The 57,671-nt window shown below is 44.3% G+C and carries 50 protein-coding genes and 1 riboswitch (2 of these 51 cut by a window edge); of the genes, 23 read left to right on the top strand and 27 right to left on the bottom strand.

What is annotated here, in order from left to right; translation table 11 throughout:
* The 5 genes from MKY99_RS02040 to MKY99_RS02020 form a co-directional block, all read left to right on the top strand.
* Positions 1-405 carry the 3' end of a TetR/AcrR family transcriptional regulator gene (locus MKY99_RS02040; RefSeq protein WP_256716355.1) on the top strand. Its footprint begins 486 nt before the window's first position, so 405 of the gene's 891 nt are visible here — the last part of the coding sequence; its start codon lies off the left edge, out of view; its stop codon occupies positions 403-405.
* A 26-nt stretch (positions 406-431) separates the two neighbouring features.
* On the top strand, positions 432-1,121 hold the full coding sequence (locus tag MKY99_RS02035) for a response regulator transcription factor (protein ID WP_076300175.1): 690 nt from the start codon (positions 432-434) through the stop codon (positions 1,119-1,121).
* Complete coding sequence (locus MKY99_RS02030) at positions 1,118-2,122, top strand: sensor histidine kinase (RefSeq protein ID WP_339268375.1); 1,005 nt, start codon at positions 1,118-1,120, stop codon at positions 2,120-2,122. Before MKY99_RS02035 ends, MKY99_RS02030 begins: the two co-directional genes overlap by 4 nt.
* Before the next feature lie 114 nt (positions 2,123-2,236).
* The gene (locus MKY99_RS02025; protein ID WP_149646232.1) at positions 2,237-2,998 is read left to right on the top strand and encodes an ABC transporter ATP-binding protein; all 762 of its coding nucleotides are present in this window, start codon (positions 2,237-2,239) and stop codon (positions 2,996-2,998) included.
* Positions 2,988-4,934 (top strand): ABC transporter permease, encoded by a 1,947-nt coding sequence (locus MKY99_RS02020; protein WP_076285160.1) that lies wholly within the window; start codon positions 2,988-2,990, stop codon positions 4,932-4,934. The genes MKY99_RS02025 and MKY99_RS02020 overlap by 11 nt, the downstream gene beginning before the upstream one ends.
* 58 nt (positions 4,935-4,992) lie before the next feature.
* Here the strand turns inward: MKY99_RS02020 and MKY99_RS02015 are convergent, their stop codons facing one another.
* Positions 4,993-5,538, bottom strand: a complete 546-nt coding sequence (locus tag MKY99_RS02015; RefSeq protein ID WP_339244462.1) for a GNAT family N-acetyltransferase — start codon at positions 5,536-5,538, stop codon at positions 4,993-4,995.
* Between the two features lie 69 nt (positions 5,539-5,607).
* A complete protein-coding gene (locus tag MKY99_RS02010) occupies positions 5,608-6,279 on the bottom strand; it encodes an O-methyltransferase (protein ID WP_339268374.1) in 672 nt (223 codons plus the stop codon).
* A 388-nt stretch (positions 6,280-6,667) separates the two neighbouring features.
* Here MKY99_RS02010 and MKY99_RS02005 point away from each other — a divergent pair, with 388 nt between their 5' ends.
* On the top strand, positions 6,668-7,564 hold the full coding sequence (locus MKY99_RS02005) for a LysR family transcriptional regulator (RefSeq protein WP_339268372.1): 897 nt from the start codon (positions 6,668-6,670) through the stop codon (positions 7,562-7,564).
* 439 nt (positions 7,565-8,003) lie between these two features.
* Here the strand turns inward: MKY99_RS02005 and MKY99_RS02000 are convergent, their stop codons facing one another.
* Positions 8,004-9,254: an MFS transporter gene (locus tag MKY99_RS02000; protein WP_339268370.1), complete on the bottom strand. Its 1,251-nt coding sequence runs from the start codon at positions 9,252-9,254 to the stop codon at positions 8,004-8,006.
* A 186-nt stretch (positions 9,255-9,440) separates the two neighbouring features.
* Between MKY99_RS02000 and MKY99_RS01995 the strand changes: the two genes are divergently transcribed.
* Positions 9,441-10,016, top strand: coding sequence for a TetR/AcrR family transcriptional regulator (locus tag MKY99_RS01995; protein WP_042184333.1), 576 nt, complete (start codon positions 9,441-9,443; stop codon positions 10,014-10,016).
* 82 nt (positions 10,017-10,098) lie between these two features.
* Here MKY99_RS01995 and MKY99_RS01990 read toward each other — a convergent pair whose 3' ends face one another.
* The 3 genes from MKY99_RS01990 to MKY99_RS01980 all read right to left on the bottom strand — a co-directional run bounded on the left by MKY99_RS01990 (position 10,099) and on the right by MKY99_RS01980 (position 14,894).
* Positions 10,099-10,581 (bottom strand): NUDIX hydrolase, encoded by a 483-nt coding sequence (locus MKY99_RS01990; protein WP_094869671.1) that lies wholly within the window; start codon positions 10,579-10,581, stop codon positions 10,099-10,101.
* A gap of 33 nt (positions 10,582-10,614) precedes the next feature.
* Positions 10,615-12,330: an ABC transporter ATP-binding protein gene (locus MKY99_RS01985; RefSeq protein WP_339268367.1), complete on the bottom strand. Its 1,716-nt coding sequence runs from the start codon at positions 12,328-12,330 to the stop codon at positions 10,615-10,617.
* Between the two features lie 311 nt (positions 12,331-12,641).
* On the bottom strand, positions 12,642-14,894 hold the full coding sequence (locus MKY99_RS01980; protein WP_339268365.1) for a beta-L-arabinofuranosidase domain-containing protein: 2,253 nt from the start codon (positions 14,892-14,894) through the stop codon (positions 12,642-12,644).
* Positions 14,895-15,039: 145 nt separating this feature from the next.
* Here MKY99_RS01980 and MKY99_RS01975 point away from each other — a divergent pair, with 145 nt between their 5' ends.
* On the top strand, positions 15,040-15,933 hold the full coding sequence (locus MKY99_RS01975; RefSeq protein ID WP_339268363.1) for a helix-turn-helix transcriptional regulator: 894 nt from the start codon (positions 15,040-15,042) through the stop codon (positions 15,931-15,933).
* Between the two features lie 378 nt (positions 15,934-16,311).
* Here MKY99_RS01975 and MKY99_RS01970 read toward each other — a convergent pair whose 3' ends face one another.
* From MKY99_RS01970 to MKY99_RS01960, 3 genes are all read right to left on the bottom strand, one after another.
* Positions 16,312-17,868 carry a sigma-70 family RNA polymerase sigma factor gene (locus MKY99_RS01970; RefSeq protein WP_339268361.1) on the bottom strand — a complete coding sequence of 519 codons (1,557 nt, stop codon included), beginning with the start codon at positions 17,866-17,868 and terminating at the stop codon, positions 16,312-16,314.
* Positions 17,869-17,953: 85 nt separating this feature from the next.
* Positions 17,954-18,283, bottom strand: coding sequence for a carboxymuconolactone decarboxylase family protein (locus MKY99_RS01965; RefSeq protein ID WP_339268359.1), 330 nt, complete (start codon positions 18,281-18,283; stop codon positions 17,954-17,956).
* 1 nt (position 18,284) lies between these two features.
* Positions 18,285-18,689: a tautomerase family protein gene (locus MKY99_RS01960; RefSeq protein ID WP_076300080.1), complete on the bottom strand. Its 405-nt coding sequence runs from the start codon at positions 18,687-18,689 to the stop codon at positions 18,285-18,287.
* Between the two features lie 110 nt (positions 18,690-18,799).
* On the opposite strand from MKY99_RS01960, the gene MKY99_RS01955 reads away from it, so the two are divergent.
* On the top strand, positions 18,800-19,705 hold the full coding sequence (locus tag MKY99_RS01955; protein WP_339268356.1) for a LysR family transcriptional regulator: 906 nt from the start codon (positions 18,800-18,802) through the stop codon (positions 19,703-19,705).
* Between the two features lie 60 nt (positions 19,706-19,765).
* The gene (gene infC, locus MKY99_RS01950) at positions 19,766-20,284 is read left to right on the top strand and encodes a translation initiation factor IF-3 (protein ID WP_339268355.1); all 519 of its coding nucleotides are present in this window, start codon (positions 19,766-19,768) and stop codon (positions 20,282-20,284) included.
* A 108-nt stretch (positions 20,285-20,392) separates the two neighbouring features.
* On the opposite strand, the gene MKY99_RS01945 is transcribed toward infC, so the two are convergent.
* The 9 genes from MKY99_RS01945 to MKY99_RS01905 all read right to left on the bottom strand — a co-directional run bounded on the left by MKY99_RS01945 (position 20,393) and on the right by MKY99_RS01905 (position 28,597).
* Positions 20,393-21,094, bottom strand: coding sequence for a histidine phosphatase family protein (locus MKY99_RS01945; RefSeq protein ID WP_042184312.1), 702 nt, complete (start codon positions 21,092-21,094; stop codon positions 20,393-20,395).
* An 18-nt stretch (positions 21,095-21,112) separates the two neighbouring features.
* Complete coding sequence (locus MKY99_RS01940) at positions 21,113-21,715, bottom strand: response regulator transcription factor (RefSeq protein WP_042184310.1); 603 nt, start codon at positions 21,713-21,715, stop codon at positions 21,113-21,115.
* The gene (locus tag MKY99_RS01935; protein ID WP_339268354.1) at positions 21,712-22,866 is read right to left on the bottom strand and encodes a sensor histidine kinase; all 1,155 of its coding nucleotides are present in this window, start codon (positions 22,864-22,866) and stop codon (positions 21,712-21,714) included. The genes MKY99_RS01940 and MKY99_RS01935 overlap by 4 nt, the downstream gene beginning before the upstream one ends.
* Before the next feature lie 4 nt (positions 22,867-22,870).
* On the bottom strand, positions 22,871-23,605 hold the full coding sequence (locus tag MKY99_RS01930; RefSeq protein ID WP_339268353.1) for an ABC transporter permease: 735 nt from the start codon (positions 23,603-23,605) through the stop codon (positions 22,871-22,873).
* Between the two features lie 2 nt (positions 23,606-23,607).
* Positions 23,608-24,516, bottom strand: coding sequence for an ABC transporter ATP-binding protein (locus MKY99_RS01925; protein WP_339268351.1), 909 nt, complete (start codon positions 24,514-24,516; stop codon positions 23,608-23,610).
* A 194-nt stretch (positions 24,517-24,710) separates the two neighbouring features.
* Positions 24,711-25,463 carry an oxygen-insensitive NADPH nitroreductase gene (nfsA, locus tag MKY99_RS01920; RefSeq protein ID WP_339268349.1) on the bottom strand — a complete coding sequence of 251 codons (753 nt, stop codon included), beginning with the start codon at positions 25,461-25,463 and terminating at the stop codon, positions 24,711-24,713.
* 31 nt (positions 25,464-25,494) lie between these two features.
* On the bottom strand, positions 25,495-27,957 hold the full coding sequence (locus tag MKY99_RS01915; RefSeq protein WP_339268347.1) for a heavy metal translocating P-type ATPase: 2,463 nt from the start codon (positions 27,955-27,957) through the stop codon (positions 25,495-25,497).
* A gap of 113 nt (positions 27,958-28,070) precedes the next feature.
* Positions 28,071-28,271 carry a copper chaperone CopZ gene (copZ, locus tag MKY99_RS01910; RefSeq protein ID WP_339268345.1) on the bottom strand — a complete coding sequence of 67 codons (201 nt, stop codon included), beginning with the start codon at positions 28,269-28,271 and terminating at the stop codon, positions 28,071-28,073.
* A gap of 53 nt (positions 28,272-28,324) precedes the next feature.
* A complete protein-coding gene (locus tag MKY99_RS01905) occupies positions 28,325-28,597 on the bottom strand; it encodes a metal-sensitive transcriptional regulator (RefSeq protein ID WP_231573462.1) in 273 nt (90 codons plus the stop codon).
* 377 nt (positions 28,598-28,974) lie between these two features.
* On the opposite strand from MKY99_RS01905, the gene MKY99_RS01900 reads away from it, so the two are divergent.
* From MKY99_RS01900 to MKY99_RS01870, 7 genes are all read left to right on the top strand, one after another.
* A complete protein-coding gene (locus tag MKY99_RS01900; protein WP_042184296.1) occupies positions 28,975-30,495 on the top strand; it encodes an MDR family MFS transporter in 1,521 nt (506 codons plus the stop codon).
* 5 nt (positions 30,496-30,500) lie between these two features.
* Positions 30,501-31,064, top strand: a complete 564-nt coding sequence (locus MKY99_RS01895; protein WP_042184294.1) for a PadR family transcriptional regulator — start codon at positions 30,501-30,503, stop codon at positions 31,062-31,064.
* Positions 31,065-31,184: 120 nt separating this feature from the next.
* Positions 31,185-32,162 (top strand): aldo/keto reductase, encoded by a 978-nt coding sequence (locus MKY99_RS01890; RefSeq protein WP_262495643.1) that lies wholly within the window; start codon positions 31,185-31,187, stop codon positions 32,160-32,162.
* A 220-nt stretch (positions 32,163-32,382) separates the two neighbouring features.
* Positions 32,383-33,726, top strand: coding sequence for a hypothetical protein (locus MKY99_RS01885; protein WP_339268343.1), 1,344 nt, complete (start codon positions 32,383-32,385; stop codon positions 33,724-33,726).
* Between the two features lies 1 nt (position 33,727).
* A complete protein-coding gene (locus tag MKY99_RS01880) occupies positions 33,728-34,315 on the top strand; it encodes a signal peptidase I (RefSeq protein ID WP_076285139.1) in 588 nt (195 codons plus the stop codon).
* Between the two features lie 91 nt (positions 34,316-34,406).
* Complete coding sequence (locus MKY99_RS01875) at positions 34,407-35,009, top strand: TasA family protein (RefSeq protein ID WP_339268342.1); 603 nt, start codon at positions 34,407-34,409, stop codon at positions 35,007-35,009.
* A 159-nt stretch (positions 35,010-35,168) separates the two neighbouring features.
* A complete protein-coding gene (locus MKY99_RS01870) occupies positions 35,169-35,498 on the top strand; it encodes a helix-turn-helix domain-containing protein (RefSeq protein ID WP_042131791.1) in 330 nt (109 codons plus the stop codon).
* A gap of 201 nt (positions 35,499-35,699) precedes the next feature.
* On the opposite strand, the gene MKY99_RS01865 is transcribed toward MKY99_RS01870, so the two are convergent.
* The gene (locus tag MKY99_RS01865; protein WP_231573373.1) at positions 35,700-35,855 is read right to left on the bottom strand and encodes an anti-repressor SinI family protein; all 156 of its coding nucleotides are present in this window, start codon (positions 35,853-35,855) and stop codon (positions 35,700-35,702) included.
* A gap of 26 nt (positions 35,856-35,881) precedes the next feature.
* Positions 35,882-35,966: riboswitch (cyclic di-GMP riboswitch) on the bottom strand.
* Positions 35,967-36,437: 471 nt separating this feature from the next.
* Here MKY99_RS01865 and MKY99_RS01860 point away from each other — a divergent pair.
* On the top strand, positions 36,438-39,305 hold the full coding sequence (locus tag MKY99_RS01860) for a 2-oxoglutarate dehydrogenase E1 component (protein WP_042184285.1): 2,868 nt from the start codon (positions 36,438-36,440) through the stop codon (positions 39,303-39,305).
* A 52-nt stretch (positions 39,306-39,357) separates the two neighbouring features.
* Positions 39,358-40,632, top strand: coding sequence for a 2-oxoglutarate dehydrogenase complex dihydrolipoyllysine-residue succinyltransferase (gene odhB, locus MKY99_RS01855; RefSeq protein ID WP_339268340.1), 1,275 nt, complete (start codon positions 39,358-39,360; stop codon positions 40,630-40,632).
* 403 nt (positions 40,633-41,035) lie between these two features.
* Here odhB and MKY99_RS01850 read toward each other — a convergent pair whose 3' ends face one another.
* The 5 genes from MKY99_RS01850 to MKY99_RS01830 all read right to left on the bottom strand — a co-directional run bounded on the left by MKY99_RS01850 (position 41,036) and on the right by MKY99_RS01830 (position 46,614).
* A complete protein-coding gene (locus MKY99_RS01850) occupies positions 41,036-42,004 on the bottom strand; it encodes a hypothetical protein (protein ID WP_339268338.1) in 969 nt (322 codons plus the stop codon).
* Positions 41,965-42,573: an RNA polymerase sigma factor gene (locus MKY99_RS01845; RefSeq protein WP_339268336.1), complete on the bottom strand. Its 609-nt coding sequence runs from the start codon at positions 42,571-42,573 to the stop codon at positions 41,965-41,967. The genes MKY99_RS01850 and MKY99_RS01845 overlap by 40 nt, the downstream gene beginning before the upstream one ends.
* Positions 42,574-42,907: 334 nt before the next feature.
* Complete coding sequence (locus MKY99_RS01840) at positions 42,908-44,146, bottom strand: OFA family MFS transporter (protein WP_339268334.1); 1,239 nt, start codon at positions 44,144-44,146, stop codon at positions 42,908-42,910.
* 138 nt (positions 44,147-44,284) lie between these two features.
* Positions 44,285-45,013, bottom strand: a complete 729-nt coding sequence (locus MKY99_RS01835) for a LytTR family DNA-binding domain-containing protein (RefSeq protein WP_042184277.1) — start codon at positions 45,011-45,013, stop codon at positions 44,285-44,287.
* Complete coding sequence (locus tag MKY99_RS01830) at positions 45,010-46,614, bottom strand: sensor histidine kinase (protein WP_339271466.1); 1,605 nt, start codon at positions 46,612-46,614, stop codon at positions 45,010-45,012. Before MKY99_RS01830 ends, MKY99_RS01835 begins: the two co-directional genes overlap by 4 nt.
* Before the next feature lie 262 nt (positions 46,615-46,876).
* Here MKY99_RS01830 and MKY99_RS01825 point away from each other — a divergent pair, with 262 nt between their 5' ends.
* The gene (locus MKY99_RS01825) at positions 46,877-47,392 is read left to right on the top strand and encodes a nucleotidyltransferase family protein (RefSeq protein WP_042193171.1); all 516 of its coding nucleotides are present in this window, start codon (positions 46,877-46,879) and stop codon (positions 47,390-47,392) included.
* Between the two features lie 51 nt (positions 47,393-47,443).
* On the opposite strand, the gene MKY99_RS01820 is transcribed toward MKY99_RS01825, so the two are convergent.
* A complete protein-coding gene (locus MKY99_RS01820) occupies positions 47,444-48,961 on the bottom strand; it encodes a methyl-accepting chemotaxis protein (protein WP_339268332.1) in 1,518 nt (505 codons plus the stop codon).
* Positions 48,962-49,205: 244 nt separating this feature from the next.
* On the opposite strand from MKY99_RS01820, the gene MKY99_RS01815 reads away from it, so the two are divergent.
* On the top strand, positions 49,206-50,300 hold the full coding sequence (locus MKY99_RS01815; RefSeq protein ID WP_339268330.1) for a GGDEF domain-containing protein: 1,095 nt from the start codon (positions 49,206-49,208) through the stop codon (positions 50,298-50,300).
* Positions 50,301-50,471: 171 nt separating this feature from the next.
* On the opposite strand, the gene MKY99_RS01810 is transcribed toward MKY99_RS01815, so the two are convergent.
* Positions 50,472-53,594: an EAL domain-containing protein gene (locus MKY99_RS01810; protein WP_339268329.1), complete on the bottom strand. Its 3,123-nt coding sequence runs from the start codon at positions 53,592-53,594 to the stop codon at positions 50,472-50,474.
* A gap of 291 nt (positions 53,595-53,885) precedes the next feature.
* Here MKY99_RS01810 and MKY99_RS01805 point away from each other — a divergent pair, with 291 nt between their 5' ends.
* The gene (locus MKY99_RS01805) at positions 53,886-54,029 is read left to right on the top strand and encodes a hypothetical protein (RefSeq protein WP_167348483.1); all 144 of its coding nucleotides are present in this window, start codon (positions 53,886-53,888) and stop codon (positions 54,027-54,029) included.
* Positions 54,030-54,200: 171 nt separating this feature from the next.
* Entirely contained in the window at positions 54,201-56,528 is a 2,328-nt protein-coding gene (locus MKY99_RS01800; RefSeq protein ID WP_339268327.1) for a septation ring formation regulator EzrA, read from the top strand.
* A 100-nt stretch (positions 56,529-56,628) separates the two neighbouring features.
* On the opposite strand, the gene MKY99_RS01795 is transcribed toward MKY99_RS01800, so the two are convergent.
* Positions 56,629-57,671, bottom strand: the 3' portion of a protein-coding gene (locus MKY99_RS01795; protein ID WP_339268326.1) for an ATP-binding protein. It continues 589 nt past the right edge of the window; 1,043 of the gene's 1,632 nt are visible here — the last part of the coding sequence; its start codon lies off the right edge, out of view; the stop codon is at positions 56,629-56,631.

The following is a 57,671-nucleotide window of genomic DNA, read 5'->3' as shown; positions in this document are numbered from 1 at the left end:
AGTGCTATGAATGAAGTCATCACCTCAAAGCAGATCATTGATTATTGCACTACGCTTATCCAAACCATTGTTGAAGAAGTAAGTCAAATGGGCATTCAACTCATCTCACCAGAGCATGTGGGCAAATTATTACCCGCAGCGGAATACAGTGATTTTTTCAATAATGATTTATCCTTTGCGACCATCAGCTTAAAAAAAGTAATAGAGAGATCATTTACAACTGGTGATGCGAACCTCACTAATTATCTAAAGCTGTTATACTTTATCCAGGAAGAAATCATGAACAACAAGGAACCGAGACAGTTCTTAATCGAAAGTGCTCTGCTATCCTTAAGAACATGTCCTAATCTAAATGAAGCCAAAGAGTTTAAGCATTATCAGGATGTATTATCTAAAATGCTGTAAAGCTAACTAAAAGTGTGGTGAAGCATTTGTTCAAGCTATTATTAATCGAAGACGATTCAACGCTGTTTAATGAGATCAAGGAGCGACTTACCCAGTGGTCTTATGATGTGTATGGCATTCAAGATTTCAGCAATGTCACGCAGGAATTTATAGAGATCAAACCTGATTTAGTCATCATCGACATCCAATTACCTAAATTTGATGGGTTTCATTGGTGCCGAATGATTCGTTCCCACTCTAACCTTCCGATTATCTTCTTATCATCCCGGGATCATCCTACGGATATGGTAATGTCGATGCAGCTTGGAGCCGATGACTATATTCAAAAGCCCTTCCATTTCGATGTACTCATTGCCAAAGTACAAGCGATTCTTCGGCGCGTCTACAATTACAACACGGATAACCTTGAGCTCAAGACATGGTGTGGAGCAGCCGTGGATTATGAGAGAAATGTATTGACGCATGATATGGGATCGATTGAGCTTACGAAAAACGAGATCTTTATATTGAAATTGCTTATTGAGAAAAAAAATAAAATCGTCACCCGCGAGGAATTAATCAATAGCTTGTGGGATGATAAACGTTTTATAAGTGACAACACCCTTACCGTCAACGTAAACCGGCTGCGAAAAAAGCTGGATGAGATAGGCTTGGGTAGTTTCATTGAAACGAAAGTAGGACAAGGGTATATGGCCATCGAAGAGGAAGCACTATGATTAAAAAGTATCTCTTGGAAAGAAGTAGCTGGATCCTACTAGTCCTCTTTACCAATCTTTTTATACTTTTTGTCACCTATATGGATTCATCAATCCCATTCTCTTCAGTTCTCTATCTGGTCTCCTTGTCGATGCTTTTTTTTGTGATGTTCTTAATCCTTCGCTATCCCAGAGAAACCAGGTTCTATAAAAGCTTGGTTGAGCGAGATGATGATCTGGATGTTACGAGTATCGCCACCCCCGAAAGCCCGTTTGAGCATATTATTGAAGAGAGTATTATCAATCAAGCTAAATGGTTAAAACAGGCTGCCTCGAACAATCAAATGACGTTAGAACAGGAAAAAGATGAACTATTATCGTGGATTCATGAAGTGAAGACCCCTCTGACAGCGATGCATCTAATGATGGAGCGAATCGAAGATGATGTAATGAGGAAACATCTGACCTATGAATGGCTGCGCATACATCTTCTGCTGGATCAACAGCTACATCAAAGGCGAATTCCCTTTATCGAAAATGATCTGTATATAGAACATATCGATTTAGAAACGCTTATTTTCGGGGAGATTAAGACGTTGCAATCCTGGTGTATTCAGAAGGGGATCGGCTTTGAGCTGAACTTGGAAGTAGCTGAAGTGCTTAGTGATGCCAAATGGCTGGCTTTTATTATCCGACAACTACTAACCAACGCCGTAAAATATAGTGAGGCTTCAGATATTGCAGTGAGTAGCTATCAGCAAGCTGAGCATATCGTTCTTAAGGTGAAGGATGGCGGGCGCGGGATAGATCCCAAGGATCTGCCTCGGATATTTGATAGAGGATTTACTTCCACCACCGTGCATCGCGACAATGCCGCCACAGGTATGGGATTATATTTAGCCAAAAAAGCGGCGCAATCCTTGTTGATCGTCATCGGAGTTGAGTCGAGGCTCGGATCAGGAACGACGTTCACTTTAACCTTTCCGCTTAAAAATGAATTTGTGAAGCTCTCAAGCGTGTGACAACAATGTCACATGCTTTTTTATTTTGTTCGGGCAATCGAAGGATAAGAACGGCAAAGCCTTTTATAATAAAGCTATACAAAAAGAACGAGTATAAAAAGGGAGTGAATCATTATGGTAATTCTTGAAGCCACTAAAATTCATAAAAGCTACGGAAATAAATTAAACAAACAATCCGTGTTGAGTGGACTGGATATTTCTATAGAAGAAGGCGAATTTGTTGGGATCATGGGCTCTTCCGGTTCAGGAAAGACCACCCTGCTTAACGTTCTCTCGTCAATTGATCAGATCAGCAACGGATCGATTACCATTGAGGGTACTGAAATTTCTAATATGAAAGAAAAGCAATTAGCTGAATTTCGGAAAAATCATTTAGGATTTATTTTTCAAGAATACAATCTCTTAGATACGCTGACGGTGAAGGAGAACATCCTGTTACCTCTATCCATTACCAACACCCCTAAGAAAATTGCCAATGAGAAATTCGAGAACGTCGCGAGGGAGCTGGGGATTTTAGAGTTGAAAAATAAGTACCCGAATGAAATCTCTGGGGGTCAAAAACAACGCACCTCTGCAGCTAGAGCCTTCATTCATGATCCAAGCATTATTTTTGCTGATGAGCCTACTGGTGCCTTGGATTCTAAATCTGCTTCTGATTTGTTAAACAAGCTGAGTGAACTAAATCAAAGACGAAAAGCAACGATCGTTATGGTTACACATGATCCAGTGGCAGCTAGCTATTGCAGTAGAGTTATTTTTATAAAGGATGGTACGATCTATACGCAATTAAATAAAGGAGAACAATCAAGACAAGTCTTCTTTAATGACATCATAAAAACACAAGGTGTACTGGGTGGTGTGCAGAATGAGCATTAATGTACTGATGCTTCGAAATCTGCGAAAAAACATCAGAAATTACTATCTGTATGTATTTGCTCTCGTTTTTAGCGTGGCCTTATATTTCGCCTTTGTTACGTTGCAATACGATCCCTCGATGGATGCAGTAGAAGGCTCGATCAAAGGTGGCGCAGCAATCAAGGCTGCCTCGGTCTTACTGGTCGCGATTGTATCCATTTTCCTGTTATATGCAAACACTATCTTCATCAAACGCCGGGGAAAAGAAATTGGTCTGTTCCAGTTAATAGGGATGACCAAAAGTAAAATATTCCGAATCCTTTCGGCAGAGAATTTCATCCTATATTTTGGTTCTTTAATTCTAGGAATAGCCGTGGGCTTTTCTATTTCCAAATTAATTCTTATGATTCTTTTTAAAATAATGGGGATCGATGCGATAGCATCCCTTCGTTTTTCTACCCCAGCCCTGGTTCAAACGCTGATCGTATTCTTTGTAATCTATCTTTTGATCATGCTGATGAATTATGGATTTATTAAAAGACAAAGCATTCTATCCTTATTCCGGGTGACCTCAACCACAGAAGGCAACGTGAAAAAGCTGTCCTTCTTTGAAATGATTATAGGGATCGTTGGGATTGGATTGATTCTGCTTGGCTATTCGATTTCATCCCGATTATTTAGCGGAGACTTAACATCAATGACTGAGCTATCTATATCCATGATCACTATTCTGGCTTCAGTTATCATCGGGACTTATCTTTTTTATAAAGGCTCGGTAAGCTTTATCTTTCATCTCATTCGTAAAAAGAAAAACGGGTATCTGAATATTAAAGAGGTGTTGTCTCTCTCCTCCATTATGTTCCGAATGAAATCAAATGCCGTACTGTTAACCATCATTACAACGGTATCAGCTCTGGCGCTGGGTTTATTATCCTTGAGTTATATTTCGTTCTACTCTGCTGAGAAAAGTGCGAAGCTCTATGTTCCGTCAGATTTTATTCTTACGGATATCCAGGATGCTAAACAATTTAAAGAGGCATTAACGACTGAAAATTTGCTGTTTACGGAAAAAATAACCGAAGTCATTCAAGTGGATGTAAATATAGAGAAGCTTCTGGCAGAAAATTCCAAGGCGCTCGGTATGATGTCGAATAATATGACTCTTCCCGTCATCAGTGAAAATTCGCTGGAGGGCATTGATCTATCCCCTGATGAGGCCTATTTTACGAAGACAAGTAGTGCAATGGAGAATCTGATTTCTATGAAGGACCAGGGTGGCATTGAATTCAAGGGACAACATGAAGTCATTCCGCAGTTTTATAAAAGAATTGATATGGAAGCCCCCGTTTTATACAATTTCACAGGTGGTGGCTTACCCCTTGCTATTGTAGACGACACGACCTTTGAACGCTTAAAGAAGGATCTAGATCCAGCCCTTCAAAGAAAGTCCTCTCTTAATATCGGCATCGATATGAAAGAACGGGCAAGCGTTGAGCAGGCTAATGAGCTTTTTCAGAACATGAAATTTGCAAAAGGCCACATAACCGACTCTCAACTGGAGACGAAGAACAATCAAAAGCAAACTATGGGACTTATCATGTTTATCGTGGCCTTTCTGGGGCTAACCTTCCTGATTACCTCTGGATGCATTCTTTACTTTAAACAAATGGATGAAAGTGAGAATGAAAAGCCCAACTACACGATCCTCAGAAAGCTTGGTTTCACGCAAGGGGATCTGCTTAGAGGGATTCAGGCGAAACAATTATTTAATTTTGGGATTCCATTAGTCATTGGATTGCTTCACAGTTACTTCGCCGTAAAATCAGGATGGTTCTTCTTCGGTACAGAGCTCATGACACCGATGATTCTGGTGATGCTGCTATACACCGCTTTGTATTCGATTTTTGCAGTGCTATCCGTGTTCTATTATAAAAAGGTAATTAAAGAGTCACTTTAAAAAAAGAGGGGTTCCACAAGCCAGCATGGCTTAGGAACCCCTTGTTGTTATCATACCTCTATCTCCTATCTTCATATTCAATTCTAGTTAACCCGTAAAAGACTATATCCTCGAATTTATCCCATTTTAAAATATGCCGTTTAAATTCCCCTTCAAATCTCATTCCAGCTTTTTTCATAACGTTAGAGGAGGCAGGATTTCTAGTCATTGCCGCTGCCCATATTTTATTTAATGCGAGGTCTTCAAATCCAAAATCAATTAATCGCTTAGCTGCTTCAGTCGCATAACCATCTCCCCAAAAAGATCTTCCTACCCAATAAGCAAGCTCACCTCTTTGATGCGATTTGTCTATATTTAGACTCATACAGCCTATTAAGGTATTACTCTCTTTACTAATTAAAGCAAAAGGAAATCCTTCCCCTTCGTCTGCGCTTTTCCTACAGGCACCAATCCAAGATTCAGCCGCTCCATCAGGGTATGGATGAGGAATAGACAGCGTTGTTCTAGCTACTTCTATATCCCCAGCAAGCTCTTGAACTTTACTTGCATCTGTGGATTGAAACGGTCTTAGTATTAACCTTTGTGTTTCAAATGTAGGTTGCATAGAAAGTACCTCTCACTATTGGATTTTCAATAGATTATATTACAATTGTTGGATATTGCAATACATATATCAGCTATTCACAATCCCCAATACGAAACCATCATATCCTTTACTTCCCACTGTCTGAATGGCAGTAGCCGAAATCTTAGGCTCTTCAGCCAACAGATCATAAAATTCCCGTACGCCTATTACACGAGGATCTTTGCTATTCTTGTTAATGATCTCGCCTTCACGAATCACATTATCGCCTATAATCACCGTACCAGGCCGGGAAAATTGAAGCGCCCACTGTAAATAGTTAGGGTTGTTGGGTTTATCGGCATCAATGAATATAAAGTCAAAGGGTTCCACACCCTCTTGTTTCATCTGAGACAACTGCCCCAAAGCATCGCCTATACGAAGTTCTATCAGATCATCTACCTGAGCAAGCGCGAAATTGGCCCCAGCCACCTGAGCATGCGATGGATCTAGCTCCAAGGTAACGATATGTCCGTCAGACGGGAGCGCCCTTGCCATCCAAATTGTACTGTACCCACCCAAAGTGCCAATCTCCAGAATCCGGCGTGCACTTTTCATTTGAACCAATAGGTTAAGGAATTTTCCCTGACTAGGTGAGACATCAAAGGGCGGCAGCCCTGCCTGTTGATTCGCGGACAACACTTCCTCCAGCACGGAGTCCTGCGGAATTAAGCGCTCTGTAATGTACTGATCGACTTTATCCCATGTAGTCGTTTGATTCATATTTATCACTTCTCCTTTGGTTTTAATTACTTTGCTGAAAAGAACACTCCAACCCACAATTAGGGATCGCTCGTACCTACGAGGAGTGTTTGGACTTCCGGCCGCTGTTGTCTTCAGATTTCTTTAATTTACTAATTGATAGTGGGTGAAATCCAAAGACAAAGGCGGTCGCTAACGCTCCTACAGTTCCAAACCTCCTCTTCGTTACTCCTTTCCCTAACTAAAGATTTAAGTCCAAAATATAAGTTCATATTCAACTTCAAGTTCAAATTCAACTTCAACTTTATACCTGTATTGTAAATCAGTTATAATCATAAATATAATATATCTTTAAAACTAAACTATATATTATATGTATGAATTAAACGATAACAGATAGGAGCTTATCATGAATCTACATGCTTTACGCTTATTCCATGTGATCGCATCAACGGGCAGTGTGACACGCGCCTCCGAAACTTTAAATATCAGTCAGCCTGCGATTACGGCTCAGATCAAGAAATTCGAAAAGGAACTATCCTTCGCCCTATTCAAGCCTCAAGGTAGAGGAATTGCTTTAACGGATGCGGGTGAAGAGCTTGCCCTACTCGCGAAAAGACTGTTCGCTGTCGAACAGCAGATCGAACAATTCACTCAGGATTATGTTAACGGCACGAATGGAAGTATCCGCCTAGCCGCGACGTATTTACCTGCTCATTTCCTTATTCCTACCTGGATCGCAAAGTTCAAGCAACAATATGAGCAAGTGGAAATGGTGATTACTACCACCAATTCAAGCGATGCCCTGAAGCAGCTGTTAAATGTAGACGTGGATATGGCGATTTACGGAGGGATTACCGAGGCCTATCCAGATACGATCCGGACAGAAGAGTTATTTCAGGATGAGTTATGGTTTGTGGTCGCACCCCATCACCCCTATGCAAATCTGCAAATTTCTTTATCCGAAATGATGAAGGAGCCCTTTGTCATGCGTGAGGAAGGGAGTTCGACGAGAGAGAGATTATTATCGTTATGCCGTACATATAATACGCCAGCTCCCACGATCTCTTTGCAATTTAACGGACTTCATGAAGCGATTCAAGCCGTTATCGCCGGGTATGGCGCCAACTTCGTCTCTTCACTCGTTGTTCGCGAATATGTTGAACGTGGAGAGTTATGCCAAGTTTATGTTGAAGGCATACATCTGAAGAACAGCATTGCGATCTGTACGCGAAAAAATGAACCGTTATCCGCCTCGGCGGCAAACCTTATTCAAATGATTCGCCAAAATCCTTATACGACGTAGCATTAATGTTTAGGGAGGCTTATCGGAATCGAGGCAGGAAAGCATCCTGGAGCCTACTTTTCGCTGCATACCTCTCGCTGGATTAGTGAAAACCTGCAATAGTGCAGCTTTTTGTACAGGCATCCTCATCATGCAGACCAAAAACTGCAAATGTACAGGAAATATCCTGACAAACGGCTTGAAAGCTTCTTCTAGCGCAAAAATAACTGCAGATTCGCAGGAATAAGTGCTTCAGCTCTCCACGTATTATAAAAAGATGTACTTTTGCAGGTTTATCCACCGGTTATAGTTAGTAATTAGTCAATCATCACATCTTGAGCACATTGTGCTGATTATATCCTTGAGCCATCCTATATTTACGTAAAAAAGACTGCTCTCTAGTCTGACTATATCCAGCCCGGAGAGCAGTCCTTGTAAGTACAGGCTTTATTGGAACGCCTTACGCTTGCTTCTTCTCCGTTAAATAGTACAGGAAGGCCAAGATCGGCAGCGCCAGACCGATCAAGCTTGTCAGACCCCAGCCCCCGTACGCATATGCCCAGCCGCCCAGTGAAGAGCCTATGGCTCCGCCTACGAAAAATATCGCCATAAATAATCCGTTTAAACGTCCTCTCGCTTCGTTGCCAAGGGAATAAATTGCCCTTTGTCCAAGCACCAGATTACCCGATACCCCCATATCCAGCATAATAGCTGCTGCAACCAGCAATCCGAGCGTCACTCTTGAATCATTCTGAAACAAGTAAGCAAGAAGAAAAGCCACAGCTGCCAGCACAAACGCAAGTCCGGTCAAAGGGCGGGTCCAGCCCCGGTCAGCCAATCTCCCAGCGATGGGAGAAGCGATAGCCCCAGCCACTCCGGCTAGCGCAAACAAGGCAATGCCTTGCTGACTTAAATGATACGTATCGGCCAGATGCAAAGAGACCGTCGTCCAGAACAGGCTGAAAGCTCCAAACAGGCTAGCCTGATAAATCGCCCGGCGGCGTAACACTGGCGTACTCTTCAGTAAAGTACCTAGAGAACGGATCAATCCGCCATAATTCATTGTAGGCACAGGTTGGCGCTGCGGCAGCACACGGGACAATAGAAGTGTTAATAAGGCAATCACTACGGCGGATATGGCATAAATCGCATGCCAACCCCACAATCCAGAGACAAAGCTGGCCAGTGGCCGGGCGAACATAATACCGAGCAGCAGCCCACTCATTACATTACCGACCACCCGGCCGCGCTGCTCTTCAGTAGCCAGAAAAGACGCATACGGCACAAGAATCTGGGCAGCTACGGAACCGAGACCAATGAACAGGGATGCTCCCAAAAAGATCGCTGCATTCGGAGCTAGTGTGGCTGCTACCAGTGATACCACCACCATAGCCAGCGACACCACTGTCAGGCGGCGATTCTCAATAATATCGCTAAGCGGTACTAAGAACAAAAGTCCAAGAACGTATCCTACCTGGGTCAAAGTTACAATCAGACCCGCTGCCCCAGAAGAAAGCTGCGTAGCTTGGGCGATCTGTCCGATCAGGGTTTGGGCGTAATACAGATTGGCCACAATTAGTCCGCAGGAGGCCGCTAATAGAAATGTAATCCATCTAGGTATCGTCTTTCCTTCCGCATGTTCCTTGACTGGATTCACTGAACTTACTGAACTTACTGAACTTACAGGATTCATTCGTCTTCCTTGATTCATAAGATCTCCACCCTTCGATTCTAAATACTGAACGCAACGTTCATTAATTGATTTAAATATATACTGAACGTTCAGTTTTGTAAATAGACGATTGGCTACTTCATATAACCTTTTGTATAATGAACGTATAGTTTCTTTTTAGATCGCAAGTTAAATAAAGGATAGATTAATCGGGAGGGATCTCTGATGGATAAAAAAAGAGGACGGCCGCGCAATAGCGAAGCCGAGGCTTCTATTCTGGCAGCATCGTATGATTTACTACTAGAGACTGGATTTGGTGCGGTGACCGTAGAGAAAATCGCGGAACGGGCCAAGGTAAGTAAAGCGACCATTTATAAATGGTGGCCTAACAAAGCAGCTGTGGTCATGGACGGCTACCTCTCTGCAGCATCCGCAAGATTGCCAGTGCCGGACACCGGTTCGGTCATGGACGATATTATGATGCATGCCACAAACCTGGCTAATTTTCTTCGCAGCCGAGAAGGAAAGATCATTACCGAGTTGATCGGCGAAGGTCAATTTGATGCCGGCCTTGCTGAGGCCTATCGTGCGAGGTTTTTCGCTCCCCGCCGCCAAGAGGCACGACAGTTGTTGGAGCGTGGAGTGACCCGAGGCCAATTAAAAGCGGATCTGGATATTGGGATCACGATTGATCTGCTGTATGGACCAATATTTTATCGGCTTCTGATCACAGGGGATGAGCTAGACGAAGCTTTTGTGAAATATTTGATCACCTCTGCCTTTGAGGGCATCAAAGCATAACGAGCATAAAAGCCTTTGGCGAAACTTATACTTTCTTATATTTTAAAAAGCCATCCTTTGCAGGATGGCCTATCACTTATATTTACACCGTTCGATCTAAATTAACTTCAAACGTGTCTCCAGTTACATAATCCATATACCTCGTATTCCCATCGTAATCCAAATAAGCTTGATAGCGGGTACGAATAGCCGGTTGTGTAATCCAATCAAGCACTTTCTCTTTTGCCACCCACATCACTTCAGAGGTTTCCTCCGAGGTACATAATTCCCCACCCACGGGCTTGCAGATAAAATCAAACATGACCTTAGTAGGAACATCGGTTACACCGTCATACCATTTATGAATGCCTGTATTGGAATACACACCAATCAATTGAGATACCGTGACATCTATTCCACTTTCCTCTTTAATCTCTCGAATTAATGCATCCACCAGGTTCTCTCCGACCTCTACTTGTCCACCAGGAAATACCCATCCACCATCATGAGTCTTTACTAAAAGGATATCTCCTTGTTCATTTTCTGCGAATCCACCTGCCGCTACAATATGTGTTGGCCAAGCCATAGAATGCACCTCTTTTTAGAAGAGGTTAACAATTTAATCAGCATTTGTAAACGATATTTTTCTATTCCATAACGCTTTAAAAGCTTCGCAATGCTCTATTAAATCATCAAACTTTCCTTCACCCACGACCGAGCCTTGGTCCACTACCAGTATCTTATCAACGTCTTTTATAAAATTTAGTCGGTGGGCAACAATAATGATGGTTTTATCCTTAAATTCCTGCAAAATCGTCTCCATAAGGCTTTGCTCCGTAATATTATCAAGTGCAGAAACAGGTTCATCTAGAATTAGAATGTTTCTTTTCTGAGCAATGATTCTGGCAAAAGCTAATCGCTGTCTCTCCCCGCCTGATAATTTAACCCCTTTTTCACCTACCAAAGTGTCTAAACGATCCGGTAATTGGCTTACCTTTTCTTGCAGATGAACCTTTTCCAAAATCTCATACAACTCTTCATCGGACAAGGAATGCTCATCAAATACAATATTGTCCCTAATCGTAGCGTCAAAAATCGGCGTGTCTTGTGATAAGTAAGAGATATGATCATAGTAGCTATCCAGATGGATCTCATCGATATCCTTACCGTCCAATAAGAGTTCACCTTTGTCCTTTTTTAATAAGCCTACGATTAACTTAATCAGAGTTGATTTACCGCCCCCACTTAATCCGACAATAGCAACCGACGTTCCTCGTGCAATCGAAAAGGATAGATTATTCAAGATCTTCACTTGCCCATAATCAAAAGATACATCCCTAAATTCAATATTACCGTGGATCTCAGTGATAACTTCTCCTCGTTCTAGATTCTTATCTTCTGGGGCATGAATAAACTCTTCAAATCTCTTGTAGGTCACTCTATTCAGTCTGTAATCTACAAAGAGGACATTGAAGATAGCAATCGGCGAATAAATCTTATCTATAAACATAAACAGTGCGACCACAACACCAAGTGACGTCTCACCTGCGACAATGCTTTTCACACCGTAAATTAAGACAACGACTTTAATAATCGTGACAAACAACTCGAATATCGCGAAAAAAGCTTCATGGATCATTTGTAACTGAGCATTTTTTTGAATGATAGTGCGTGCAGTCTGGCTTAATTTATCGATCTCTTTCTCATATCTTTTGTTCGTCCGGAAGACGACTAATTCCATAAATCCACGGATAGAGAATCTGGACATCTTTTCTTGTTCCTCTAGAATGGCCGCCTTCATCGCATACAGAAATTTCAACAGCAGATTCGTTATCAAAAAGACGACCACGTAGCCAGCAGCAATCACTACCATGATCCTTAAATCATAGAAACCGATAAAGATAAGACTGAACAGAAGAGTGGGCAATAACTCATGTAATGTTTTGAGGAAAAAGGAGAAAATCATGCTGTTTCCAGCCGCTGCTCCATTCTCGATCACTTTAATCATCTGACCTGTGCCCATATCCTGATAGGCTTGATAGTCGATTTTGGATATTTTAGATAGTGCAAGTATCTTTAACCTCTCCGTTATACTGTTCGATAAATACACACTTGGGTATTCGTCCACATAATTTAGGATCACCACCCCAGCCAGCAAAATGCCGTACACCAAGATTAAATTAAATAGCTCACCAAAGCTGTTGATCACCGTGACCTTGTCTAATATTTTTTGGAACACTACAATGCCTAAACTACTCAGCAGTTGAATAGTAAAACCCAATAAAATATAACCGCATATCCACCATTTCAGGTGAGCTAGACTCTTTTTCAACATATCGTTAATCCCCTATCTTTTAATTGAATGCAAAAAAGCCAGGCAACCCCCACCATCCAACTATTAAAAACCATCCACAAATAAACGGTTCTCAAAGTTAAATAGGTTAAGTGCCTGGCTCTATACAAAAATCTGCCTATGGCACCGTTCAAAGCTCTAGTTGATGTAATCAAAAGGGTAGACTCCCCCCTTGATAGCTGGTACGCGTTTGACCCAGCCCGATAACTAGTTACTTCGAACGATACGGAAAGACATCCATTTCACCCCAATTAAAAGAATTGTTCCTATTATAATTCTCTAATCCATATAATTCAAGAATTACGTTTGACGATACGTAGTCCTGCCACTTGGCCCACCTTATATCCTTCGTGCGAAGCGAACTTAATCGTAACCGCTGATTTGCTGCTCGTGATCGTCTGCGGAAGCTCGTAACGAATGGTCTCCAGCTTGTTCATCTCTTCAGACTCAAGGACGCCTAGCCCAAGTTGCTCCCCATCTGTCGTAATATCGAAGGCCACCGAAGTATCATTGGACTTCAAATACGTTACCACCAGATCCACTTGCTCCTCTGGCAAGACTTCCATCGTGAAGGAGAACCAGCCATTGATCCAGCTATCGCGATACTTGCGGTTATAGATTTTGCCTAAGCCTACATACTCTCCTTCGAAGTTATGGTCACGTTCAGGTTGCATTTCAGCAGGTTGTACCGAATCGACGGTTAGCTGTTCAAGCAGCAAGTTATTCTCCACGGCTTCGCGATATTCAACTTCTATCAGCTTCCATTCCTCCGGCGTGAACAAATCCCAATAAACGGAATAACGATGATCATGCATAGGGTAGAATGGACGAAGCTCATGGTCTCCTGCATATCCTAAACCTTTCATCCGGAACACATTTTTGCTAACGTTAGACTGAATCAGGCTGTCCGTTAGTGTCTCGCGATCTCCGATTAATACAGAAGCAAGGGCGCGATCACTGCCTAGCTCAGCATTTATAGGTCCAAAATCACCTGCAAGCACAAGCGGTCCATAGAGGAATGCAATTCGGTTTGGATTATCCGGCATGGACTCGATTCTTACCGACATCGGAATATCATATTCGACAACGTCCCCATCCTGCCATACTCTATCCAAAGCTAGGTAGCTGGATTTGCCCACATTCACTTGAATGTCTTCACCATTTACTTTAACGCTCATGCCTTGCTCAGCCCAGTAGGGGTATCTTAGATTCAATGTGAATTTAGTTGGTTTCTCCGTGCTGATACGCAGGGTGCCTAGTCCCTCTTCAGGGAACTTGGTCTCTTGCTTCAAACTAATGCCTTGCTCTTTCCAAGTCACTGTTGAAGGTGCGTACTGATTCACATACAGCTCCTCTTCACTATGGAAGTAAATCGCCGAGCCATACATAGAATGGCTTTCCATTCCTGAGCCTACACAGCATGTAAAGCTCTCAAACTGGGAGTTGAACGACTTATGTCCACCCATTTCGAGGGATACAAAATAACACACACGTCCATCAACCGGCTCCTGAGAAGCTAGGATATGGTTATACATTGCACGTTCGTAGTAATCCGCATATGCGGCATAAGCATCCCACTGGAACATATGCTTGGTCAGCTTCAACATGTTGTAGGTATTACACGTCTCACATGACCCCTCTCCCAATCGGTCGTTCAGCTTATCCGGTTCGCCGAAATGCTCATTATAGCTGTTGCCGCCAATCACGTATGAATGATGATTCACGACCCGATCCCAGAAGAAGCGGGAAATACCTGCATAATGCTCCTGCCCTGTTACCTCATATTGTCTAGCAGCTCCAATGATTTTTGGAATCTGTGTATTAGCATGTCTTCCAGCTAGGGTATCTTTTTCTATAGCAAGATCATTTAGCACTTCCCCATGATAAAAGCTTTCCGCTAACGTGAGGAAACGGTCATCGCCAGAATCCTCTGCCAAATCTGTGAGGACTTCATTCATACCGCCGAATTCACAACGCAGCACCTCTTGGATCTGATCTTTATTCAGCCCTGCAAAAATATCTTCAAGCCACATTCCAAGCTTCGTTTCAATAACGAGCGCCTTCTGATTTCCGGCCAATCGATAAGCATCACGAAGTCCCGCAAACAGCTTATGCATCGTGTACAGCGGTACCCAGCCACCGTTGAGGTCAAAGCCCTGTGAGCGAATGTCGCCTACCTTCACTTCCTCAAACAGCTCTTTGCCACGAGGAATCCCGGAAATGAAGCCATTACCATGCGCATCCTGACAATGCTCCAATTCGTCTACTACATAATTCACGCGGGTGAGCAGCTCTTCATTCCCTGTAGAGGCATACATTAACGCACATCCAGAGATATAATGGCCTAGCGTATGGCCGCTAATGCCTTGAGATTCCCAGCCTTCATAATGAGCAGCCTTAGGCTCTAAGCCAGCATATTGGCGAAAACGCGACAGAAGCCGATCTGCCTCAAGCTTGAGTAAATAATCCGTATTTAACTCCATCGCATGGAGAAGTGGACCTGAATCAATGCGTACATTCTGCAAATCAAAAGCTTGCGTCTTCAATGAAATCGCTCCCTCATAATCTTGTCAGGGTGATATGACAAGTGTATATTTGTATCCATAAGATAACATCGGAACGTTGATTTGTCGGTAGATCAGCCATACAAATGGTGGACAAATCCGACTTATTAATTGCTAGGAGGACCGCATGACCTATTTGAAAATAAATGCAGATATACCTGTTCATTTTACTGCGGCAGGTGAATTCATCTCAGAAACGCCATGGAAGCATGTAGAACGTGCAATGGGCAATTATGAGCTAATCATAGGCGTGAATGAAACGGTTTATTTAAATGAGGAGACCAAAAGCTTCGAAGTAGGCCCTGATGAAGCTCTTTTGCTTATGCCTAATCGCACGCATGTCGGCTATAGAGAATCACGGCTCGGGGTTAAGTTTTATTGGTTTCATTTCGAGCTGAAAAGCGAGGGTTTATTGCTGAGTGAGGAGGAAATGAAGCCTGAGGCGGAAGAAATCTTTTCGCGCACACAGCGCGTATGGTCCGTACATGATCTATATCTACCACAGTTCATAAAGATCGAGCACAGTGACCGGATTCATATCCTGGCGAATCAAATCCTCCATGTGGCTAACTCAGGATATTTGACCTATTCCAGCGTTAATTATTTGTTGACCTCACTCTTAATTGAGTTATCTGAGCATGCACTTCAGCCGTTCGCCAGTAAGCTAATCCGTGCGCAGCAAGATGTCACCTTTGTAAAAATAGCCGAGTGGACAAGAATACATGCAAGTGAACCTCTTACGGTGGCAATCATCGCGGAGAAATTCAATTACAACAAGGATTATTTAGCCCGGCTATTTAAACAACATACCTCGATGGGGCCTTTGGAGTATATTCATTCCGTACGTGTGACTAAAGCGAAGGAGCTGCTAACCAGAACCGCCCTCAGCGTGAGGGAAATCGCGACAGAGACGGGGTTCACCGACGATAAATATTTCATGCGACTCTTCCGAAAATACGAGAACATGACACCGACCCAATATCGTAACGCCTATCATAAGACGTTTATGAATAATGATTGAAGTAAAAAACTGCGGTAGGCTTCAACGTTTTGAAAAGAGTTTGAAACAACACTCCGTTCGCGGAACCCCCTCGCCATGGGTTGAAGAAGGGGGAAGCGGATCCTCCGATAGATAATCAGGGAATTTCTCCCTAAAAAATCTGATATTCTGTTCATTTGTCTAGTGATTAGGGAATATCTCCCTAAAATTCGACCAATTTGTTAAAAAGTATAGATATTACCCCGATTTTAGGGGAAAATTCCCTAATTCCATTCGTTTAAAGCAAAAATCAGTATTTTTCAGGGATTTTTTCCCTAATTACTCTCAAGAAAAGAAGCTACCTCTAAGCAGCATACACTACTTTTGAGACAACCCCTTCTCTAACTTACAATCTTTAAATTATTGAATTGTTTGCGAAGACGAATTCCATCGCCAGCGCGGAGTCGATCCTTGCAGATGCACCCCTCCATACCATTCATCGATTCCTTTTTTCTGAACCCAGTCTTCATTTCCAGCCAATACACTTTTGCCTAGCTCGGTTAATGCAAGCTGGCAGTCTTTGAATGGCATTACTGGATCGTTATAACCAGGAAAATCATTGAACCCATGGGTTTGCAGCAAAGGGTACGGGCGTTGTGCCATCTGTCTTAGAATATGCCAATATTGCAAATCGCCCATGCCTAAGATATGTAGTTTATCCCCCACATTTTTGAACAGCTCATAGGGTGAGTTTATTCCCTCATGAATCATTTCCAGAGTCATCTGTTCCACAATCCCAAGTCCTTTAGAGGTCGATGGGAACCGAGATAAATGCGCTATGAAGGCGTCATGTGCAAATGGCAATGCGGACGTATCCTTAGTTAGTAGCTGTTGTAATGATTCTTGATTCGGTGATACATAGGCTTCCCAGAATTCTTGGCCTACTTTTAACTCCTTGTCGCCGATTAACTTCCAATTTCCTGATAAAGTCCCCATTTGCTCTACAGATAGTTGTCCAAGTCCTCGAAACAGCTCAATGCCGGGATATTCTCCAATGCACAATAAACTCAGCTTCGTGGATCCCTTCTTCTGCTTCGAGAACCAATGGAGCAAATAGCACAGCATCGTCTGATCGAATAGATCATGCTCGAACCATAATACAACTTCATCATATTTATGAAAATCAGCTAAGATCTTTTCCTGTTCCTTACTGATCTGTATAAATTCCTTCTGCGGAATCCCCATCGTTTGTTCTAAATAATGCGCTCTTACTAAGCGGTTATTCTGTTCCGCAGGCTCTAAAAAGACCGGCCCATGAGAGTAGACCTCTCTCCATACTAATACATCACCTTGCACAATTCCCTGACGCAGCTTATCTCCCACTACATCTCCGTTTACAATATGAAGCACATCTTTTCCTCCTTCGTACAAATGATTGAACACGGAGAGGACATCCGCTACAGGTAGCGCACCCTTAAGCTTGCGGCGAGCATCAAAGAGTCGTTTCTTCAAAACCGGGACTGAAGTCCCCAGAAAGTCAGCAATCTCTTGAAGGGAATATCCCTGAAAATAATATAATTGAACGGCGATCCGCATATTGGATGTCAATGCAGCTATAGACTCGTGAAGCAGCCGTCGCGCTTCTTTTTTCTCAATAATGTCCGCCACACTAAATGAAGATTCTGTCGATTCCACAGCTTCATCGTAGGGTAATGCAGGATGCTGCTTTCTTCGCAAGATGCGATAACATTGCCGCACCACAATCGCTTTAAACCAGCCCGGGAATGCCTCTACTGCTCGTAATTTATTCAAATGCAAAAAGGCTTCTGTGAAAGCTTCCTGCACAGCATCTTCCGCTAATTGATAGTCACGCAGCTTTTCGAACGCAACTGCATTGGCCATCGGTGTAAAGTGCCTAACAATCTGTTCAAAAGCTTGTCGGTCTCCTTGTTTAGCCTCTTCGATATACTGAAGCATTTTCTCCCCCGCTCCCTTCTTCCGTATTATATACAAGTGCCAATGAAGTTTCTAAAGGTTACGGATGGGATTGAAAAGTCAGACGTTATTTATTTTTTCCTATTACATCCTTTGCAACCTCTAGAGCTGAAGAGGCTCGCGGCCAACCTACATAAAAAGAAAGGTGGGTGATGGCCTCCACGATTTCTTCAAGTTGAAAGCCGTTCTCTAAAGCCAAGCGCAAATGATAGGGCAGTTGTTCCGTCATACCCCCCATCACTAAAGCAGAAATCGTAATCATGCTACGATCCCGAAGTGATAATTGCTCCCGTCTCCATAAGTCCCCAAATAACACATTTTCCGAGTAGTCGACGAATACTGGAGCGAACTCCCCTAACGATTCCCGTACATTTGTGACGATTTTCCGATGTGCCATATTACACCTCCCTAACCGGAGGTTGTAGCATTTGAGCAACACCGTTACCAAACGACCAATCTTCGAATTCCGTGTCGACGAGCACAATGAATATATCTTCTTTTCTGATGTTTAGCGTCATCGATAATTCCTCGGCTAACATCGCGTAAAAGCTTGTTTTCTGCTCCGTCGATCTTCCGGATTTTAGCGTAACTTGGATATATATCAGTCCGTCGCTTCGTTCAATATTTAAATAATCTTTACTATAAAAAAATTCCCCCGCTTTATGCGCATGAAAAACCTGAAACATATCATCCTCCGGTACATGGAAATGCTGAATTAACGCGCTCATAATCGCTCTACATATTCCTTCTAGCTGATGAATGTCGTATTGTTGCTCCAAATAACTGACTCTAATGAATGGCATTTTAATTCACTCCTTCTTTGGAATTCTTTTATTGTACTCTCAGTGTTTTGATTTATATAATTGAATAAGATAATAATCTTAATCAATTATACCGATAGAGGTGACAATCGATGGATCTAAAAGAACTGATGGCTTTTAAGACCATCCTTCAAGAAGGCACTTTCTCACGTGCTGCCGAAAAGTTGAATTATGCGCAGTCTACCATTACCAACCAAATTCAACGACTTGAAAAAGAACTGGGCATACAACTCTTTCACAGAGGCTGGGAAGTAGAACTGACAAGTGCTGGGCAAGTTTTTGCAGCGGAAATCGATAACCTTATTCAACATTGGAACTATGTATCAGAACTCACCAAGGCTTTACAGCATGACGAAATTGGCACACTCCATATCGGAGGCATTGAATCCATGATGGAATCCGTTCTACCGAACGCCTTGCGAAAATTTCATGAGCAAAAACCAAAGATGGCATGTAACTTCATTCAGGGTAACACTGATTCGCTCTCACAACTTGTTCTACAAAGTGAACTGGATTTCGCCATCTGCGGTGAGCCGTCCGACCTGTCTTTCTTTTATTTCGAACCGCTCTATCACGAGAAAATCGCTTTTATAGTAGATCACAATCATCCTTTAAGCGGACGAGACAATATTTCATTTCGAGAAATTCTTGAATATCCAATTATAGCTGGAGGACACACTTGCTTATATTATCTTCGGTTAGCTAAGCAATTTTCGAGATTCGAATCAAAGCCCACTCTATCCACCATAAGTCAAATTTCTGCTATTCCTCATTTTATAAGAAAGAACCCTGGGGTGGGGGTAGTGCTTGATTCGACAGCTTTAATGACAGATATCGTAAAAATCGATGTTGAACTAAGCGAGCCGTTCATTCAAGTTGGTATATTGCAGCGGCGCAACCGAGAATATCTAGCAACATCATCAAAAAAACTATTCATACAAATCATAAAAGAGGAAATTGAGAGGATTAGTAACGCTAATCCTACGCTCCATATTTGAACCTCAAGCTAGTTCCATATATGATAGCTATATCATTGTTCTCAGGGAGGATTCACCCAAGTGGCTGTATTAATTAACGAACAAATTAGAGCATCCGAAGTAGTACTTACTGGACTTAGAGGTGAGAAGCTGGGGATTGTGTCCAGAGAAGAGGCGCTGGCCATGGCTCGTTCAGCAGGTGCTGATTTGGTATGCACCTCACTAATGAGCAGCCCACCGCCCTGCAGCCTAGCTGCAAAGGGCAAAGCAAAAGCGGCCGCGCAGAAAGAAGCAGCCTCAGCACGCAAGGCTAGTGGTGGCTCAGCAGCAAAGGGCGGCAGCAAGGAGAAGGTCAAAGAGCTCCGCTTCACGGCTCATATTGAAGAGCATGACTACGATACGAAGCTCCGTCAGGCTGAGAAGCATCTCCGCTCCGGCAAGCCGGTGCAATTAGTCGTGAAGGCATCCGGCGCCAAAGAAGCGGCTGCCTCCAAGGCCGTATTGGAGCGACTAGTGACTGACTTGAAGGAAGTTGGAACGAAGGACACTGGCATCCAGACAGGTGGTAAAGGGTCACAGGTGAAATTAAATCCACGTTGAAGAGTGGCCTATTCGCTCCGATCATATAGAGCTAGTAAAAAGGCCATCCTCTGTGGGATGGCCTTTCACTTCATAGGCAATGTTCTTACTCACTCTTAAGCATTCACTTTAAACATGATTTCCCATTAATCCCCTCGGGCGATAGTTCATGCCGCCAGCATAAAGGTGGGAAACATCTCCTAGTCCAATACATCTAGGAACCGCAAAGTTCTCGCTGCGCTCTTCAAACAAGATCGTCGTTACCGAGCTTGGCGCTAACCAAAATACGGACCAAGCCAAAGCTAAAGGAATCTGTAATAAATGAGCTAGCCATGCGAGGCCAAAGCCACCATGGCATACTACTCCAATCTTCTTGGTAGAAGGCTCAAGGATCCGATACAGGCCATCTTCTCTTTTATAATGGTGTCGAAGTAAGAATTGATCTGACGCCGCTTGTAATTCGCTGAACCGCAATCTGTATTCCTCTTGCTTCAACCAATGATCTGTTTCATCAGACCATACTCTCTTTCCACTCGATAGTTCGCTAATATGTTCTCCGGGGCTATCCCAAATAGACGACAATTGTCCATCTAACATAATCTCTGTCCAATCCAGTTCACAAGTCCAAGGTTCTGTCTGAATTACAAGTCCCGTCTCTTTGGCCACATAACTGGCTGTTGTCTGCGCTCTACCCAGTGGTGAAGCATATAGTTCATCCAGACCGATAGATGCCATGCGTTTTCCTAGTGCTGCTGCTTCCTGATGCCCGAATTCTGTTAGACCATCTATGGAATAGTCCGGATCACCATGACGAATCAGAAATATTTGCATAATAATGCCCTGCTCCCCTCAAATCCAGCCTTTTTCCTCTGCCAGTCGTACCGCCTCAATTCGACTTTTCACTTCCAGCTTATTGAGTATTTCTGAAATATAATTGCGAACAGTTCCATAAGAAAGATGTAGTGAAAAAGCGATCTCCGCCGCCGTTTGCCCTTCACCAGCCAGCTTTAAAATCTCTCGTTCCCGTGCTGTTAGTGGATTTTCTTCCCGCAGGCTACCAAAAACTAACTCAGGGGATACCTCCCGATGTCCAGCCATTACACGGCGAATAGATTCAGCCAGCTTATCTACAGGCTCGTCCTTCAACAAATACCCTTGTATACCAGCCTTCACTCCACGCTCGAAATAGCCCGGACGGGCAAAGGTAGTCAAGATGATAATTCGAGTCGGACAACCTTTACTCCGCAATATTTCTGCAACCTCCAGCCCGCTCTTGAACGGCATTTCAATGTCCATGAGACATACATCCGGCTGAAGCCTGTCGATTAAAGCTAACGCCTCCGCTCCATCACAAGCCTCTCCGACGACTTCGATATCATCCTCAAGATCCAGCAGGGATGCCATCGCTCCCCGAAGCAGACGTTGATCCTCCGCTATAACGATGGTTATCATGCACTCTCACCTCCTGTTGCTTCCTTAACGATTAGAGGGATCATAACGATCAGCGTAGTTCCCTGACCTTCTTCTGAGCTTAGCGACAGAGAGCCATCAATCAGGGATAGACGTTCCGCCATCCCCTTCATACCATTTCCATCACTAAGCCCACCATTACATCTCTCACCGTTCTGGAGACCAATTCCGTTATCTTTAACGGTAACTCGAACTTCACCGGCGGTCTTTGCCACCCCGATGAAGCATTTATCCGCTCTACTATGCTTCACAATGTTAGTCACCGCTTCTTTGATACAGAGGCTGAGAATATTTTGCGTCAGATCGGATACTCCCTCTAGCGAGATATCCCCTTCCACTTCCAAGGCAATCTCCGCCGTGCGCAGCATCTCCCCAGTTTCCGCCAGTTCTTCTGCTACTGAGATCGCACGCATTTCCGACACTAGCTCGCGCACCTGACGGAGCGCAGCCCGCGAAGTACGCTGAATTTCCCGCGCTTCCTCTTGGGCTCGCTCCGTATTTTTGGTCACCAGCTTCTCTACGAGTTGGCTTTTTAATGTAATTAAGGACAGCGTATGCCCGAGGGTATCATGCAAATCACGAGCGATTCTCATGCGTTCCTCACGCTTCACCAACTCTTTAATCACCTCATTAGCTTGATCTAGCTCTTTCTCCAGCTTCTGATGTTGATGCATGGATCTTACGCCGAATGGCATAATCAGCATAATAACGATAAACGGGACTAAGAACATAATACTCACCCATTCCAACTCACGGCCTACTAAGACCAGCACCGAAAGTACCATGACCACAAAAGAAGTAAATGCAATTTTAAACCCTTTATTCTCCGTATAATAAGCTATAAAATTCACGGTGAAAAAGCCCATATACAGATTAAAAGGCGTATAAAACAAGCTAAGCACCACGATGATCACCATTTGAGTCGTTAACCAAACATTAAACACGCCACCCCGAACCCAATACAGCTGGCGATAGCTGATGGCAAACACCGCTATCATAATCCCACCTAGAATGAGCTTCACTCCAGTCTCCGCGCGCAAATTCAGGATGGGCAAAATCAGATATACAGCCCATACATAAGGGAAAAATCCCTGACTTCTCGGAAATAACTGGAACTGTCCACGCTCGGTCATTACTTTACACCGCTTCCTGTTTTTTTCGAATATAAACCGATAGTAACATAAAAACTACCAAATATCCGAGCAAAATCAAGACATTACTCCAATGCGGGGCTGAGCCACGTACAATCTCCCATGCCCCATTTCCATAGTTATAAGAAGGTAACCAATGACCAATCTTCTGCATTAAACGTGGTAAAATCTCAATTGGCATCCACATGCCCCCCGCTACAGCAAGGGCCATATAAATCACGTTACTGACTCCACTAGCCGTATCCACCCGTTTCATAGCACCCACAAGCGTACCAATCGCCAAAAATGGAAGGGAACCGATCAGGATCCAAAACCCACTAAGCACCCATTGACCCGCAGATAAGGAGACACCATTGATTAAATATCCTGCGGCAAAAATACAAATGACCGAAAACAGATGCATCATCGTTTGCCCGAACATTTTTCCGAAGAAATAGACAGAACCCGGTAGCGGGGTAATCCGTATAAAGGTGGTCCAGCCTTGTGTTCGTTCTTGCACTAAACGGATGCCAAGCGTCATGATCGCAGAGCCCATTACACTAAAGGTTGCCATCGACATTAAGTAGTGAGCGCGCCACGTCGGATCATCGTTACCTGTATTAACCACGCGGGTGAAGATGAAATAGAACATAATGGGCATGAGCAATGACCAGAATACGTAATAAGGATTACGGATGATCCTCAGCATCTCGGCTTTACACTGTACAGTAATTAATCTCATCTTTAGATAGCCTCCTCTTGGTTCATGGTCAATTGTTCAAAAGCGTCATCCAAACGTCCCTGATCTATACGAACATCCTTCACGGGAAGTCCAGTAACAAAAATCGCTCGCAGCGCTTCATCCGTATCGTCTGTCGTCACATGAATTCGACCTTCTTTTTCATAACAACCCTCAATAGCGGTTAGTTCCAGCAGGCTCCTGCGTAATTTAGATCGATCACCTATTGGTAAAAAGGACAGCGAGCGCTTCACAATCCGCGATTTAATCTCATCTGGACTTCCGTCTGCAACTAAATGGCCTTTGCTAAACAACAGAATACGATCCGCAATATCTTCAGCTTCCTGTAAGTAATGTGTCGTGAACACAATCGTCTTGCCCTGCTCCGCAAGTCCACGAACCGTATCCCAGAACCGCCGACGGGAAGTAATATCAAGTCCAACCGTAGGTTCATCGAAAAAGATCAGCTCTGGATCACCAGCCAGGGCCAGCGCGAAGCCTAGACTACGCTTTTGACCGCCCGAGAGCTTCTCGGCGTATCTATTCAGATCCGCTGGCGCAAGCCCTGTAGCTTTAATTAGAAACTCCATATCCATCGGCTGTGGATAATAGCTACGGATCAGAGCAATGATCTCCCGAACCTTCAGCCGATCCATCACACTTACCTCTTGCAGCATCGCACCGGTCTTTTCACGTACCATTTTATCTTTTGGTTGTTGTCCAAATATTTCCACTGTACCTTCAGTGGGCTCTAATAACCCCAATAACATTCCCAATGCCGTTGTTTTGCCTGCTCCGTTTGGTCCAAGAATAGCTGTAATCGAACCTTTGGCAATGTTGAAGCTGATATTATCTACTGCTTTCTTATCCTTATATAATTTGCTAACTCCATTCATCTCAATAACACTGTCCATTTCGTAACCCCTCCGATTCCGAATGCGTTTGATCTATTTCAATCATATGGAAAAAGGAGACCTGACATTAGTATGGACTGTCATTTCTTTAAGATGACAACTGTCACCTTCATGCCTCAGGGTACGAAAAAGAGGTTGCCCTACCCGTAGTTTTAACTACGAATAGGGCAACCTCTTTAAGCGAAAATACTAGATTACCTCTTAAAGAATCCTTTTCCGAGAAGGAATTCCTTCATATGCATTCGCGCTGGCTGTGCCAACCGTTCTGCCATAATCACAGACCAAGGTGTATCCTTGGCACCATGAGTCCGCTCACGCATATAGTCTGAAGAGACTTTATCGTAAGTCTTGACCTGCTCCACTGTCGTTTCGGCATTGTAGCGATTACGATGTAGAACAGCGTCTAATGGCAGACGCGGACGCAGGCTTGTGGCTCCATCAGGGTAGCCCACACACATTCCAAATATCGGGTAAACCAGCTCGGGCAGTCCAAGCAGCTCAGAAACCTCCGCAATCCGGTTACGGATTCCACCGATATAAACAATTCCGAGCCCAAGCGATTCCGCAGCTACAGCAGCATTCTGAGCAGCAAGCGCAACATCAACGGTAGCTACAATAAGGTTCTCAGCAGAATCTTCATACGATGTCTCTCCCTGCAAATGAGGTTTTGTCACCTCACGCAACCGATACAGATCCGCGCACCAGACCAAGAAGACTGGGCATTGTTCTATATAAGCCTGATTACCCGATAATCCGGCAAGCTCAGCTTTTATAGCCGGGTCAGTCACTGCAATAACACTATAGGCTTGTACACTGCTGGAAGTCGAAGCCATTTGGCCTGCTTCAATAATAGCTGCAAGCTGCTCTTCACTTACTGGCTTATCCTGATACTTGCGGACAGATGCATGGTTCATTAATAGAGATATTGTCTCGTTGTTTTCTTGCACAGCGGCCACTCCTTACATAGTTAGGTTTCTCTTAAAGCTTTACCCGCTGCAAACGAAGTGCATTCAAGACGACGGACACAGAACTGAATGCCATCGCAGCTCCAGCTAGCCATGGAGCTAGAAATCCGAGTGCAGCAATCGGTATACCTATTGTATTGTATGCAAGTGCCCAGAACAAATTCTGCTTAATATTACTCATCGTTTTACGGCTCATCATAATGGCATCGGGTATGCTCTTCAGATCTCCCCGCATCAGTGTAATATCTGCAGCCTCCATTGCTACATCCGTCCCTGTACCAATCGCCATACCCGTATCTGCAGTAGCCAGTGCAGGAGCATCATTGATGCCATCCCCAACCATAGCTACCTTTGTCCCATTCCGCTGCAGCTTACGAACTTCCTCCGCTTTGCCTTCTGGCAGAACCTCTGCTAACACTTTTCGAATACCTGCTTGCTTCGCAATAGCTTCTGCGGTGATTTTATTGTCACCTGTAATCATAATGACCTCTATGCCCATCGCATGAAGCGCAGCTACAGCTGCTTTTGAGGTTGGTTTAATCGTATCCGCTACAGCGACAATCCCGGCAATCTCATCGCCCACCGCTACAAGCATAGCTGTCTTTCCTGCCTCTTCCAGTCTCTTCATGACTGAGGTCCACTCTGTGATGTCCAATTGATGATCTTCCATCATACGCCGTGTACCCACCCTAACTTGTTGATCGGAGACAACAGCCATAATTCCCCGTCCAGGTACATTATCAAACTGTTCAGCGGTGGGTAAGATCAAACCTCTGTCAGCGGCTCCTGCAACGATAGCTTCCGCAAGCGGATGTTCTGATAATTTCTCGGCTGCCGCAGTTAAAGCTAATAGACGATTCTCTGCACTTTCTTTACCATAAGCGGCAATTCCAGTGGTAGTCACGATATCAGTCAGCATGGGCTTACCATTTGTAACCGTACCTGTCTTATCCAAAACAACGATCTTAATCCCTTGTGCGCCTTCTAAATGCTCACCACCCTTGAACAGAATACCAAGCTCTGCAGCGCGGCCTGATCCCGCCATAATGGAGGTCGGTGTTGCAAGACCTAACGCACATGGACAGGCGATTACGAGCACCGCAATAGCTTTTTCAAGGGCATCGGCAAATTGACCAGGTGCTGCCCAGAAGTACCAGACCAAGAAAGTGATCATCGCAATGCCTACAACAATCGGTACAAAAATACCTGAGATGACATCCGCGATCCGCTGGATCGGCGCTTTGGAGCCTTGGGCCTCCTCCACTACTCTAATGATTTGAGCGAGTGCAGTGTCTCTTCCTACTTTGTTGGCTTTGATTCTTAAGATCCCATTCTTATTTAATGTAGCACCGATAACAGTATCTCCAGGTTTTTTCTCTACAGGAATACTTTCTCCGGTCAACATAGACTCGTCCACAGAAGAGGAACCCTCTACTACCTCACCATCCACCGGCACCTTTGTTCCGGGCTTCACCAATACAATATCACCAGGAATCACTTCATCTGTAGAGATATTCATTTCTTTGCCATCGCGGATCACGAGAGCCGTCTTTGCCTGAAGCCCCATTAAGCTCTTAATGGCGTCAGAGGAACGTCCTTTTGCTAGCGCCTCGAACCATTTACCAACGAGGATGAGCGTGATGAGTACAGCACTCGTCTCATAATACATTTCAATGTCATGATTCATTCCCTTCATACTTAATGAATCAATCGTCAGATAAAGACTGTAGAAATACGCTGCTGATGTCCCCAGTACGACCAACACATCCATATTGGCACTTCCGTTACGAAGTGCTTTATACGCGCCTACGTAGAACTGCCAACCGATGATAAACTGTACGGGGGTCGCCAGAACAAGCTGAAACCAAGGATTCATAAATAACTCCGGTGTTGGAATCCAGCTTGTGAATGAAAAATGACCTGCCATCGCCCATAACAATGGGAAAGAAAGAATAGCAGAAATGATCCACTTCCACTTCTTATGCTGAATATCCTGTACACGACGATCCACATGATCCTTGCGGTCTTCTTTAAGAGTAGCTTTATATCCGATATTGCTTACCTTCTCCATGATCTCTCTTGGACTAATATTACCGGGAGTATATTCTACATGTGCCGTTTCCAGCGCTAAATTCACATTCACTGCTGCGATCCCCGGCGTACGACTCAACACTTTTTCGATCCGCGCCGAGCATGCAGCGCAGGTCATGCCTGATATATCAAAATCCGCGGTCTCTTTGACGGTATCATAACCAAGAGCGCGGATTTTATCTTCAATTTGTGGTAACCCTGATACAGAAGGATCAAATCCGACAGTGGCTTGTTCCAAGGCCAAATTTACATTTGCGCGAGAAACACCCTCCATCCGGGACAAACCTTTCTCAATTCGAGCTGCACAAGCAGAACAGGTCATGCCTGTAATCTGTACGGTCGCTTGCTGTTCATTGGGTGAAGCTGTTATTTTTAACTTATCCATGATTCCAAAGCCTCCTCATACCCCTATAGAGTATGATAATTTCTATAAAAAGAAAAGGCATTGGAGCTTATGGCATTCCCATACAGCTCCAAGCCTTATTACTGTGCTTCAAATTAAACTACATCATACCCTTGCTCTTCAATAGCTTCTTTAATAGTTCCAAGGCTCACCTTGTTCTCATCATACTCAACGGAAACTTTTTTAGCAGCAAGATCAACTTTAGCAGTAGCTCCAAGATTACCTACAGCCTTCTCTACAGAGTTGACACAGTGACCACAAGACATTCCTTCAACGTTTAATGTAGCGTTCGACATTATAATTACCTCCAGTAAATGTTATGAAGCCATGCTCAAGGAGCATTAGCTTATTATTTCATTAATTTGTTAACCGTAATTAGCAGCTCATCGATAACCTCATGTTCACCGGCTTCGATTCGTTCAATAATACAACTCTTCATATGCCCTTCCAGCAGCATCTTACCAACACCGTTTAGTGCCGCTTGAACCGCTGCGAGCTGATTGAGCACATCGTCACAATAAGTATCCCGCTCTATCATACCCTTTATCCCGCGTATCTGGCCTTCAATCCGGTTGAGGCGAGTATTCAAACCATTTTTGAAATCTGTCGAATGATGACTCATTCGTTCTCCAGATGCTGAAGAATGACAGTCAGCTTCACAGGATTTCTCAGTTTGTTCTTGCTTACTAGTAGACATAAGAATCAGCCTCCTTGCCAATAATATAATATACCCCCGTAGGGTATGTCAAGAGGCGTTCTTTATTTCCTATTCCCCAAATCCCATTTTTTCAAGCATAAACGCCTTCGGTGTCCTTATAAGGACGGTAAGCGTTTAAGCGAGAAAAATAAGACATATAGTATTGTGTGAAACTTATACTTCTTATATTTGAAAAAAACTATTGCTACCCTATTCAAATTTGAATATAATAAATTTTGCTTCTAACCTATGAACATTTTTTGAACGGATTTATCACTATTAGAAAAAGGAGCCTGCGAAGCATGCATACTAAAGAAAGTAATCTTAAACTCGTAGTTATCGGCCTGCTGCTCGGTATTCTGATGTCCGCGATGGACAATACCATTGTAGCTTCAGCTATGGGAACCATTGTTTCCGACCTTGGCGGTCTGGACAAAATCGTATGGGTCACTTCGGCCTATATGGTCATGGTAATGGCTGGGACCCCTATCTTCGGCAAGCTCTCGGATATGTATGGACGTAAACGTTTCTTCATGTTCGGACTGATTGTATTCCTGATTGGCTCAGCACTGTGCGGTACTGCAACCAGTATTACACAACTAAGTATTTACCGGGCAATTCAAGGAATCGGCGGCGGTGCACTAATGCCTATCGCCTTCACCATCGTTTTCGACATTTTCCCTCCTGAAAAAAGAGGAAAGCTGACCGGCCTTTTCGGTGCCGTCTTCGGAATCTCCAGTGTACTCGGACCATTATTGGGTGCATATATTACCGACTATGTAGGCTGGCAATGGGTATTCTACATTAACCTGCCGCTCGGAATTATTGCACTTTTTCTGATCGCAACTTCTTACAAAGAATCGATCTCTCACGCTAAACAGCGCATCGACTGGGGCGGAGCCTTCACTCTCGTCGGCGCCATTATCTGCCTAATGTTTGCGCTAGAACTGGGAGGCAATCAATACGCTTGGGATTCTAGTGTCATCCTTGGCTTATTCGCCGGCTTTGCTGTACTCTTGCTGGCATTCATCCTCATTGAGAGAGTGGCGGCTGAACCTGTTATCTCGTTCGCGATGTTCAGTAAACGGTTGTTTGCAACAAGTAGTGTGACAGCCTTGTTCTATGGCTCTGCCTTTATCGTAGCCACCATCTACATTCCTATCTTTGTACAGGGCGTATTTGGCGGCTCCGCTACGAACTCTGGACTGATCCTCATGCCGATGATGATTGGTACGGTCGTGGGCAGTCAGACCGGTGGGCTACTTACAACCAAAACCAGTTTCCGAAACATTATGATCCTATCGGCAGTCTGTTTTGTAGCAGGTGTCTACAGTCTAAGCACTTTATCACCAGATACCTCCCGTCTCATGCTTAATGTATTCATGGCCTTAACTGGATTCGGCGTGGGCTTCTCCTTCTCCGTGCTAAGCATGGCAGCTATCCATAATTTCGATATGCGCCAACGCGGTTCGGCAACTTCAACAAGTACCTTTATGCGCTCGCTTGGGATGACGCTGGGGATTACGATCTTCGGTATTATTCAGCGTAACAACTTCACTAGCAGCATTAGCGAAGCTTTTGGCGGAAGTGAGCAGTCAGCAGCCTTCGGCGATCCACGGGCAGCCCTGACACCTGAAGCAAGAGCCAAGATTCCACCTGAAATTTTAGAGAAAATATCTAGTGCACTGTCCTCTTCAATCGCACATACCTTTATGTGGGCCATGATTCCTGCCGTCCTTGGTTTAGTCTTTGTGCTGCTTATGCCAAAAGACCGCCTCACCATTCCGAGTAAAACTGCTCAGGCGTCCGAGGGTAAAAGGTAACGATTATGTCGATGAAATTGGCTATTCTCGGACTATTGCTTGAACGAAATATGCATCCCTATGAAATTACACTAGTCATGAAAGAGCGCTCCATGGACCGGATTACAAAGCTCCAGCTTGGGTCTCTCTACTATGCTGTCGATAAACTTGCACAAGATGGTTATATCGAAGCTTTAGAAGTGATTAGCAGCAGTGATCGCCCTGACAAAACCATTTACGGTATTACTGAGCAAGGTAAAAATTTATTCGAGCAGTTAATTCTACAGCAAATTAAAAAGAACGAGCCCTTCTATCATCCGATGTATATGGCTCTAGCCATGTCCCGTCATGTTGATCAAAACAAGGTGGAGAAGCTGCTCGAAGAACGTATTCGGGAAACCGAACATCAGGTGAATCTGGCTTATCAGGTATATGAAGAACATATTCCTATTGTTCCTCGTTCCGCCCTTCATCTCATGTACGGCACCTATGAACACACCCTTATTGAACTAAAATGGCTACAACGTCTCTATGATGATGTTGTAGCACGCAAGTTGAATGACATTGGAACACCACTTAATACAGAGTAGAGTCCTTAGGACCTCTACTCTTTTTTTTTCGCTTTTGCAGAGACAATAAATACCACACTAGAATCTAAGCGTGTACAATATGTACGTGTACGCAATCATATTTTCCTAGGAGGAATCACAATGTTGAGAACGCTGCCTTTAAACAAGCGCGGTATACCAGCCAGCCGTATTGCTCTAGGTTGTATGGGATTTGGTGGAGGCTGGGATCATGAACCGATTACCGCCGAGAATGTTAAGCAAGGACATGCAGCCGTCGACGCAGCACTATCTATTGGTATCAATATGTTTGATCACGCAGATATTTATACCCGCGGTAAAGCCGAGAAGGTATTCGGTCAAATCTTTAAAGAACGCCCAGGACTCCGCGAAGAAATCATTATTCAATCGAAGTGCGGTATTAAGCTAATGGAGCCTGGAGACAGCTCTAATGTCTTTGACTTCTCAAGCCAGCATATTCTAAGCAGTGTAGATGGAATATTGTCGCGACTAGGAACGGAATATATTGATATTCTGCTGCTCCATCGGCCTGACCCCCTAATGGATCCAGAGGAAGTAGCTTCTGCTTTGCATCAATTAAAGGCAACAGGTAAAGTTCGTCATTTCGGCGTTTCCAATATGAGCGCAGCGCAGATCAAAATGCTGCAAGCCTATTGCGAGGAACCTTTTATCGTAAACCAGCTACACATGAGCCTAGCCAAGCTCAGCTGGGTCGATGCTGGAATCAGTGTAAACCGTGAACCTTGGAAGGATATTACCTTTCCCGAAGGAACCCTTGAACATTGTCGAATGGAGAACATTCAGCTTCAAGCTTGGGGCCCACTCGCACAAGGCTTATTTAGTGGACGTTCATTAGAGGATCAACCAGAGAATATCGTCCAGACAGCTGCCATGGTTAAACAACTTGCAGATGAAAAAGGAACAACACCCGAAGCCATAGTGCTATCCTGGCTAATGACACATCCGGCAGCTATTCAGCCTGTGATTGGGACTGTGAATCCTCAGCGCATCGCTGCCTGCGCCGATGCGGACAAGCTGGAGCTTACTCGAAAAGAATGGTATGACCTATATGTTAGTTCACGTGGTACTCGCCTTCCCTAACTGAGCCCACAATTAAACTCGCAAGAATTCTTAATAGCCTAATCGTGCCTCTCGCATGATTAGGCTATTTTTAATACATTCCCCTCCTATGCATTGTTCTCTATTGCGAATAAAAATAGATATCAAGCGATAAACCGAGATAAATAGAGATAAATTAACTTTTTTGTTCTTTATAGAGCACAAACGAGACTTATTGACAGTTTTCTTTTCAATTTATTCCATGTATTATTCATTACAGAAGTTGTTCTTAATAAAGAACAACAATAACGAACCAAAGAAACTCAAGACATTGAGGGGAGGTATTCCTCTGAGACCCAGATCAGCAAAAAGAAGACCTAAACGAAAGAAACAAATCGGATTACGTGTTCTGCAATCAGGAATGGCTGTCTCCGTCTTGTTTCTGACTACCTCGCAGCAAGTGGGTAGTACCTATGGTGGTTTTGGAGCTACTACGCAAACCACTAGCACAATTAGCTTTTGCGAAGTATTTCCAAACTCGATCAAGGGGCTTCTAACAGAACTCAAAGATCATATCGAAAGAGCTACTGCTTTAAAAGGATCGCTGCAAAGCTATACCCCTTCAGGCAGTCTCTCAGACGTTTCGGGAATAGAAGGCATGACGCTGGATGAGCTTGATGTCGCAGCGCAAGAGATTTCCACACAAATCTCCGCGCTTCAATCTCAAATCGATGGCGTGAATGAGCAACTGGCCACCAACAGCCAAATTTGGAACGAAATCAATGGTGAGCTGAACGCAGCAGCAGCCGTCCTATTCCAGATTGGAGGATATATGACCTCTCTAGATTCAAACTGTCTAGAAATCAAGGATGAACAATTCTTCAGAGAGCTGCAAAGCAGCCTGAATCAAAGCGGTGTCATCTCTGAATCCCTGAATGCTTCCTTAAAGGGAGTCATCCAATATCTAAACTCCATACACGACATCGGGCTTCCATTTGCTTCGGTAGTGACCAGTGATGTATATGGACAACCCGAGTTACGCAACGAGGCGTTTCAGCAGCCGTTACCTTTCCTGATTCCTTTTAGTCAGCCGGCCAGCAATATCTCTAGCGAACTTACCTCCACTTATGAAAATCTCAATACTGAAATGAATGGTCTTAAAGAATCGGCTACTTCAGGAATCAGCAATCTTCAGAGTCAGCTCCAATTGATCAGTCAAACCCGTGAACAACAGTTGGAAGCACTTGAGAAAGCCCGACTAGAGGCGCTGGAACAAACGAAGAAAGAAGAAGAACGTTTGGCACTGGAGAAAAAAGAAAAGCAAGAAGCTGAGGACAAAGCGAAAGCTGAAGCTGAGGAGAAAGCAAAAACGGAAGTGACTCCACCGAAAGGTGAAGCTACTCCAGAGAACATAAATAATGAACAGCCTGAAGCCCCAGCCACTAACCCGGTCGTTCCGGAAATTGGTGAAGAGCTAACGATTCCAAAAGATGTACCACAGCAAGCGGTTCCTCAGGAGGCGCCAAAAGCGGAAGATACAACCACTTCCCCACCGGTAGCAACACCAGCCCCTTCGGACCCTCAACAAGTTAAAGGTGGCGAATAATATGCGGATTAAAAAAATGATCAACAATACATTATCGAGCATCATGCTTGTGATATTCATTCTGCTGGTGGTAGCCGTAGTTTTATCAAAGGCCTCCGGCGGTGAACCTGCCTTCTTCGGATACCAGATCAAATCGGTACTCTCAGGTTCGATGGAACCAGGGATTCAAACCGGATCGATTGTCGCTTTAAAACCCGGAGGAGATATGAATCGCTTCAAAAAAGGCGATGTGATCACCTTTAGAAATGAAGAAAATCTGCTCATTACTCACCGTGTTGTAGAAGCAACAATGAACAACGCTACTGGTGAAGCCATGTATCGAACGAAAGGCGATAACAATGATGCGCCTGATATGAACCCTACCAGTTCCACGAATGTTGTAGCTGAGTATACCGGGGTCACCGTACCTTATGTAGGTTACGCTATGAATTTCGCAGTTTCCAAAGCTGGAAGTGTTGTGCTCATGATCGTACCAGGCTTGATGCTCCTGCTCTATGCCCTGTATTCATCATGGAAGGCTGTAGCTGCACTCGAAAAGAAAAATGCTGCTATACTTCCCACCTCTCCACCTCCAACTGAAATACAGTAATCCGTTGATTGTCCGCTTCCGCTTACGAACCGGAAGTTACAATATATAACTTTTATAAAAAAACCACAAAAACCGAGGAGGAATTTTAATTATGGGTATCAAAAAAACATTGGGTCTTGGCGTAGCATCAGCAGCACTGGGTTTATCATTGATTGGTGGAGGAACTTTCGCTTACTTTAGCGACACTGCAACAAGTACCTCTACATTCGCAGCGGGTACACTGGATTTGAACTCTGACCCTTCTGTTATCGTTAATCTGGATAAATTGAAACCAGGTGATACTATCAAAAGAGATTTCAAACTTAATAATGATGGGAACATCGATATCGGCTCTATTGTTCTCAAAACAAAATACTCTGTTAATGACGTAGGTGGTAACAACAACGGTGTTGATTTAGGTAAATTTATTAAAGTTAAGTTCCTGCAAAATAAGGACAAGAGCGGTAACATTATTCCGGATATTGTAGTTTATGAAACAACACTAGCTGATTTGCAAAATTCAACACCTGATCTCGTAGAAAAATTGCCGTTCATAGGCAATGAAGCATCCGGTATTAAAGCAGGTACATCTGATAGCTTCACCGTTAAGTTCGAATTTGTGGATGATGGTAAAGATCAGAACATTTTCCAAAAAGATGTGTTGACACTGACTTGGGATTTCTTTGCTAAACAAGCCAGAGGAACTGACTACTAATCTAATAAGTCTTCCATTCGAAGAGCAGCAGATTCTTATTCCGGAAAACGGATAAGTAGATGCTGCTTTTCTCTTTACAATAAACTTTGTCGAATTTAATGATATTTGCTATACTAATAACAAAAATTACGGAGGGGCGTCAGCATAGTGCCACAAAATATGGGCCAACGTATCCAGCATCTCCGCCTAGAAAAGGGATTGTCCCTATCTGAGCTTGCGGACAGAGCGGATGTTGCTAAGTCGTATCTTAGCAATGTGGAGAGAAACATCCAATCCAATCCTTCAATTCAGTTTATCGAAAAGATCGCCGATGCGCTTCAGGTATCCATCCACGCTTTGCTCTATGGAGAACCTAATGATGCTGAGGAGTCACCTTTAGATTCGGAATGGTTCCGATTGGTGCAGGAAGCTATGGCCTCAGGCATAAGCAAACGCGAATTCAAGGAGTTTCTGGACTACCAGAAATGGCGCCTTGATCAGAAGGATTAATATTCCACCTGACCTGATAAGATCCTCTTCTACTCATACTATTAAACATAAGCGCCTTCACCCTCCTAACATGGACCGCGAAGGCGTTTGAATTCTAGCAGAATATAAGGACCAAGTCTGAATCTTATAGATTCTTATATAAAGAAAAAGAGCACAGCGAGTTATCGCTGTGCTCTTTTGATATCTAATGCTCTGAATGTATTACTGCACGGCTTGCACAGTCTTCTCATGAAAGAAGCGACGAATTTCATCTGCCTTTATGCCAGCCTTCTTAGCTGCTAATAATAAATGGACCCACTCTACGTCTAGATCAATGACCTGCTGTTCTCTGTTGCTTCCCTGGTTGGACTTGTCCAAAAAATCTCCTCCTAAGATTTTAGTCCCCAGGCAATCCGGCTGTCATAGTATTTCTACCTTAGACCCGCGACTTTGTGCCCCTGCCTTTCGGCAGGTTTACCTTTTACTGGACCCTTTACACGAAAGGATCTACTTTGAAATATATGAAAATCGCTAACTGCAATAACATTATACTATACTAAAGTGGAAAAGTGTGTCGATTTCTGATTAGTTTTTCCATTAAAAAACAAAAAATAGAAGCGCTTTTGTGCGATATCTTGTCCTATTAACACGATACTCGTCCCATTCATAAAATTAATTAAGCCAATATAATGATACTTCCTTCCCTATTAGTTAAAAATAAGGATATTAGAATCATTTTAGTGGGCCTTAGGAATGGGTAATGAGAAGAAACAGCGTTCTTTTCATTAGAACAAGCTAACCCATACCATTTTGCGAACGTATTGGACGAAAGAATGAATTGATTACACGTGTGGAAAGTAGCACAATAAGATGAGAAATGAAACCGCAATCATCACAGCTCCAGTAAGCGTTGACACAAAATGTCACGTATGGAGTTCATCCGTTAAGGAGGATGTATTCATGGCAGCCAAAGAGCCCTATAACGAATCCATTTGGAGTAAGTATTACGGACCCAATTTAGGCTACATTCAAGAAAGATATGAACAGTTTGTGAAAGATCCTTCCACCGTAGAGAATAATTATCGCGAGCTTTTTACAAATTCGGGTCCCCCGCCCCTAACACCGGATAGCGAACCGGCTCCACAGCCTCGCATTTCGGGAGACACCGAATGGCTTAGAAAGGCAGTAAGAGCTTCCAAGCTAATCGCTAACATTCGTATATATGGCCATATGGCCGCTGATATTGATCCGCTTGAGCGCGATCACAATCCCATGGCTAAATATCTTGAACTCGAAACCTATGAGCTGACTCGTGAAGATCTGCTCGCACTACCTGCCACGCTCATTTGGGAGAATGCGCCGAATGATGTGCATACCGGATGGGATGCAGTTCAGCGTATGCGTCAGGCTTACACCAAGACAATCGCCTATGAATTCGGGCATGTGCATGAAGAACAAGAACTGAAATGGTTGAACAGACAGGCAGAATCCACAAGCTCACCAGCGCCTTTAAATAATGCAGAACGTAAAGAGCTGCTAAACCGCCTGATCCAAGTAGAGCAATTCGAAACCTTCCTCCACAAAACCTTTGTGGGTCAGAAGCGGTTCAGCTTGGAAGGCAATGACGCTCTCGTACCGATGCTGGATGAAATCGTACGCGCTGCTGCGCATGACGGCGCAGAGCATATTCTGATGGGCATGGCGCATCGTGGTCGCCTCAACGTTCTTGCACATATTTTGGGCAAACCTTATGACATTATATTTTCAGAGTTTCATCATTCTCCGAACAAGGAGCTTTTCCCTTCCGAAGGCTCTACAGGCATTAACTATGGCTGGACGGGTGATGTGAAATACCATCTGGGTGCAGATCGCGCTGTCCGTGAAGGAGAAACCGTACGCACAAGAATAACACTAGCGAATAACCCAAGTCACTTGGAATTCGTCAATCCTGTCGTGGAAGGCTTCACTCGTGCTGCTCAAGAAGATCGGAGCACAGCCGGATTGCCGAAGATTGATACCAGTAAAGCTATGGCGGTACTGATGCATGGCGATGCTGCTTTTCCAGGTGAAGGGATTGTTGCAGAAACACTTAATATTGGCAAACTTCAAGGTTATCAGAATGGCGGGACGATCCATATCATTGTTAATAACCGGATCGGCTTTACGACAGAAAGCGAAGACTCCCGTTCAACGCATTATGCGAGTGACATCGCCAAAGGATATGAAATTCCAATTATCCATGTCAATGCTGATGATCCTGAGGCCTGTATATCAGCCGTTCGTTTAGCTAGTGCATATCGCAATCAATTCAAAAAGGATTTCGTTATTGATCTCATCGGCTATCGTCGTCATGGACATAACGAAATGGATGATCCTGAAACTACACAACCTATCGTGTACGGTAAGGTACGCAATCATCCAACCGTTTACAAGGTGTATGCGGAGCGGCTACAGCGTGAAAAAATTCTTACAGCTGAAGATGTACAAAAGATGCACGTTGAAACAGAAGGCGTATTGCAACGTGCGTACGATAGTATGAAGGAAGGCAATCACAAGAAAAAAGAACCAAAGGCCTTCATTCCTCTTCATACAGATCGCTCAGCGGCAGGCACTACAGCCGTACCGATCTCCAGTCTGCAAGAGATTAATCGTGAGCTACTGAGCGTACCTGATGGATTCCAAGTCTATCCGAAACTGGAGCGAATTCTGCAGCGTCGCAAGGACGCACTGAATGAGGGTGAAAAGGTCGACTGGGCACTCGCTGAGTCCCTCGCCTTCGCAACCATCCTGAAGGATGGAACGCCAATTCGACTTAGCGGTCAGGATGCACAGCGCGGGACCTTCGCACACCGCCATCTGGTGCTGCACGACAGTAAGACAGGAGAATTATTCTCTCCGCTTCATCAGCTAAGTAATTCTCGCGCTTCCTTTGGCGTATATAACAGTCCGCTATCTGAAGCTTCTGTGCTAGGCTTTGAGTATGGTTATAATGTGTTCGCACCAGAAACCTTCGTCATCTGGGAAGCACAATATGGCGACTTCGCCAATGCAGGTCAGGTTATATTTGATCAGTTCATTGCCGCTGGACGTGCGAAATGGACGCAGCGCAGCAATCTCGTCGTCATGTTACCGCATGGCTACGAGGGACAGGGACCCGAACATTCCAGTGGTAGATTGGAACGCTTCCTACAGTTATCCGCGGAAGAGAACTGGACCGTTGCTAACTTGACCACTGCTTCTCAATATTTCCATGTCTTGCGGCGCCAAGCTGCTTTATGTGGACAGGAAGACGCTAAACCACTGGTGATTATGACGCCGAAGAGTCTCATTCGTAATCCGCGCAGCACATCTGCCGGAACTGAGCTCGCTTCCGGACAATTCCAGCCTGTGTTAGCTGAGCCCCTGCTAGGCCAGAAGCCAGGTGAGGTCAAACGTCTAGTAGTCTGCAGCGGTAAAGTAGCTATCGACATCCAAACAGAGCTAGAAGCTGCTTCAGACAAAGATTGGTCATGGCTGCATGTACTGCGCTTAGAGCAACTCTATCCGTTCCCAGAACATGAACTGAGTGCTCACTTAAGCTCCTTCACATCCCTTCAGGAAATTGTCTGGGTGCAAGAAGAGCCGAAGAATATGGGCGGATGGAGTTATACCGAACCTCGGTTACGTGCCATCGCACCGCAAAACACTAGCGTGAGATATATCGGACGTCCTGAACGTTCCAGTCCTGCGAGTGGTTATGCAGATGTTCATAGCTTTGAACAGCGTAGAATTGTTTCAGAGGCCCTAAAAGCAAATTCACAAGTACAAACAGCTGTACCGTCCTCTTAAGAGGACGGTATCACAATAGCGTAAACCATTATGTTTGGGGAGGTAACGGCCTGTGTCAGAAATCTTAGTACCCGATCTGGGAGAATCTATATCCGAAGGAACCATCTACAAATGGCTGGTTAAAGAAGGCGACACGGTAGGTCAAGGTGATGTGCTTGCTGAGTTAGAGACGGATAAAGTGAATTTGGAAATTAGTGCGGAGGTGGAGGGTGTCATCTCCTCCATCCTACGTCAAGCGGGCGAGAACGTAGCAGTTGGCGAAGCCATCGGCATCATTGGAGCCGCTAGCGGTAGTACATCGCAGGCCGCTGAGAGCAAAGCGCCTGAAGCGGCACCGGCAAGCGGCAGCGCAGCAGCCGCACCTGTAGCAGCGCCCGAAGTCGCTGTAGCGGGTGGCGAAAGCCCCGCTGCATTGGCATCGCCGGGCGCACGCAAGCTGGCACGGGAGCGCGGCATCGACCTCGGCGATGTTAGCGCCCGTGATCCTATCGGCCGGATTGGTCAGGCCGATGTGTCGGGTCATGGTGCAGCAGCGTCACAGGCCGCTGCACCGGTAGCTCCGGCGGCACAAGCCAAGCCGGAGCCAGCGAAGCCGGCAGCGAGCAAAGCCGCGCCGGAGGATGGCAAGAACGTGGAGCGCAAGCGCATGTCGCGCAGACGGCTCACGATTGCCAGCCGCTTGGTAGAAGCGCAGCAGACCGCAGCCATGCTGACCACCTTCAACGAGGTGGACATGACAGCGATCCTCGACATCCGCAAGCGCCGCAAGGATGCTTTTAAAGAGAAGCATGAAGTAGGACTAGGCTTCATGTCCTTCTTCACCAAAGCCGTGATCGGTGCGCTGAAGACCTACCCTCTGCTGAACGCAGAAATTGACGGTGAAGATCTGGTCGTTAAGAAATTCTACGATATCGGTATTGCCGTTGCAGCTAAGGAAGGTCTGGTGGTTCCGGTTGTCCGTGACGCAGATCGCCTCAGTTTCCCGGAAATCGAACGTCAGATTGGCGAACTCGCTTCCAAGGCACGCGCTAATACACTTAGTCTCTCCGAGCTTCAAGGCGGTACGTTCACTATCACCAACGGCGGTGTATTCGGTTCCCTATTATCCACCCCGATTCTGAATACCCCTCAAGTAGGTATTCTAGGGATGCATAAGATTCAATTGCGTCCAATTGCGCTGGACGAAGAAAGAACCGTTAACCGTCCAATGATGTATATCGCCCTTTCCTACGATCACCGGATCGTTGACGGCTCTGAAGCGGTTAGCTTCCTCGTCAAAGTGAAGGAATTGCTGGAAGATCCAGAAGCACTGCTGCTGGAAGGCTAACCCTGATCGATCTTCCGACTTAAGAATATAAAGAAGGTATCCCTAAAGCTTCGCATTAGGGATACCTTCTTTTATATTTGAATCAACTTTTGAGATGAAGTATTTCATAAGTACAAGGTGAATCATGAATCCCTAGGATAAAAAGTCCGGCGTTGTCGGGAATGCTTCCTACCTTGCATATGATCTAACTGTATTTTATACACTTATTTATTTCTGATCTCCCATATCCTCTTCCTTAATTGCATTCTCTACAACTAAAATCCGTAAAAACGTTTATTTCCACTAATTTAACCAGTAATAGCTGTATTATATACAACTACAGGGCTTATATAAAGGTATTAGTTAACTTTAATTGTATATAGTACAACTAACTTAGCGCATGCAACTACAAGACTATAAGAATCTACTTCAACAGCTCCCCAGCCAACTGTAAAAATTGCTCCTTACTCAAAATCTTATCTCCGTAGCTGCTGAGTGTATAATACGCATCCTGCTTCTCGTTATACCAATTCAGATAATCGTAGCTTACCTCTTCCTTCACTACTTTGTTATAGATCACTTCTGTGCCAGCCACTATAATCTTATCCGCTTGATTCTCAGGTTCTTGCTCCACGAACACTTTCCCGCCATGCATGATCGTGGCAGAGATACCTATAAAAGCATTATTCTTCGAATAAATTGCACTGATCCAGCCTGGTTCCGACCAAGGTATAGCCTTCATAAATAAATTACTACTTCCCTTATCTTTGTTTGCTTGGGCAGTAAGATCTTGTAACGTCTCCTGATATAGAGAACTGTTCTTCTCCGCATCCGTAGTCGGATGATTAGGGTTTATAACCCCATATTCAAAAGCATACCCTGCTGCCAATGCAGGAAGCATCGGCGCCCCTGTCCGCTTGATTTCCTTCAAGAAATCAGAATATCCGCCTATCCGCTGCTCTTTATACTTAAAAGACAATTCTGTTGCCAAGCCTGCTGCGCCTGCATTATTGTTCACAAGATAGGCGATCAATTCTCCCGGTTTAGCGAAAGCATCTACTTTCTGTGCATACTTATCATAGGAAGCTACTCCTGCAGATTCATTCGGCGCAACATGCTGAACCTTTACTACGCCTTCACTATTGCGGATCTGTATATATTCCGATGCAGCATACGCTGTCACTGAGATCATCAGGAACAAAGCTAACATACTGGCCACTGCCGTTGTTTTATTCATCGTCTTCAGCGAGAGCGAGAATGATCGCTTTCGATCTGATATGCCACGGATATGTCCCATAACCCTCTCTTCTACATCGATCTCACCCAGAAGTTCATTCCCGGCTGAGGCATAAATTATATTTTGGTATTCATCGCTGATTGTGGTTCGTTCCATCTGATCTCCTCCTCCAATTTCATAGCTTCCTGTACCTTCCGCTTGATCCGGTTCATTCTCTTCGTCAGTGCATTGGGACTGACCCCAAGAATTTCGCTTATCTCCGCATAAGTTTTTTCCTCGAACACCCGCAGAATAAGCATATTCCTCTCTTCCAGCGACAACTGTGCTAAAGCAGCTGACAATGAGGGATTAAACAACCGTTCATCCAGCTCTTGTTCAGGACTTGCAGACATAAAATCAGGCTTGAAGATACTCATGACTCGCTTTTGCAAACGCCGTCTGCGCAGCAGGTTTAAGCAATGATGATACGCGATTCGATAGAGCCATGCCGAGAAATGCATCTGCGGCTTGTATTGATGGATAGATTGATAGCCTTTTACCAAAACATCCTGAACTGCGTCCTCCGCATCCTGCTTGTTTTCTAACAAACGATAGCAATAGCGGTAGATTGGCGTTTGGAAAGCTCTAACAATAAAAGCATACCGTTCGATATTGCCCTTTTGAATACTAATGATTAACTCTTCCAGCTCCTTTAGGTCTAGCGAATCCTGTGGCGATGTAAGCACCTCCTTAACCTTTATATCTTCTATAACACTTGGGCAGCGAAAAAAGTGCCTATGTAAACCGAACTATTCTCCCAAATTCACTCCAATTATACACATGTAGAGGCTAATAAGAGCTATACAGTCCGTAACCCTAGCAGAATGAGCCAAAAATCAATAGTAGCTGCAATACGGACCGTGTTTCTGTAATATTCTCCAATGAGTAATTCATTCTGAATTCAGATCACCTTAGTTTTTTTGTTTCACATGCTCCACGGACTACTGCCCGCCAATAGAAAAAAGACGTACAACTGTTGTCAGTTTGTACGTCTTTGTTTAATTTATTGTCTTTTTACCTTTAAGCCGTCCGTTCTGTAGCTTTGAGCCGAAGCGCTTTCTTCTCTTTCGCTTTCTCCACCGGCGGTTTTAGCGAAATTGCGATGATACAGGCCAGCAGACACAGGAGACCAAAGATCACGAAAGTAGGTTTAAACCCGCCCAGGAAGACGGCGATGAACGAACCTGAAAGGGCTCCAATACCGAAACCTTGATATACGATTCCATAGTTCTTACTATGATTCTTAAGACCAAAGAAGTCACTGACAATCGCCGGGAACACTGTAATGTTACCCCCGAAGCAGAATGCAATGGCAGCTACACAAGTGAAGAACAGTCCGAAATTCAGCGTCGCATAGCTAAGGGTCAACATAGCGGCTGCCGTTACTGCAAGCGAAGCGCCTACCAGCTTCAAACGGCTCATTTTGTCAGACAAGGCACCCAAGATCAAACGTCCTGCTGTATTAAAAATTGCGATCATCGCTACCGCATTAGCTGCCGTCTGTACATCAAGTCCAGCCAGCTGCACACCGATGTCTTTTACAATACCGATCAAATACAGACCACACATACAAGCGGTAAAGAAAATAATGAATAACAGATAAGCTTCTTTCGTGCGTAGCATTTCTTTTACCGTGTAGTCTTTTGGTTTAGCGATAGTCGATGTTGCTGTTGCACCCAGTGATGCCGCTTGTACTGGAGCTTCTCTGACGAGTAAGGAACCGATTACAATCATCACCATAACAATCATGCCCCAATACATAAACGTATTAGACACACCCACCGAGTCGATCAAACTACCATTGATATATTTAAAAATCAAACTCCCCGTTCCGTAAGCACCCACGGACACACCGGAGATTAAGCCTTTATTATTCGGAAACCATTTAATTAAGTTAGATAATGAAGTGATATAAGCTGTTCCGTCTGCAAAACCAACGATTACACCAGCCAATATATAGAACATTAGAAGCGAATTCGCCTGAGAGCTAAGAATCAATCCTAGACCAAGCACAATCCCTGCGGCGGCAGTTAACCGGCGAAGACCAAAACGATCCTGCAATTTCCCTGCGAACAAAGTCGCAAAAGCGAGTGCAAAGCTCGTGATCGAAAACGTAATCGAAACAGAATTAAGCTCCCATCCGAATTTTGTTACCAGATGTGCATTGAATAAGCTCCATGTATAAATGGTACCTAGACCCATCTGCATAATTACTGTTCCTAATACGATAAGCCACCGTTTGGCGTTTTTGTTGTCCATCGTCGAAGTCATGGTCTATTCCTTCTTTCCCTCTCGTGATCTGCTACAAGAGCTTCTATTGCCTCTTTATTGTAGCTAAACCAGCGGATGTTGAGAGAAATCTGGCATGAGATGACGAAAATGAAGAATGAACTGCATTTATAGGCGCATGATCTGCCTGAATTCCTTTACCTTGCTTCGACTTACCGGCACCTCAAACTCCAAATCATGCAGGCGCAGCAAGTATGTATTGTTGAACCAAGGGATGATTTCCTTGATTTTGGACAGGTTAACGATATAGGAACGATGGCAGCGAAAAAAACGATCCTCCGGCAGTCGATTATAAAAATCGCTGATGCTGAGCGCCATACTATATTCCTCACCTTTAGTTATTACGCTCGTACTTTTCTCTTGTGCGGAGGCGTAATAAATATCATCAGCATTCACTACGATAATCTTTTCATTTTTCCACAGATTCACCTTATCACTAACTGGATTACGTTCCTCTTCCCCCTGTCTTCCGCGAGCAGCGAACGCCCCCTCTAGCTTGTGCAGCATAGCCTTAATGCGAACCTCACTGTAGGGTTTAAGAATATAGTCAAACGCTTCAATCTCAAATGCCTCGGCGGCATGCTCCTTATACGCAGTAATAAACACTATATAAGGTTTTACCGAGAATCTGCTAATATTCTGAGCCAGCAGGACTCCGTCGATCGAGGGAATGTTAATGTCCAGAAAAATCACATCTACCGTCTCAACCTGTAAAAATTTGAGTGCATCCAGCCCATCTTCAAATTGTGCGGCAATGTCGATTCCGCTGTGAGTCTCTATTAAATAAGCCAGTTCCTGTCTCGCTAGCTCTTCATCCTCCACGATAATTGCTCTCATAGGCCCTCCTTTTTGACATCAAAATAAATGTTCGTCCCTTTATCGAGCCTCTGAATCGTAAGACCAGTTCCATAGATGAGCTTGACCCGTTGATGTACATTAAACAGTCCGATCTTATTCTCCGGCATATCGCCAGCATAGACCTTCTCTATGGTTTCTTCGCTGATGCCAGCTCCGGTATCCCGAATGCCAACTCGTATATTATCGCCTTGATCTTTTACAGAAATCGTTACGGTTCCCGTCCCTCGTACCTTTAGTATGCCATGTATGATCGCATTCTCTACAAGCGGCTGAATGATTAGACTCGGAATCCGAACCTGAATCTCATCAATATCATAGAGGACATTAAGCCGGCTTCCGAAGCGCGCTTTTTCAATCTCTACGTATTGTTGAACCTGTTGCAGCTCGCGCTTAATATCAATGAATTCATCCGTCAGCTCCAGATTGTATCTCATATAACCGGACAGATTCACGATCAGCTCGCGTGCCTTATCCGGGTTAATCCGAATCGAGGACGCAATCGCGTTCAGCGCATTGAACAGAAAGTGTGGGTTAATGCTTGTCTGCAGCGCCTTTAGCTCCGCTTTGTTCGCCATTTCTTTAATGCCCTCAACCCGCGATACTTCCATTAGCGTAGAGATCATTTGCGACAAGCCTACAGCCATAGCTTGTAGAGAATAAGTGATCTTGTGGGCTCTGGTGTAATAGATTTTGAGCGCTCCCGTCACTTCGCCTTTTTCCTTCAGTGGAATAATAATCAGCGATTTAATCTCTGGATTCACATAATCACTATCGTCGTTACGGATCGTAATTTCACCACTGGACAACGTCACCTTAGTTTCTTCACTTATAATTTCATTGGTCGTAGTATAGTCCTCTTCCCCAACACCAACGTAAGCGAGAATGAGTCTCGTATCCGAAATAGCTACAGCGTCTGCACCGATATCTTCTTTGATAATTTCGCAGATGGTACGAAGCGACTCGGGATTAATATTGCGAAAATAAGGCAAGGTCTTATTGGCAATATCCAGTGCCAGCTTGGACTGCTTCGCCGCAATCCGTTCCTTTTCACCTTCCACACTCTGCACTAGCATGACAATCAGACCCACACTAATCTGGCTCATAATCATCGGAAAAGCAATTTTGGACACGATATCCACACCCAGTGACGACGGCTGCGCCATCACTAGAATGAGCAGCATCGTCAGGGCTTCACAGGCCATCCCGGCCAAAATACCGGCCATCCAGCGACGTTCACCAGAAGTGCGGCGGTATATTACCCCTGACACAATCCCTGCGGTAATACTCGTAATCAGACAAGGAAGAGAGGTTACCCCTCCGATATCAATTAAAAAACGGTGGACCCCTGAGATGATGCCTGTTATGAGTCCTACCCATGGCCCGAACAAAATCCCACCAGACACGATGGCGATAATTCGCACATTCACAAGCGAGCCTTCCACATTAATGCCACTATAGGTACCGAAGATGGCAAATAAACTGAATATCGTCGTCGCTATGGCAAGCTCCTGCGGGGCGTATGTTCCTTTTTGAAAAATCTCTTTAAACCGCGGCAGACGAGTCAGCACGAACAGACACATCAGCAGTAGTGCAGCTCTTTCGAATAATTGCAGTAAAATCGTAAACGTATATTGCACGGTCTCCGCCTCCAAAGGACTAGATGTCGACTTATTATAAAGATAGTTCATGCCTCTGTCCATTCAGCCTATCCTTTAATACCTCTATTGAAACTCTTGTTGTATGATATGAACAGAATAAAAACATACATATACGGAGGTGGGCGGTTTGCAAAAATTAGAACACGAGGCAGATATCATACAGCTTGTACAAAATGATCCCTGGATGATGGATATATTAGAAAATGCTAGATCGCTGCAGTTACCTGACTGGTGGGTTTGCGCTGGCTTTGTGCGTGCAAAAATTTGGGACACCCTTCATGGCTTTGAAGAACGGACACCTTTGCCAGATGTTGATGTTATTTATTATGACGACAGCAATCTTCAAGAGGAAGTGGAGAAGGATTGGGAGGCGAAGCTAAGAGATTTAAACCCCAATGTTCCCTGGTCTGTTAAAAATGAAGCAAGAATGCATACCGTCAATCAACTTCCACCTTATACGTCAGCTGTTGATGCGATATCCAAGTTTCCGGAAACCGCCACAGCACTTGGACTCTCCTTAGATCCAACAGGTAAAATCATCCTAGTCGCTCCACACGGAATTTCCGATGTTATTCATGTAGTATTACGACCTACCCCACATTTTACTGAAAACCCAAGCTTACTCCCTATTTATGAACAACGCGTTATTAAAAAGAACTGGCAGGCGACGTGGAAACAGTTGCAGATCAGTACTACCTAAAATAACAAAAAGCAAGCCCCCAATATAGCAGGGCTTGCTTTTCTGGTTTTTTTACACCGCCAAATCGATACCTACTACACCAACGACATCTCCCTGACGATTCTTAATCGCTCTGGATAATGTAACACAAGAACGCTTCGTAATCGCTGATACATAAGGCTTCGAGACATATTCACCTTCATTTATGGCCCCATTCCACCAATCACGTCGCTTGGCATTCAAGAGGCCAGCCGCTGGCTCGGAATAGATAAAGGTCCCATCCGTCCGATTGGACCAAATGGCTTGTACATCCGGAATTTTTTTAATGTAAGAGGTCAAAACACCTTGATGAACTTCAGTATCCGGGTCATACAGTTCTTCCTTAGCTGAAATTGTCTCCAAGAGACTCTGCATTTCTTGAAGCCGGGCAGCATATTGGCTCATCTCGATTTCTTCTCGGGCTGCTATGCTGGTAACCGATTGCTGCAACGATTGCGACTCCGCTAACAGATTAGCGCTGACTTCGTTCAGCTGCCCGATCTGGCTCCGCTGCCGTGTCACTTGTTCCAGCGTAAGATCGACATTGGCAATCGTCTCATTCACGATAGCCACTGCCCCACTCAGCTCCGTCGTCACTTCAACAATCAGCTTGCCCTGCTTTGCGGCAGCATCGATAGTTTCTGTTACGGCGCTGCCTACCTCATCGACTCTCGACGCGATATCATCGAGTCGAAGCTTCACAGTGCCGACCTCGTTCACCCCACGTTCCACTGAAGCTTGCTCTTTCGTCACGGATTCCAGCACCTGCTGTACTCCGTTATTAATGTCGAGCAAGATGCCAGAGGAACGGTCTACCGAGCTCTTGCTTTGATCAGCCAGCTGCCGAATCCGGCTGGCCACCACCGCAAATCCGCGGCCCTGTTCCCCGGCCCGGGCCGCTTCTATGGAAGCATTAAGCGCTAGCAGTGAGGTCTCATCCACAATTCCGTTAATAAGCGTATTGATCTCTTCTACCATCGCAATATGATTACTCAAGATAGTAAACTTAGCTAACATGTCCCCGCTCTGCATCTGTAAATCCTTCATCACAGTATCTGCGATGCTCAAGGAATCAACCATGGTTGTCATTCCTTGACGAGCATATTTCATATTTGACCCCAGTCTCTCCGTCAACTCTTCGATATGTGCGGTAACGGATGCTACTCCGCCCATTGTCTGATAAGCACCTTCAATATTAGCTTTAGCTTCGTTACTGCGAATCCGCAAATCCATCTCGTATTCATGTGAATAATCTGCTGTCCGCTGCAGCTCTTCTGTATGACGACTGATTTCTTCGAGTGCACCATGCAGTCGGTCCGAAGTAACTACAATCTCATTGCCAAGCAGCTCAACTTTATTCTGCGACTCCTTCAGCAGCGCTTCTTTGCGGTAACCGTAGCGGGACAAATTTAGAAGGACCCAGCCTAGAGAAGCCATAAGCAGGATGATTACCAGCTTATGAATCCAGAACATGTCTATCAACAAACTGTAAACACTGACAAGGAGCAACAGGACGACTACAAAAATCTGGCTAGGGCGAATCTGCATCATTATTCCCACTCCACTCGATTGATGTTATGTATTCTAACATAATATCAGCAGAGTTAATTAAAGGAAATACTTTCTATACTATTCCTTTTCGATCAGTCTTTTCACACGCAAATCCATATCCCTGGAGGACCTACACCAACGTTACCGTAATATACGAATATATTTGGAGATAATTGGTCGAGAGGGAATCCGTAATTATTGTCGAATATATAAGCAAATTGCCACTGGAAAAGAGGAACACATTATGCATACTACATCTCAAACTCCTCGTCAGACCCATTGGAATCGCGTGCTGCTTAATGCATTCTGGATCATCCTGATTGTGGATTTAAGTATTCATATGTTTGTTTCTCAATGCCTATGGGGCCAACATTCGGATACCCTAACCATGGGAGAGTTTATTAATCAGTCGCTGATTCCTGATTCCATCATATTGACTTTGATCATTATTCTGGAATTTATCTATAGATGGAAACCCTTATGGTCCGAGCTAGCTATTACAGTAGCGAGCCATTTATTTGCGCTTCTGATTATCATCAATCTCAATGATGAACTGTATGTAATGTCATTAATTATGCTGCTGCCGCTGCTTGTATCCATGATCTATATGAAGTCTAGTTATATGATAGCCTCTTCTGCTGTTTGTCTACTGTACACGATCATTTTATTCATCAAGGCATCTAATCACGGATACGTCCCCATCACCCAAACTATCATTATTGTTCTTATTTTTGCTGCTACTGCTTTAGCAGGCTTTGCAGTCATCGGTCGTGGGCGTGATTTGATGAGATCACTGGAGAACTCCGTAAAGTCAGAACAGGAATTACGCATTCAGAATATAATCATGGATCGGCTATCCAAGATCGATCCTCTGACGGACCTTTATAATCATAAGACGTTTCATGAATACTTAGGATGGCTGATCGATCATCAGCAGAGTAATCCATTTCCCATGCAGCTAGCCGTTATGGACATCGACAACTTCAAAAAAGTAAATGATTCCTATGGGCATTCCGTTGGAGATATCGTATTACAAAAGGTTGCAGCGATCCTCCTCGAGCATGTCGGTCCTGATGATTTCGCGGCTCGCTTTGGCGGGGAAGAATTTGTCGTCATTCTGACTTCTAAAACCCTTGATCATTCTCATGAGATTATGAAGCATATTCTAACGTCCATCTCCGATACCCCTTTTGCGGAAATGAACGGTAAAAGCGTAACCGTCAGTATCGGTATGCACGATTTTATAGGTACAGATTCCAAAAATTCTACATTTCAGAAAGCAGACGATGCACTTTACGAGGCTAAGAATACCGGGAAGAACAAAATCGTAATCGGCTAAAGACCGAACACAAGCAAAAACGCCTTCGACGTCCCTAATGGACGGTAAGCGTTTATGCGAGAAATATAAGGATAATATATAGCGTGAGACTTATAAACTCTTATATTTGAACAAATAAGCCCACGGATCTTTTCACGGGCTTGTTTGTGTTCATCTGTTTGAATCTGACTGCTAAATCCCATAGCGCCTCTGTGTTTCCAAAAGCTCTTCGACTGCCTGCTTTGGCACAGGTCTGCTAATCAGGTAGCCTTGAATCTTGTCGCAGCCTAATTGCTTGAGCAAATCCATTTGAATAACCTCTTCTACACCCTCTGCTACAACTTTTAGTCCCATATTATGCCCCAACTGTATAATGGACTGCACAAAAGACTGGCTGTTAGCTTTTTCTGAGAGTGAATCAATAAAGGTTTTATCCATCTTGAGCGTTGAAATCGGTAATTGCTGCAAATAGCTAAGTGATGAGTAGCCCGTTCCGAAATCATCCAAGGCGATACTAATGCCCTTAGATTTAAGAAACTGCAGCTTACCCAGAATACTCTCAAATGATTTCATAAAAATAGACTCCGTAATTTCCAGCTCAAGACAGCTTGGATTTAGGCCACTTACTGCCAGACTATCCTGTACCATCTCGATAAAATCGTTCTGGAATAGCTGAATAATCGAAATATTGACTGATATTTTATAAGGAACACCTGTACGATCTTGAATACCTTTCATAAAGATGCAAGATTCTCGAAGCACCCATTCACCAATATCGATGATCAGCCTGGAATCCTCAGCAATTTTTATAAACGAAAGTGGAGATACAGAACCAAGCGATGGGCTGTTCCAGCGAATTAAAGCTTCAAAGCCTGAGATGAATCCGGATTCGATATCCATCTGGGGCTGATAGTTCAGTTCAAATTCATTATTGTTCATTGCACTGCGCAAATGTTTCTCTATATTCATTCGTTCATTAAACGCTGTATGCATCGATTTGTCATAGACTACATAAGTTCCCTTGCCATCCTCTTTAGCACGGTACATCGCCACATCCGCATTACTCAAAATTTGCTCGGCCGTCTCCCCATCCTCTGGATAAAAGGAAATTCCGATGCTTAGCGAGACGTACAGATTACTCTCTCCTATTAAAAAGGACTGCCTGAACGCTCTCATTATACGCTCTGCCAGATTCAATACAGCCTCACGGTCCTCTGTATCCTTAATAAAAATGACAAATTCATCTCCACCTAGCCGTGAGAGCATATCTCCTTCCCGCATCAGTGACTGCAATCTCTCACTTGCCTTCCGGATGAGTACATCCCCGGATTTATGACCTAAGGTATCGTTGATGTATTTGAAATTATCTGAATCTAGAAACAATAGTGCAAATTTCCCTTCCGGATGCTTTAGATACTTCTCCATGGTCTCCAGCAGACATAAACGGTTAGGTAAGTTACTAAGCGCATCCACATAAGCCAGACGATGCATATGTTTCTGATTGTCTAGAAGCATATTATATTGTACTAGAAGCTCCTGTTGAGTAGTCGCGAGCTGCTCATAGGTCGCCCCAAGTTCTTGGTAGCTGTTGCTCAGATTAAGCTCCGCTTGCTTCCGCTCGCTGATATCAATCAAGGAGCCCATGAATAACAGAACTTCATCCTTTGGATTAACGGTAGCCTTACCCCTAACTTCAAACCACACGATTTGATTGTCTTTGGTAATCATGCGGAACTCCGTTTCGAAAATAGGTGTAACACCCTCCAGGTGATCATGTTTAAGCTTACGGGTTGAAGCTAGGTCATCGGGATGAACAATACTAAAAGCTCCCTCTTCAAACGAGTTAATTTCATCCTTCGTGTAACCAATGAGGTCATACCATCGGTCTGATAAATGAAATCGTCTCGCCTCCAAATCAAACTCCCACATATATGCACCAGAACCTTCTGTGGTGAGCCGGAAACGTCGTTCACTGATTTGAAGCCTATTAAATTGTTCCTGTAGATCGACCTCTGTCGCTGAGAGCTCTTCGTATGTAGCTTCCAATTCCTTATAACTTAGCTGTAGCCTCAGCTCATTTTGTTTACGATTATCGATATCCACACCTACAAGTACAAAGATATCGGCTGCTTGCTTATCAAGTCCTTTTAATAAGGCTGTCCGGAATGAGAAATATCGCGCTTCAGATGACTGGTCTGGGAGCTTAATTTCTACGTTGTTAACATATTCATTCCGTATTGCCCGCATCAAAAGATCACGGATTGCAGCCGTACTACCTTTTAGACCATCGATATCCTCAATATTTACTCCCAGCACCTCTTTTTCGCTTAAACCCGTCATCCGCTCAGCAAACTTGTTAAACCGCACTACCTTTTTATCTGCCTGCACCGCCCAAACTACCATACCACTATGCTCTATAACATCCTCAAAAAATTGATGCTCTGAATAAACAGCACGCCGTAAACGATTAATATTCATTTTAAGCAGGACTCCACCCAGCATAAGAAGACAGAATAGAAGGATTGCTCCGTAAACCCATCTTTTGTGGATCATGCCTTTATAATAATCAGAATGAACGAAGAAATAGTTCTGGTACAATTCTTCAAAAGCACCCGAATGCTGTAATTCCTCCAATCTCTCGTTAACATAAGAAACTAACTCCGGTGTAGACTTATTGATTGCAAAAGCCACATCCCTGGGATAAAGATCATTCATTTTCTTAATAATACTGTCCGTCTTCCCCTGTTCAACGAGCAGATAATCGACCACCTCCTGATTCTCAAATAGAAGGTCAATCTCCCCTTTTTCTAAAGCCTCCAAGGCTTCAGGAATCGTAGCAAATTCTACGTAATCATTAATTCCCAGTTTCCCGTTCAGTACTGTTTCAGAATACTGCCCGTTTCCTAGACCTATCTTATAACCTCCAAGCTTATTTAAATCGATCTCACCCTTAAGCCCTCGCCTTGCGTAGATTGAAATATAGCTTTTGAAAACAGGTTCCGAAAATAACAACTCTTGTTTTCGGCCTTCCGTTACTGCCATTAGACCCGCTGTTTCGATATCTCCCTGAACGAGCCGATTATATACATCAGGCCACTTCCCTGTACTGTAGTGGACATCGTAATCCTGCTTCTCAAAGATCATATTACTCAATTCAATATCAAAACCAGTCATGTACCCATCTTTTATATATTTATAAGGTGGATATTCCAGCTCTACTTGATATTCGATCTCCTTTCTTTCGGCGTGAATGGCATTAGGAGGTAAGAGCATAAATAGAATGCTAATCAGAAGCAACAGTCTGCACTGCTTCATCGCTCATTCCCCCTTTTTACTGAATTTACAGTAATATCCTAAATGTTATTCGACAAAATATGGCAATACCCCTGCTTTTTCTTTCCTCGTCACATAATATACGCAAATCCCAGCAATGAACCCTTCCCTTTGTAAATTATATAAAATTACGGATGCTACATTTTTATATTGCTTTTTAGATGGAAAATGTGGATAATAGCAATAATGATACAAATTGATAATGATTATCATTATTAAATAAGTTATTGATTTCACTTTACTATATTTAAGTTAAAAGGAGACTGATCACCCATGAACGTTACCTCTACCCGAACAACACTACAGGTTGACGATTATCTGGATCTGCTCAATCTTGCCGTTAAAGTTGGAGATTTAAAATGGCAAAAAGAAATTAAATCCAGATTGCAATACATTCTTTGTCTGCCGACAAGATAATCTTTCTGAATATTCGCCGCATTCCTTTAGGGAATGCGGCTTTTTTTGCTTGTATGATTGGCAGCCATGTAAGAATAGGAGTATCCCCGCGTCACGTGAGGGTTAATGATATAGTATAATTATCAGCATAATATATTGAATACAAAGTCCTTCAGATTGGAGCGTGTCAGCTTGAAAAAGTATTTAGCTTTATTCTTATTGATCAGCGTGTTATGGATACCCGTTGCATACGCCGCCGAAATCCCTGCTCAACAGGGATTAGTAACCGATAAAGCTGGAATGTTTAGTTCCGCAGAAGCGAAGTCCATTTCTGCTGCTGCCACTGGAGATCTCGTTACTATGCATGTACTCACCGTAGATTCCTTAAACGGTACTCCGGCCGATAGATACGCCGAGGATACTTACGCCTCATGGGGACTGTCCACTCGCGATATTCTCTTGCTGATCTCTGCTGGCGATCAGTCCATTGAACTTAATTTTAACAATCCTGGCTTTCAAACCTCGTTAAATGCCTGGTCCCAAAATCAGGGAGGGAAATCAGGAAGTGCTGCCATTACAGCGCTGCTTGATACTTATTTCATCCCTTATGCCAGAGAAGGAGACTTCGCTGGAGGGACAAAGGCTTTAATTAAAGCGGTTCATTCCATCGGGGAGAGTACCGGAAATGCTGGAGGAAGTGCAGGAAGCGGTAGCGCAGTTGGCAGTACGAATAGCGGTTTAGGGAACGGAACCTCCGGTAAACCAGGGAACTCGGTCAGTACAGGAAGCCGCTCCAGTAGCTCCATGTTTACGATTGCCGCCATTCTAATCGGAATCGTACTAATACTACTTGTGCTATTTTTAGTGATCACAGGTCTACGTCGACGCAAACAGCTAAACGTACAACAAGAGCAGTTATCCGATTTGCTAGTACGGGCGAATCGAGCATTGGAGTCATTAAAGCCATTTCAAGGGATTGTTCAGGGAAAAACCGAGGTACTGGTAGAAGGCATTTCAAAACGACTCTCTGCAAAGCTCGTTGAAATCTCTTCACTGCAAAATGATGGGCAAGGTGTACAGCCACCCTTTTATCGTTTGACTGCCCTTAAGGTAGCCGTGGAACAATTACAGCAGACAGAGGACTCCTTCCGCGCAGCGCTTGAGGAGGAAGAGAAGAACATTGCTGTCATCAGTGAAGCTGATCGCAATGTTAAACAGCGAATTACAGAGCTGAAAGAGGATGCACCAGAGCTTGAAGAGCAGCTGCAAGGTGCGGTTAAAGAAACTGGCTATGCACTTCAAGAAATTGTAGAAGAGCTCAAGGAGCTTGCCGAGGAGACCTCTAAGGCAGATCAATTGGAGCTTTTTGACCCTATCGCCGCACAAGAAATTACCGAGGATGCACAAGATCGCCAAGAAAAGATTGAACAAGACCTGAAGGATGTCGATCTCTACGATGATAAGCTAAACCAGTTCCCTACGGTATTAGCTGCAGCCCGTACCAAAATCACAAACATCATCGAGCAGAATTCACTCCACAACATGAAGGTAAAACCATTTGACCGTCTGGAGCAGGCCCGCGCAGAATCGCTGACGCTTGAAGCGCCGCTGCGTGTTGGAGATATGGATGAGGTGCGCAAGATTGGCGCCACTCTTGACCTTCTCCTGGATGAGGCTGTTACTATGACAGAACAACAAGCACTCCTTCGGCAGAACAACCGCAGAGATTTAGAGACATTCCGCACCGAATGGAGCCAATTAAAACAGCGGCGAGACGGACTGCAAAGCCGGATTACCGAAGCACGTATGTATTTTGAAGAACAACATGTGTCAACTGTGGAGAACATCCTTACAGAGTGGAGCACACGCCTTCGGGAAGGTGCTAGTGAAGTGGCGCAGATTGAGAATTGGACCAGTGATGAGCGCGGCGAATATGATAAGGCCCACAATGCGCTAGAACAGTTGCTGTCCCTCCTAGATGAAGCTGCAAGGCAGTTCGATGGTGTCTCAGAAAGTCTAAATGCACTTCATGAAAGACTGGATAAGGTCACTCGCCTCTTTTCCGAAGGGCAAAGCCGGGTGGAAACGACCCAACGAATACTGCATAGCAGAGGGTTATCTTCTAGAATACACTTCGAGCTATCCTTACTGCCGGAATACAGTGCACTGGATCACCGCCTGGCATCCCGGCCTTATAATCTTGAGGAACTGGAGTCCCTTGGCCGTTCTTATGATTCACAGATCACTTCCTTTGTGAATGAAGCGAACCGACTCGTTCGTCAGAAGGAAGAAGAAGAACGGTTAGCTCAATTAGCTATGATGAGAGAACAGCAACGTCGCGCGCAGGCTCGCAAGCGAATGTCCTCTGGCCCACCTTCATCAGGTGGATTCGGTGGAGGACGCTCCTCCGGCGGCTCCTCCTGGGGTGGCGGCGGCAGCGGTGGCAGATCCTCCGGCGGATCTTCTTGGGGCGGCGGAGGGAAGTCCGGCCGAAATTCATCAGGCGGATCCAAGTGGTAGACTATCTCCAAACAAAAGACTCTTCCAGCCTGCTTGGGCGGAAGAGTCTTTTATTATGAATTACTGCTTGCATGACGAAGAAATAGCCAAGACAAGCCCTTTATTTTATTGGCAGATAAATCGTAACGGCCGTACCTACGCCCACTTCACTCGCTATGGCCACTCGCCCTCTATGTGCAGATACTATCTTTTTAACAATCATGATTCCCAGTCCATTACCATCACCTCTGGTCGTATGAAAAGGCTGGCCTAATTTCTCCAGTACTTCCTGGTTCATACCCTCTCCGTTGTCTGTGAAGGTAATCTTCTGGAAGCCATTCTCCACATCTAGGGCAACTGTAATGCTTCCGCCAAAGGGTAAGGCTTCCATTGCGTTTCTTAGGATGTTTAGGAAGACCTGCTTGATATGATTGCGATCACACAAGATATTCGCATCAAAATGGAATTGCGTGTTCAATGATATATTATTCATCTCCACTTGAATCGCAAAGATGCTGAGCACTTCCTGCAGAATCGTGCTACATTGTTCTACCCTATAATGCGCGGCCTGCGGTTTACCTAATATGAGGAACTCACTCACAATGAGGTTCATTCTTTCTACTTCTGACATAATAAGATCATAATGTAGCAGTTGCGAATCTTTATTGGCCAGTTGAAGCATTCCTTTGACTGTAGTTAGCGGATTGCGAATCTCATGTGCGATACTCATAGCTAGTTGTCCAGCAACCACTAGCTTCTCTGTATTGCGCAGCACTTCTTCCGTTTTTTTCATCTCTGTGATATTACGAAGACTCCCAATCACACGAGCTAAACATGCATTCGAATCATAAACCGGAAGCACATCCAGCATATAATGTTCAAACAAACCGTTGCTCTCCTGAATCACTTCCAGCCCAGCACATGCCTCTTGCTGAAGAATGACATGCTGAAAATAAGAGCCCACATTTCGAATTTCGAAGACACTGGCACCGATAACAGGTTCTTGATGTTCACCATCCAAATGAAGCATGTTTAAGCAGTTCTCATTTATATTGACGATCGTTCCGAGTTCATCCGTTATAATAACACCCAAATAATTGGTATCCAATAGGATTCGATTTAAAAGCTGAAGCTCAGCATTCCCTCTACGCAGCAAAATCTCCC

This window comes from Paenibacillus sp. FSL R5-0470 (genome assembly GCF_037975205.1).
Lineage (GTDB): Bacteria > Bacillota > Bacilli > Paenibacillales > Paenibacillaceae > Paenibacillus_AQ.
The sequence above is the reverse complement of the archived record's forward strand: the minus strand, read 5'-3'. Positions and strand labels throughout refer to the sequence as shown.

What these genes read in the sequence shown, in the direction of transcription:
- MKY99_RS01995 (WP_042184333.1), top strand. Translation starts at nt 9,441, where the DNA reads ATGGATAAAAAAAGAGGACGGCCGCGCAATAGCGAAGCCGAGGCTTCT.
- MKY99_RS02015 (WP_339244462.1), bottom strand. Translation starts at nt 5,538, where the DNA reads ATGCAACCTACATTTGAAACACAAAGGTTAATACTAAGACCGTTTCAA.
- MKY99_RS01900 (WP_042184296.1), top strand. Translation starts at nt 28,975, where the DNA reads ATGCATACTAAAGAAAGTAATCTTAAACTCGTAGTTATCGGCCTGCTG.
- copZ (WP_339268345.1), bottom strand. Translation starts at nt 28,271, where the DNA reads ATGTCGAACGCTACATTAAACGTTGAAGGAATGTCTTGTGGTCACTGT.
- MKY99_RS01805 (WP_167348483.1), top strand. Translation starts at nt 53,886, where the DNA reads ATGAACGTTACCTCTACCCGAACAACACTACAGGTTGACGATTATCTG.
- MKY99_RS01820 (WP_339268332.1), bottom strand. Translation starts at nt 48,961, where the DNA reads ATGATGCAGATTCGCCCTAGCCAGATTTTTGTAGTCGTCCTGTTGCTC.
- MKY99_RS01885 (WP_339268343.1), top strand. Translation starts at nt 32,383, where the DNA reads ATGTATTATTCATTACAGAAGTTGTTCTTAATAAAGAACAACAATAAC.
- MKY99_RS01895 (WP_042184294.1), top strand. Translation starts at nt 30,501, where the DNA reads ATGTCGATGAAATTGGCTATTCTCGGACTATTGCTTGAACGAAATATG.
- MKY99_RS01840 (WP_339268334.1), bottom strand. Translation starts at nt 44,146, where the DNA reads ATGGACAACAAAAACGCCAAACGGTGGCTTATCGTATTAGGAACAGTA.
- MKY99_RS01880 (WP_076285139.1), top strand. Translation starts at nt 33,728, where the DNA reads ATGCGGATTAAAAAAATGATCAACAATACATTATCGAGCATCATGCTT.
- MKY99_RS01990 (WP_094869671.1), bottom strand. Translation starts at nt 10,581, where the DNA reads ATGGCTTGGCCAACACATATTGTAGCGGCAGGTGGATTCGCAGAAAAT.
- MKY99_RS02010 (WP_339268374.1), bottom strand. Translation starts at nt 6,279, where the DNA reads ATGAATCAAACGACTACATGGGATAAAGTCGATCAGTACATTACAGAG.
- MKY99_RS02020 (WP_076285160.1), top strand. Translation starts at nt 2,988, where the DNA reads ATGAGCATTAATGTACTGATGCTTCGAAATCTGCGAAAAAACATCAGA.
- MKY99_RS02030 (WP_339268375.1), top strand. Translation starts at nt 1,118, where the DNA reads ATGATTAAAAAGTATCTCTTGGAAAGAAGTAGCTGGATCCTACTAGTC.
- MKY99_RS01945 (WP_042184312.1), bottom strand. Translation starts at nt 21,094, where the DNA reads ATGCAAATATTTCTGATTCGTCATGGTGATCCGGACTATTCCATAGAT.
- MKY99_RS02005 (WP_339268372.1), top strand. Translation starts at nt 6,668, where the DNA reads ATGAATCTACATGCTTTACGCTTATTCCATGTGATCGCATCAACGGGC.
- MKY99_RS01975 (WP_339268363.1), top strand. Translation starts at nt 15,040, where the DNA reads ATGACCTATTTGAAAATAAATGCAGATATACCTGTTCATTTTACTGCG.
- MKY99_RS01955 (WP_339268356.1), top strand. Translation starts at nt 18,800, where the DNA reads ATGGATCTAAAAGAACTGATGGCTTTTAAGACCATCCTTCAAGAAGGC.
- MKY99_RS01935 (WP_339268354.1), bottom strand. Translation starts at nt 22,866, where the DNA reads ATGACCGAGCGTGGACAGTTCCAGTTATTTCCGAGAAGTCAGGGATTT.
- MKY99_RS01890 (WP_262495643.1), top strand. Translation starts at nt 31,185, where the DNA reads ATGTTGAGAACGCTGCCTTTAAACAAGCGCGGTATACCAGCCAGCCGT.
- MKY99_RS02000 (WP_339268370.1), bottom strand. Translation starts at nt 9,254, where the DNA reads ATGAATCAAGGAAGACGAATGAATCCTGTAAGTTCAGTAAGTTCAGTA.
- MKY99_RS01960 (WP_076300080.1), bottom strand. Translation starts at nt 18,689, where the DNA reads ATGCCATTCATTAGAGTCAGTTATTTGGAGCAACAATACGACATTCAT.
- MKY99_RS01835 (WP_042184277.1), bottom strand. Translation starts at nt 45,013, where the DNA reads ATGAGAGCAATTATCGTGGAGGATGAAGAGCTAGCGAGACAGGAACTG.
- MKY99_RS01930 (WP_339268353.1), bottom strand. Translation starts at nt 23,605, where the DNA reads ATGAGATTAATTACTGTACAGTGTAAAGCCGAGATGCTGAGGATCATC.
- MKY99_RS01940 (WP_042184310.1), bottom strand. Translation starts at nt 21,715, where the DNA reads ATGATAACCATCGTTATAGCGGAGGATCAACGTCTGCTTCGGGGAGCG.
- MKY99_RS02025 (WP_149646232.1), top strand. Translation starts at nt 2,237, where the DNA reads ATGGTAATTCTTGAAGCCACTAAAATTCATAAAAGCTACGGAAATAAA.
- MKY99_RS01825 (WP_042193171.1), top strand. Translation starts at nt 46,877, where the DNA reads ATGATGGATATATTAGAAAATGCTAGATCGCTGCAGTTACCTGACTGG.
- MKY99_RS01875 (WP_339268342.1), top strand. Translation starts at nt 34,407, where the DNA reads ATGGGTATCAAAAAAACATTGGGTCTTGGCGTAGCATCAGCAGCACTG.
- MKY99_RS01905 (WP_231573462.1), bottom strand. Translation starts at nt 28,597, where the DNA reads ATGAGTCATCATTCGACAGATTTCAAAAATGGTTTGAATACTCGCCTC.
- MKY99_RS01850 (WP_339268338.1), bottom strand. Translation starts at nt 42,004, where the DNA reads ATGGAACGAACCACAATCAGCGATGAATACCAAAATATAATTTATGCC.
- MKY99_RS01815 (WP_339268330.1), top strand. Translation starts at nt 49,206, where the DNA reads ATGCATACTACATCTCAAACTCCTCGTCAGACCCATTGGAATCGCGTG.
- MKY99_RS01860 (WP_042184285.1), top strand. Translation starts at nt 36,438, where the DNA reads ATGGCAGCCAAAGAGCCCTATAACGAATCCATTTGGAGTAAGTATTAC.
- MKY99_RS01870 (WP_042131791.1), top strand. Translation starts at nt 35,169, where the DNA reads ATGGGCCAACGTATCCAGCATCTCCGCCTAGAAAAGGGATTGTCCCTA.
- MKY99_RS01925 (WP_339268351.1), bottom strand. Translation starts at nt 24,516, where the DNA reads ATGGACAGTGTTATTGAGATGAATGGAGTTAGCAAATTATATAAGGAT.
- MKY99_RS01970 (WP_339268361.1), bottom strand. Translation starts at nt 17,868, where the DNA reads ATGCTTCAGTATATCGAAGAGGCTAAACAAGGAGACCGACAAGCTTTT.
- MKY99_RS01830 (WP_339271466.1), bottom strand. Translation starts at nt 46,614, where the DNA reads ATGTGTCTGTTCGTGCTGACTCGTCTGCCGCGGTTTAAAGAGATTTTT.
- MKY99_RS01965 (WP_339268359.1), bottom strand. Translation starts at nt 18,283, where the DNA reads ATGGCACATCGGAAAATCGTCACAAATGTACGGGAATCGTTAGGGGAG.
- MKY99_RS01985 (WP_339268367.1), bottom strand. Translation starts at nt 12,330, where the DNA reads ATGTTGAAAAAGAGTCTAGCTCACCTGAAATGGTGGATATGCGGTTAT.
- MKY99_RS01810 (WP_339268329.1), bottom strand. Translation starts at nt 53,594, where the DNA reads ATGAAGCAGTGCAGACTGTTGCTTCTGATTAGCATTCTATTTATGCTC.
- MKY99_RS01915 (WP_339268347.1), bottom strand. Translation starts at nt 27,957, where the DNA reads ATGGATAAGTTAAAAATAACAGCTTCACCCAATGAACAGCAAGCGACC.